The sequence below is a fragment of the Streptomyces endophyticus genome, assembly GCF_035798155.1.
GTDB lineage: Bacteria > Actinomycetota > Actinomycetes > Streptomycetales > Streptomycetaceae > Streptomyces > Streptomyces endophyticus.
In genome coordinates this window covers 170,571-211,968 of record NZ_JAOZYC010000196.1, presented here as the reverse complement: position 1 = coordinate 211,968, position 41,398 = coordinate 170,571, and the positions used below count along the sequence as shown (strand labels likewise).

40 protein-coding genes, 1 tRNA gene, 2 pseudogenes and 1 riboswitch (1 of these 44 running past the window's edge) are annotated in these 41,398 nt (G+C 71.1%); of the genes and pseudogenes, 25 read left to right on the top strand and 18 right to left on the bottom strand.

From position 1 onward, the window contains the following. The 5 genes and pseudogenes from OKJ99_RS40160 to OKJ99_RS40140 form a co-directional block, all read right to left on the bottom strand. Positions 1-376 (bottom strand): annotated as a pseudogene (locus OKJ99_RS40160) (ABC transporter ATP-binding protein); the annotation flags it as partial. A gap of 115 nt (positions 377-491) precedes the next feature. Continuing rightward, entirely contained in the window at positions 492-614 is a 123-nt protein-coding gene (locus OKJ99_RS40155) for a SapB/AmfS family lanthipeptide (protein WP_326023419.1), read from the bottom strand. Positions 615-706: 92 nt separating this feature from the next. Further along, positions 707-3,304: a class III lanthionine synthetase LanKC gene (lanKC, locus tag OKJ99_RS40150; protein ID WP_326023418.1), complete on the bottom strand. Its 2,598-nt coding sequence runs from the start codon at positions 3,302-3,304 to the stop codon at positions 707-709. Between the two features lie 211 nt (positions 3,305-3,515). Next, the gene (locus OKJ99_RS40145) at positions 3,516-3,749 is read right to left on the bottom strand and encodes a ferredoxin (protein ID WP_326023417.1); all 234 of its coding nucleotides are present in this window, start codon (positions 3,747-3,749) and stop codon (positions 3,516-3,518) included. A gap of 2 nt (positions 3,750-3,751) precedes the next feature. Further along, the gene (locus OKJ99_RS40140; RefSeq protein WP_326023415.1) at positions 3,752-5,218 is read right to left on the bottom strand and encodes an aldehyde dehydrogenase; all 1,467 of its coding nucleotides are present in this window, start codon (positions 5,216-5,218) and stop codon (positions 3,752-3,754) included. 214 nt (positions 5,219-5,432) lie between these two features. Between OKJ99_RS40140 and OKJ99_RS40135 the strand changes: the two genes are divergently transcribed. The 9 genes from OKJ99_RS40135 (at position 5,433) to OKJ99_RS40095 (ending at position 14,430) form a co-directional block, all read left to right on the top strand. Further along, a complete protein-coding gene (locus OKJ99_RS40135) occupies positions 5,433-6,485 on the top strand; it encodes an MBL fold metallo-hydrolase (protein ID WP_326023414.1) in 1,053 nt (350 codons plus the stop codon). A 177-nt stretch (positions 6,486-6,662) separates the two neighbouring features. Then, on the top strand, positions 6,663-6,908 hold the full coding sequence (locus tag OKJ99_RS40130; RefSeq protein ID WP_326023413.1) for a hypothetical protein: 246 nt from the start codon (positions 6,663-6,665) through the stop codon (positions 6,906-6,908). A 14-nt stretch (positions 6,909-6,922) separates the two neighbouring features. Continuing rightward, a complete protein-coding gene (locus OKJ99_RS40125; protein ID WP_326023412.1) occupies positions 6,923-8,086 on the top strand; it encodes a flotillin family protein in 1,164 nt (387 codons plus the stop codon). 53 nt (positions 8,087-8,139) lie between these two features. After that, positions 8,140-8,215: riboswitch (adenosylcobalamin-variant (AdoCbl-variant) riboswitch) on the top strand. Positions 8,216-8,318: 103 nt separating this feature from the next. Further along, positions 8,319-9,548, top strand: a complete 1,230-nt coding sequence (locus OKJ99_RS40120; RefSeq protein WP_326023411.1) for a prenyltransferase/squalene oxidase repeat-containing protein — start codon at positions 8,319-8,321, stop codon at positions 9,546-9,548. Between the two features lie 62 nt (positions 9,549-9,610). After that, a complete protein-coding gene (locus tag OKJ99_RS40115; protein WP_326023431.1) occupies positions 9,611-10,207 on the top strand; it encodes an SCO2322 family protein in 597 nt (198 codons plus the stop codon). 5 nt (positions 10,208-10,212) lie between these two features. Next, complete coding sequence (locus tag OKJ99_RS40110) at positions 10,213-11,343, top strand: energy-coupling factor transporter transmembrane component T (protein ID WP_326023410.1); 1,131 nt, start codon at positions 10,213-10,215, stop codon at positions 11,341-11,343. Next, positions 11,340-12,965 (top strand): ABC transporter ATP-binding protein, encoded by a 1,626-nt coding sequence (locus OKJ99_RS40105; RefSeq protein ID WP_326023409.1) that lies wholly within the window; start codon positions 11,340-11,342, stop codon positions 12,963-12,965. The genes OKJ99_RS40110 and OKJ99_RS40105 overlap by 4 nt, the downstream gene beginning before the upstream one ends. Then, positions 12,962-13,807 carry an ECF transporter S component gene (locus OKJ99_RS40100; RefSeq protein WP_326023408.1) on the top strand — a complete coding sequence of 282 codons (846 nt, stop codon included), beginning with the start codon at positions 12,962-12,964 and terminating at the stop codon, positions 13,805-13,807. The genes OKJ99_RS40105 and OKJ99_RS40100 overlap by 4 nt, the downstream gene beginning before the upstream one ends. 215 nt (positions 13,808-14,022) lie before the next feature. Further along, a complete protein-coding gene (locus OKJ99_RS40095) occupies positions 14,023-14,430 on the top strand; it encodes an aggregation-promoting factor C-terminal-like domain-containing protein (protein WP_326023407.1) in 408 nt (135 codons plus the stop codon). A 143-nt stretch (positions 14,431-14,573) separates the two neighbouring features. Here the strand turns inward: OKJ99_RS40095 and OKJ99_RS40090 are convergent, their stop codons facing one another. Continuing rightward, a complete protein-coding gene (locus OKJ99_RS40090; RefSeq protein WP_326023406.1) occupies positions 14,574-15,743 on the bottom strand; it encodes a steroid 3-ketoacyl-CoA thiolase in 1,170 nt (389 codons plus the stop codon). Positions 15,744-15,995: 252 nt separating this feature from the next. On the opposite strand from OKJ99_RS40090, the pseudogene OKJ99_RS40085 reads away from it, so the two are divergent. Beyond that, positions 15,996-17,240, top strand: a pseudogene (locus OKJ99_RS40085) (cytochrome P450); the annotation flags it as partial. Here the strand turns inward: OKJ99_RS40085 and OKJ99_RS40080 are convergent. After that, positions 17,131-19,185, bottom strand: a complete 2,055-nt coding sequence (locus OKJ99_RS40080) for a bifunctional glycosyltransferase 87/phosphatase PAP2 family protein (protein ID WP_407700860.1) — start codon at positions 19,183-19,185, stop codon at positions 17,131-17,133. The pseudogene OKJ99_RS40085 and the gene OKJ99_RS40080 sit on opposite strands and share 110 nt — an antisense overlap. A 357-nt stretch (positions 19,186-19,542) precedes the next feature. Here OKJ99_RS40080 and OKJ99_RS40075 point away from each other — a divergent pair, with 357 nt between their 5' ends. Beyond that, positions 19,543-20,928: an MFS transporter gene (locus OKJ99_RS40075; RefSeq protein WP_326023405.1), complete on the top strand. Its 1,386-nt coding sequence runs from the start codon at positions 19,543-19,545 to the stop codon at positions 20,926-20,928. Positions 20,929-21,022: 94 nt separating this feature from the next. After that, positions 21,023-21,709, top strand: coding sequence for an O-methyltransferase (locus OKJ99_RS40070; RefSeq protein WP_326023404.1), 687 nt, complete (start codon positions 21,023-21,025; stop codon positions 21,707-21,709). Here the strand turns inward: OKJ99_RS40070 and OKJ99_RS40065 are convergent. Continuing rightward, on the bottom strand, positions 21,694-22,101 hold the full coding sequence (locus tag OKJ99_RS40065; RefSeq protein ID WP_326023403.1) for an FHA domain-containing protein: 408 nt from the start codon (positions 22,099-22,101) through the stop codon (positions 21,694-21,696). The genes OKJ99_RS40070 and OKJ99_RS40065 overlap by 16 nt on opposite strands. Positions 22,102-22,179: 78 nt before the next feature. Here OKJ99_RS40065 and OKJ99_RS40060 point away from each other — a divergent pair, with 78 nt between their 5' ends. Then, entirely contained in the window at positions 22,180-22,623 is a 444-nt protein-coding gene (locus OKJ99_RS40060; RefSeq protein ID WP_326023402.1) for a DnaJ family domain-containing protein, read from the top strand. 25 nt (positions 22,624-22,648) lie between these two features. Continuing rightward, positions 22,649-22,972: an antibiotic biosynthesis monooxygenase family protein gene (locus OKJ99_RS40055; RefSeq protein WP_326023400.1), complete on the top strand. Its 324-nt coding sequence runs from the start codon at positions 22,649-22,651 to the stop codon at positions 22,970-22,972. A 7-nt stretch (positions 22,973-22,979) separates the two neighbouring features. On the opposite strand, the gene OKJ99_RS40050 is transcribed toward OKJ99_RS40055, so the two are convergent. Further along, the gene (locus OKJ99_RS40050) at positions 22,980-23,339 is read right to left on the bottom strand and encodes a hypothetical protein (protein ID WP_407700859.1); all 360 of its coding nucleotides are present in this window, start codon (positions 23,337-23,339) and stop codon (positions 22,980-22,982) included. Between the two features lie 5 nt (positions 23,340-23,344). Next, entirely contained in the window at positions 23,345-23,998 is a 654-nt protein-coding gene (locus tag OKJ99_RS40045; RefSeq protein ID WP_326023399.1) for a hypothetical protein, read from the bottom strand. 126 nt (positions 23,999-24,124) lie between these two features. Here OKJ99_RS40045 and OKJ99_RS40040 point away from each other — a divergent pair, with 126 nt between their 5' ends. After that, entirely contained in the window at positions 24,125-24,673 is a 549-nt protein-coding gene (locus OKJ99_RS40040; RefSeq protein ID WP_326023398.1) for a GNAT family N-acetyltransferase, read from the top strand. Here the strand turns inward: OKJ99_RS40040 and OKJ99_RS40035 are convergent. Beyond that, a complete protein-coding gene (locus OKJ99_RS40035) occupies positions 24,606-26,672 on the bottom strand; it encodes an MDR family MFS transporter (protein ID WP_326023397.1) in 2,067 nt (688 codons plus the stop codon). The two genes, OKJ99_RS40040 and OKJ99_RS40035, sit on opposite strands and share 68 nt — an antisense overlap. Positions 26,673-26,926: 254 nt before the next feature. On the opposite strand from OKJ99_RS40035, the gene OKJ99_RS40030 reads away from it, so the two are divergent. After that, entirely contained in the window at positions 26,927-27,757 is an 831-nt protein-coding gene (locus OKJ99_RS40030) for a peptidoglycan-binding domain-containing protein (protein WP_326023396.1), read from the top strand. Between the two features lie 90 nt (positions 27,758-27,847). Here OKJ99_RS40030 and OKJ99_RS40025 read toward each other — a convergent pair whose 3' ends face one another. Together OKJ99_RS40025 and OKJ99_RS40020 are read right to left on the bottom strand one after the other, a co-directional pair. Beyond that, positions 27,848-28,525, bottom strand: coding sequence for an HAD-IA family hydrolase (locus tag OKJ99_RS40025; RefSeq protein ID WP_326023395.1), 678 nt, complete (start codon positions 28,523-28,525; stop codon positions 27,848-27,850). Between the two features lie 188 nt (positions 28,526-28,713). Then, the gene (locus OKJ99_RS40020) at positions 28,714-29,460 is read right to left on the bottom strand and encodes a DUF4142 domain-containing protein (protein WP_326023394.1); all 747 of its coding nucleotides are present in this window, start codon (positions 29,458-29,460) and stop codon (positions 28,714-28,716) included. Positions 29,461-29,734: 274 nt separating this feature from the next. Between OKJ99_RS40020 and OKJ99_RS40015 the strand changes: the two genes are divergently transcribed. From OKJ99_RS40015 to OKJ99_RS40000, 4 genes are all read left to right on the top strand, one after another. After that, positions 29,735-30,379, top strand: a complete 645-nt coding sequence (locus OKJ99_RS40015; protein WP_326023428.1) for an HNH endonuclease family protein — start codon at positions 29,735-29,737, stop codon at positions 30,377-30,379. A gap of 106 nt (positions 30,380-30,485) precedes the next feature. Next, complete coding sequence (locus tag OKJ99_RS40010; RefSeq protein ID WP_326023392.1) at positions 30,486-32,138, top strand: alkaline phosphatase D family protein; 1,653 nt, start codon at positions 30,486-30,488, stop codon at positions 32,136-32,138. Between the two features lie 222 nt (positions 32,139-32,360). After that, a complete protein-coding gene (locus OKJ99_RS40005; protein ID WP_326023391.1) occupies positions 32,361-34,307 on the top strand; it encodes an FAD/NAD(P)-binding protein in 1,947 nt (648 codons plus the stop codon). Between the two features lie 96 nt (positions 34,308-34,403). Then, positions 34,404-34,853: a DoxX family protein gene (locus OKJ99_RS40000; protein WP_326023389.1), complete on the top strand. Its 450-nt coding sequence runs from the start codon at positions 34,404-34,406 to the stop codon at positions 34,851-34,853. A gap of 104 nt (positions 34,854-34,957) precedes the next feature. Here the strand turns inward: OKJ99_RS40000 and OKJ99_RS39995 are convergent, their stop codons facing one another. After that, complete coding sequence (locus OKJ99_RS39995; RefSeq protein ID WP_326023388.1) at positions 34,958-35,488, bottom strand: superoxide dismutase family protein; 531 nt, start codon at positions 35,486-35,488, stop codon at positions 34,958-34,960. Between the two features lie 241 nt (positions 35,489-35,729). Here OKJ99_RS39995 and OKJ99_RS39990 point away from each other — a divergent pair, with 241 nt between their 5' ends. After that, the gene (locus OKJ99_RS39990; RefSeq protein ID WP_326023387.1) at positions 35,730-36,362 is read left to right on the top strand and encodes a DedA family protein; all 633 of its coding nucleotides are present in this window, start codon (positions 35,730-35,732) and stop codon (positions 36,360-36,362) included. Here OKJ99_RS39990 and OKJ99_RS39985 read toward each other — a convergent pair. Next, positions 36,350-36,583, bottom strand: coding sequence for a DUF2277 domain-containing protein (locus OKJ99_RS39985; protein WP_326023385.1), 234 nt, complete (start codon positions 36,581-36,583; stop codon positions 36,350-36,352). The two genes, OKJ99_RS39990 and OKJ99_RS39985, sit on opposite strands and share 13 nt — an antisense overlap. Before the next feature lie 146 nt (positions 36,584-36,729). Between OKJ99_RS39985 and OKJ99_RS39980 the strand changes: the two genes are divergently transcribed. Next, positions 36,730-37,080, top strand: coding sequence for a hypothetical protein (locus OKJ99_RS39980; protein ID WP_326023384.1), 351 nt, complete (start codon positions 36,730-36,732; stop codon positions 37,078-37,080). Between the two features lie 28 nt (positions 37,081-37,108). Here the strand turns inward: OKJ99_RS39980 and OKJ99_RS39975 are convergent. Further along, positions 37,109-37,180 (bottom strand) — tRNA-Val (locus OKJ99_RS39975). 160 nt (positions 37,181-37,340) lie between these two features. On the opposite strand from OKJ99_RS39975, the gene OKJ99_RS39970 reads away from it, so the two are divergent. The 3 genes from OKJ99_RS39970 (at position 37,341) to OKJ99_RS39960 (ending at position 39,604) form a co-directional block, all read left to right on the top strand. Beyond that, positions 37,341-38,771, top strand: a complete 1,431-nt coding sequence (locus OKJ99_RS39970) for a coiled-coil domain-containing protein (protein ID WP_407700858.1) — start codon at positions 37,341-37,343, stop codon at positions 38,769-38,771. A gap of 89 nt (positions 38,772-38,860) precedes the next feature. Beyond that, positions 38,861-39,373: a DUF4383 domain-containing protein gene (locus OKJ99_RS39965; RefSeq protein ID WP_326023381.1), complete on the top strand. Its 513-nt coding sequence runs from the start codon at positions 38,861-38,863 to the stop codon at positions 39,371-39,373. A gap of 15 nt (positions 39,374-39,388) precedes the next feature. Continuing rightward, a complete protein-coding gene (locus OKJ99_RS39960) occupies positions 39,389-39,604 on the top strand; it encodes an FmdB family zinc ribbon protein (RefSeq protein ID WP_326023379.1) in 216 nt (71 codons plus the stop codon). 212 nt (positions 39,605-39,816) lie between these two features. Here the strand turns inward: OKJ99_RS39960 and OKJ99_RS39955 are convergent, their stop codons facing one another. Together OKJ99_RS39955 and OKJ99_RS39950 are read right to left on the bottom strand one after the other, a co-directional pair. After that, positions 39,817-40,548, bottom strand: a complete 732-nt coding sequence (locus OKJ99_RS39955) for an HAD family hydrolase (protein WP_407700863.1) — start codon at positions 40,546-40,548, stop codon at positions 39,817-39,819. Positions 40,549-40,616: 68 nt separating this feature from the next. Next, on the bottom strand, positions 40,617-41,398 hold the 3' portion of the coding sequence (locus tag OKJ99_RS39950; protein ID WP_407700862.1) for a phosphoribosyltransferase. It continues 1,615 nt past the right edge of the window; the window shows 782 of its 2,397 coding nt (coding positions 1,616-2,397); its start codon lies beyond the right edge, outside the window; the stop codon is at positions 40,617-40,619.

Sequence of the window (41,398 nt, the reverse complement as noted above, 5' to 3'; positions counted from 1 at the left end):
CACGCCCAGCACCATGGCGACGGCGACCTGCGCCCCGATCCCTCGGTACCAGCGCTTCCGTCGTGCCGCCGCGGGTGCGGGCGCTCATGGTGCCGGTGAGGACGTCCTCGGCGGCGTCGAGGAGCACGAGCGCCGCGACGAGCGCGCCGGCGACCAGCAGCCACCGGCCCGCTTCCCCGCCGACGGAGTCGACGACCCCGGCGGCGTGCGCGGCGAACAGGGCGTCCAGGGCGCGGCCCAGTACGTACGGGAGCAGCAGACCCGCGCCCGCCGACGCGACGGTGAGCGCGCACAGGGCGGCACACCGGCCCGCGCTGTGCCGGATCGCGCCGCGTACGAGCGTGTCGCCCGACGCCCTGTCGCCCGACACCGTCATGAGGCCCCGCTTCCTTCACGGAAAGAAGAGACGGAAAGAAAAGAGGGGGCGGACCCGCGCCTCGGCGGGCCCGCCCGTGGTTCACCCGATCACGACGTACACGACGCACACGACGTCACAGGCAAAGGATCGTGCTGTTGGAGCTGTGCTTGTCACAGGTCAGCAGGGAGACGTTGCTTCCCCCGCCGCCACCGGCGGTCTCGTCGGCTTCCAGGTTCTGCAGGTCGAGAAGTGCCATGGTGCTTCCTTCCTCTTCGTCATCACGTTCCCGTGGGGACGGGTGTGCGGTGTTGTGTCACGACTCCGTGCTCTCGGTGGCCGGAGCCGGCTTCAGGGCCGCCGCAGGGGCGGCAGGAACGGCAGGTGGGCGCCGCCTGCGTCGCCGAGGGCCGCGGCGAGGGCGAGCAGGCAGCCCGCGGCTCCGGTGCCGAGGTCCGTGGACAGGCGCATCATCTGGTGTCCCGGGAAGGCGAGTTGGCCTTCGTACGTCATGGAGAGCCAGCCGAGGGCGTCGATCTGCGCGGCGAGCCGGTCGCCCGTCGCGCCGGGCGTCGTGGTGCGGGCGAGGTGCAGGATCATGCCCGCACGGCCCTCGAACAGGCCGGGCTGGACGTAGAAGCGGGAGGTGGCGGCGGTGAGGATGCCCTCGCGCGCCTGCCGCAGGTCGTCGTGCGGGGCGTACCGCAGCAGGTCGTCGATGACCAGGCCGATGCCGACGCTGCCGTCGCCGAGGTAGGGCATGGTGCGCTGCCCCTCGTCGACCTGGAGCCCGCCGTCGCGCGCCGTCCTGCACCGCGCCAGGTCCAACCGGAGTGCGTCCACGGCCAGTTGGAGCAGCTCCGGGTCGCCGTTCCGCTCGTACCTGCGCAGCAGGAACAGGGCGGGTCCGCTCAGTCCGCGCATCAGCCCGGCCCTGCGCTTCGAGTCGGCGGCGCGGTCGTTCTCGCGTACGTCGACGATCCGTGCCGCGACGATGCGTGCCGCCTCCGCGGCCCGGTCGGCGAGGGCGCTCTCGCCGGTGGCGCGGGCGAGGTGGTCAAGGACCAGGCCGACGCCGGCGAGCCCGCCGTGCAGATGTCCGGCGAGGCGCTGCCAGTTCTCCTTGAGCAGGTTCTCGACCAGGTCGAGGGCGCGTTGCGGGTGCCCAAGGCCTTCGAGGGCGTACGCGATGCCCGCGATGCCGTCGTAGAGGCCGAGCGCGGTGCCGGGCGGCACGGGGTGGGTGTGGTCGAGGAGCCAGCGTTCACCTTCCTCGTACCGTTCGGCGCCGGCCGCTGCGAGGGCGTACAGGACTCCGGCGGCGCCGTGCGCGAGGCCGAGGCCGCCGCCGATGGCGAACTGGGCGACGTCACCGGGGAAGAGCCGGTCGTCGCGGTCCGGGGTGGCCGTGGCGAGGATGCCCCCGACCAGGGAGTCGCGGCTGCGGGGCCAGTCGCCGGGGACGGGGACGCCACTGCGCACGATGGCCGGGGCTCCCCCGTCGTATCCCCGCAGGATCTCGGCGACGGCCTCGTCGAGGAAATCCCGCGGCAGCGTGGGGAATTGACCGGCGATGACGTCCGCGAGGTGGGCGGCCTTCCCGCGGTCGACGACGAACAGCGTGGTCACGGGCAGGAACATCGCGATCCGCAGACAGGCGAGCGCGTAGCGGTCGATGTCGGTGCCGGTGCGGTCCATCGGCGCCCAGAAGCCCGGGTGGGCGAGGAGCTGGCTGCCGCTCTCCTCGACGGAGGTGGCGGCCTCGAAGTCGATGAGGGTCACGGACTCCTCGTCGGGGGCGACCATGATGTTGAACATGTGCAGGTCGTTGAAGACGACGCCGCGTTCATGGACGGCGGCCACCGCCTTCTCGACCGCGGTGACGATCCGCCGCACCCACTCCGCGTACTCGGCGACGGCCCGCGGGTCCGGGTCGGGGGCGAGCAGCGGATGGCGCTCGGCGAAGAAGACGTTGAGGGCGCGCCCCTCCACGTATTCCATGGCGAGGAAGCGGTGGTCGCCGACGGTGAACCAGTCGCGGACCTCGGGCGCGACACCGAGCCCCGACAGGCGTTCCAGGGCGGCCTTCTCGCGTTCCAGGCGGGCTATGGCGTCGGCCCCGTCGGAGGCGAGGCCCGCGTGCGGGCGGCCTTCCTTGAGGACGACCTTGCGGCCGTCGCGGGTGTCGACGCCGCGGTAGACGCCGCCGCCGTTGGAGAAGTGCAGCGCCTTCTCGAAGCGGTACGGAAGGTCGGTGACGGTCGTGGCGTTGCGGGCGTCGAGATGGGGCTTCAGGAAGTCGGGGAGCGTCACCCAGTCCGGGACCTGGAAGGCGGGTTCCCGGTTGTCGGGGACGAGCCGGCCCTCGCTGTCCTCGATGGCGCTCACCAGGGTGCCGCGCTCGTTGACGACCATGCGGCGGGCGAAGGCGCCGTAGCGCACGTACAGCGGCCCTTCGCCCCACCTCAGATCGGTGAGGATGTACGGACCTTCGACGCCTTCGAGGGATTCCCCGAGTTCCTCCAGAATGCGTCGGCAACTCTCCTCGTCCGCCGGATAGATGGTGGCGAATTTTCCACTGATGTCGCGCCCGGCGTATTTGGTGTTCCGCAAGTGGAGCAGATGCGGGCCCGGTACGAATTTGAAGGGAATGCCGCGCGGTACGCAGTAGTCCCACACGACGCCGGCGGTCTTCTCCGCGTACGCGCGGGTGGTTGAGGCATGGATCTTCCAGCCCTGCCTGGGACCTTGGCGGGGCTCGCCCTGGGCGTCGAGGGGCGTGAGATTCAGCCACTCGCCGTTGCTGTCGGCGCGCCACCCTTCGGGCACGGGGCGCCCGGCCGTCTCGTACTCGGGCAGGGCGCGGTCCGCCCCCTGGAGGCGGAGCCGGTCCGGAGTCTCGTAGAAATACGGGTCGGCGAGCGCATAGACCTCGTACCGCTTGTCCATGACGTGCGCCCTCCCTCGGCAGCCCTGCCTGTGGCCCTTTTTTCCAGCCACCAGAAGAGATTTGCACGGCACCGAGGGAGGGGACAGTCACGATTGTCACGAGAAAGCAGTGCGGAACTCACGGGTCAACTCATGTTCACCTTGTTCGAGTTCACCCGTTCTCCCGACTCTTTTGAATTAACCCACATTTAAGAGGCTTCGTTCCCATACCTCAATCCTCGGGCGGGAAGACGACCTCCCCGGTGTCGGCCAGCGTGAGCGTGATCGCCTCCACGGGGCACCCCTCCGCCGCCGCGAGGATCTTCTCGTTCGCGTCCGCGTCGGCCTCCGTCGGATGCGACTGCCGCGCGCTGTCGAGGCGGAAGCCGTCCGGCGCGTTGTTCACGCACATCGCCGACCCGATGCACACGCTCCGGTCGACCTCCACATGCCACCGGTCACCCATGCTCAGTTCGCCTCCGGCTCGTAGCCCGCGGGCAGGTGGATCATCTTGTGCTCGAAGTACTCGCCGTACCCCTCGGGCCCGAACTCGCGGCCCAGGCCGGAGTTCTTGTAGCCGCCGAACGGGCCGAGCATGTCGAGGCTGAACGTGTTCACGCTGTACGTGCCCGTGCGCACCTGGCGCGCGATGTCGACGCCGTGCGCGGTGTCGGCGGTCCAGACGCTGCCGCTGAGGCCGTAGTCGGAGTCGTTGGCGATCTTGATGGCCTCGGCCTCGTCGCCGTACGGGAGCAGGCAGATGACCGGGCCGAAGATCTCCTCGCGGGCGATGCGCATCGAGTTGTCGACGTCGCCGAAGAGGGTCGGTTCGACGTACCAGCCCTGCTCGAAGCCCTTCGGGACGCCGCCGCCCGTGAGGATCTTGGCGCCCTCCTGCTGGCCGATGCGGATGTAGTCGAGGGAGCGCTGCTGCTGGCGCCGGGCGACGAGCGGGCCGAGCTCGGTGGCCGGGTCGAGCGGGTCGCCGACCTTCAGCGACGAGGCCGCCGTGGAGAAGGCGTCGGCGAACTCGTCGTAGCGCGAGCGCGGGACGAGGATGCGGGTCTGCGCCACACAGGCCTGGCCGTTGATCATCCAGGCGAACGGGACGATGCCGGAGACGGCGGCGCCCGCGTCGGCGTCCTCCAGGATCACGGCCGCGGACTTGCCGCCGAGTTCGAGGGTGACGCGGGTGAGGTTGCGCGAGGCGACCTCCATGACGCGCTTGCCCGCGGCGACGGACCCGGTGAAGGAGACCTTGTCGACGCCGGGGTGCCCGACCAGGTACTCGCTGACCTCGCGGTCGGCGGGGAGGATGGAGAGCACGCCCTCCGGGAGGCCGGCCTCCGTGGCCATCTCGGCGAGCAGATACGCGTCGAGCGGCGTCTCCGGCGAGGTCTTCAGGATCACCGGGTTCCCGGCGAGCAGCGCGGGCGCGAGCTTCGCGGCGGCGGTGAACTGCGGGACGTTCCACGGGACGATGGCCGCGACGACGCCGACGGGCTCGCGGCGCACGAGGAGCTTGCCGAGGGCGCCGTCGCGCGTCTCCTCGTACGTGAAGTCGCGGGCGACGTTGATCGCGGAGTCCCAGACCATCATCGCGGCGAGCGCCTGCACCATGACACTTGAGGTGTACGGGGTGCCGTTCTCGCTGCTGATGACGCGGGCGATCTCCTCGTGCCGGACCGCGAACGCGTCCTTGATCTTCGTGATGACCTCGATGCGCTCGTCGAGGCTCATCCGCGGCCAGGGGCCGTCCTCGAAGGCGCGGCGGGCGGCCGCCACGGCGCGGTCGACATCGGCGGGCGCGGCGTGCGGCACCCGCCCGAAGACCTCTCCGGTGTGCGGGGAGACCACCTCGATGACGTCCTTGCCGAGGGGGTCGGTCAACTCCCCGCCGATGAACAGCTGTCCGTAATCCACGAGCTCGGTCATGGCTGGCATCCTCACGCACGACATTTCTGACGGTGTCTCAGAACTGATACCAGTTCTAGTTGCGATCCGGAAGGGTGGTGCGGGGCTCGCGCATCACCCCGGACACCGGCGGGGGCGCCCTCGCGGATACGGTTCGCCCGGGCGACCATTGAAACGAGTTCTACAAGTTCCCGTACAGTGGCCGCAGTTCGGCTGGAGCGGCGGAGGGTGTCCGATGGCAGAGGCGACGCAGGTGACCGACCACAGCGGGGGCGTGCACAGCATTCGTGTGCCGATCCCCGACAACCCGCTCGGCTACACCCTCGTCTACCTGGTCGACACCGACGCGGGGCCCGTCCTCATCGACACGGGCTGGGACGACCCGACGTCCTGGGACGCGCTGACCACCGGCCTGGCCGCCTGCGGAACGCGCGTCGAGGACCTGACCGGCGTCCTGATCACCCATCACCACCCGGACCACCACGGCCTGTCGGGCAAGGTGCGGGAGGCGTCCGGGGCCTGGCTCGCGATGCACGAGGCGGACGTGGCGGTGGTCCGGCGCACCCGGGAGAACAAGCCGGCGCGCTGGTACGCGTTCATGGTGGCGAAGCTGGTCGCGGCCGGTGCGCCCGAGGACCACATCGCCCCGCTGATCGCGGCCCGCGACTCCGGGAAGCCGCGCGAACTGCCGGGCTTCGCCCCCGCGTTGCCGGATCGCACCATCACCCCCGGCGACCTCCTCGACCTGCCGGGCCGCAGGCTGCGCGCGATCTGGACGCCGGGCCACACCCCCGGCCACGTATGCCTGCACCTGGAGGAGGAGCACCCGGCGGGCCGCGCGGGCAACGGCCGGCTGTTCTCCGGCGACCACATGCTGCCCGGCATCACCCCGCACATCGGCCTGTACGAGGACCCGGACGACGCCACGGTCACGGACCCGCTCGGCGACTACCTCGACTCGCTCGAACGAGTGGGGCGGCTCGACCCGGCGGAGGTCCTCCCGGCGCACCAGCACACGTTCACCGACGCCCCGGCGCGCGTGGGCGAGTTGCTGGACCACCACGAGGAGCGCCTGACCGGCCTGCTCACCCTCCTCGCCTCCCCCCTCACCCCGTGGCAGCTCGCCGAGCGCATGGAGTGGAACCGCCCGTGGGCCCAAATCCCCTACGGATCAAGGACCATCGCGGTATCGGAGGCCGAGGCCCACCTGCGCCGCCTCCAGAAGGCGGGCCGCGTGGAACAGGTCCCGGGCAGCGACCCGGTGACGTACCAATCAAGCCCGCACTAGTACGAGAGCCAGCGGGGTCCGGGGCAGCGCCCCGAGACCGCAACTCCGGTGCCGCGCAACAAGAACCCGCACCCCGGAGGGATCTTTGCCGTGCCTTCATGGAAGGGGCGCCCGCAGAGGCGTATCTTCGGCCTCCAAGAGCTCACATGAGCTGGAACGACAAGGGGGCGCCCGCCGATGACGCCGGACGAGGCAGTGGTCGGCCGAACGGGGAAGCTGGTCGTCGGCACACGTGGGGCCGGCGGTCCGGGTGAGGTGTTGGTGCAGGTCAGGGGCGGGACCGAGACCTTTCTCGCGTACTCGGACGAGCCCCTGGAGCGGGGCGCCACCGTGCTCGTGATCGAGTCCCGCGGATGCCGGCAGGTCGCGGTCATGGCCTGGTCCGACCCTCTCCTCTCCGATGGCGAAGGCGACGCCCGCTAAGGAGACGTACAGGCATGTTCGGATATCGCGTTCCCGCTCCCGACGAGGCGATGCTGATCTCGGGCGGCAGGCGGGGACTTGGGGGAGCGCCGTTCCGCGTCGTCACCGGGCACGGAAAGTTCGTGCTCCCCGTGTTCCGCAAGACCCGCTTCCTGTCGCTCGCGATGAGCGAGGCGGAGGTCGTCGAGAAGTGTGTGACCAAACAGGGCATCGCCCTGACCGTGCGCGCGGTCATCGCCTTCAAGGTCGGCAACGACCATGAGTCGATCGTCAACGCCGGCCAGCGGTTCCTCTCCGACCAGGACCAGATGTCGGTCCTCACCGGTCGCATCTTCGCCGGTCACCTGCGCTCGATCATCGGATCGATGACGGTCGAGGAAATCGTGACCGAGCGGCAGAAGCTCGCCACGGAGGTCCTCGACACGTCGAAGGCCGAGATGGCGAAGATCGGCCTGCACGTCGACTCGCTGCAGATCCAGTCCATCGACGACGGCCAGACCGGATACATCGAGGCGATGTCGCGCCCGCACAAGGCGGCCATCCAGCGGCAGGCGCAGATCGCTCAGGCGCAGGCCACGCAGGCGTCCACCGAGGCGGAGCAGGCGGCGGCCCGCAAGCAGGCCGAGTACGCGCGGGAGACCGCGGTCGTGCAGGCCGAGTACAACGCCGAGGTCGACCGGGCCAAGGCACAGGCCGACCAGGCGGGCCCCCTCGCGCTCGCCCACGCCCAGCAGGAGGTGCTGACCGCCCAGACGGAACTCGCCCTGAAGCAGGCCGAGTTGCGGGAGAAGCAGCTCATCTCGGAGATCGTCAAGCCGGCCCAGGCCGACGCGGAGCGCATCCGCGTGCTTGCCCTCGCCGAGGCCGAGCGGATGAAGATCCAGGCGGAGGCGGCGGCGTCGTACGACCGCGTCGCCCTCGACCGCATGCTCATCGACCAGCTCCCGCAGATCGTGAAGGAGGCCTCCGCGGGCCTCGCGGGGGCGAACGTCAACGTCCTGAACGGCGCGGACGGCCTGGGCGAGATCGCGGCGGGTCTGGTGGGCCAGGGCCTGACCATCCTGGACTCGGTCCGCAAGAACCTGGGCGGGGAAGGCGGCGCCGAGGCCGGCTCGACGATCGAACGCTACGTGGGCGCTCCGCGCGGGAGCGACGACGGTCCGGTGGACGTCCGCTGACGTCCACAGAGCGGGGCTTGAGGTCCCGCCGGGTACAGTAAAGACGTCGTCAGTACGTACGTACGAGGGGAAGCCGGTGCAAATCCGGCGCTGACCCGCAACCGTCACAGCCGGAATGCCTCGTACGTACCTGCTCGGCTCAGGACCGTCGAGGAATACGGAGCCGGAGCCGCCCGGTACCCCCGTGTGCCGCGCCGCCCCGCTCCCCGCAGGGAGAGGCATCCGCCCCACCATGAACATTCGCCGCAGCGCCGCGCTCGTCGCCGCGACCGTCGCGATCGGCGCCATGGGTGCGCAGGCCGCGACCGCAGACGACGCCGCCAGTGCCTCCCCCTCGCCGAAGACGGCTCTCCCGTCGGGTCTCTACGGCAAGGGCGACCCCACGTTCGACGGGGTCTGGCGCCAGTCCCTCGCGCTCGTCGCGCAGGACACGGTGGGCGTCAAGCCCGCTCAGAAGGCCGTCGACTGGCTGGCCGGGCAGCAGTGCGAGAACGGCGGCTTCGCCGCCTTCCGCGCCGAACCCACCAAGCCCTGCGACACCAAGACGAAGATCGACAGCAACGCCACCGCGGCCGCCGTGCAGGCCCTCGCCGCGGTCGGCGGCCGGGACGGCGAGGTCGCCAAGGGCGTCGACCGGCTGAAGAAGAGCCAGAACGCCGACGGCGGCTGGGGCTACAGCCTCGGCATGGACAGCGACGCCAACTCGACGTCCGTCGCCATCGGCGCCCTCGTCGCGGCCGGCGAGAAGCCGTCCGAGGTGAAGTCGGGCAAGGGGAAGACCGGCGCCGACGCCCTCGCCTCGCTCGCCCTCCCCTGCGCCAAGGGCAAGGACGGCGGCGCCCTCGCCTACCAGCCCGACAAGAAGGGCAGGCTCGCCGCGAACGCCGACGCCACCGCCGCCGGTGTGCTCGGCGCCCTCGGCGCCGGCTTCGCGCCCGGCAAGGGCACGGCCCCGGACACGTACACCTGCGAGGACGGCAAGAGCGCGGAGGCTGTCGCGCACAACGGCGCCGTCTACCTCCAGAACCAGCTCGACACCCACCTCTACCTGAAGTCCCAGCTGGCCGGCTCCACCGATCAGCCCGACTACGGCAACACCGCCGACGCGGTCACCGCCGTCGCCGCGGCGGAGGGCGTCAAGGCCACGAAGGACTCGTACACCTGGCTGGAGAAGAACGCGAAGGGCTGGGCCGCGCAGACCGGGCCCGCCGCCTACGCCGAGCTGATCTTCGCCGCGCACGCCACCGGCAACGACCCGCGCGACTTCGGCGGCACCGACCTGGTGAGCGCGCTGAACAAGACGGGCCCCGAGCCCGCCTCCACCAAGTCCTCCGCGTCGGACTCGGACGAGAAGAAGGACGACGGCGGTGGCGGCACCAACTGGTGGATCATCGGCGTGATGTTCATCGCCGCCGTGGGCGCCGGTTTCCTGTTCAGCGGCCGCAAGAAGCAGCAGCCGTGACCGCGCGCAGGTCGGCCGGGCTCGGCGGACTCGTCCTCGGACTGCTCGTCGCGCTGCTCGCCATGACCGTGGCCCCGGCGCAGGCGGCCGGGTACCGGTACTGGTCGTTCTGGGAGCGGGACGGCGGCTCCGGCACGTCATGGACGTACGCGACGGCCGGCCCCTCGCAGGCCAAGCCTGCGGACGGGGACGTGCAGGGCTTCCGGTTCGCGGTGAGCGCGGACTCGAAGGACGCGAAGCAGCCGCGCGGTACCGCCGACTTCGACGCGATCTGCGAGGACACTCCCGCAGAGGACGGCAAGAAGCGCGTCGCGCTCGTCATCGACTTCGGCACGGGGGCCGACGCCCCGTCCGGCGAGACCCCGCCGAAGCCACGCACCGCGTGCGCGCAGGTCGCCGAGGACGCGACGAGCGCCGACGCGCTCGCCGCCGTCGCGAAGCCGCTGCGCTACGACAGCAGCGCAATGCTGTGCGCGATCTCGGGCTACCCGAAGTCGGGCTGCGGTGAGCAGGTGTCGGGGAAGACCGACAAGGCAGCCTCACAGCCGGCCGACTCCGGTTCGGACGACGGCCCCTCCATCGGGCTCATCGCGGGCATCGCCGTGGTCGTCGTGCTCGGCGTCGCGGCGGGCGTACAGGCCCGACGCCGCCGCGGCTGACCCCGATGTCCGGTCGTACGCTCCGCGCCCCTCGGGCGCACCGCTCCAACTCGCTGCACCCGGGCGCCTGGTGGATCTGGGCGCTCGGCCTCGGCACGGCCGCGTCCCGCACCACGAACCCGCTGCTGCTCGCGCTGCTGATCGGCGTCGCCGGGTACGTGGTGGCGGCGCGCCGCACCGAGGCGCCGTGGGCGCGTTCGTACGGGGCGTTCGTGAAGCTGGCGCTCGCCGTGCTCGGCATCCGGCTGGTCTTCGCGACGCTGCTCGGCTCGGCGATCCCGGGCACGCACCTCCTGTTCACGCTGCCCGAAGTACCGCTGCCCGACTGGGCGCAGGGGGTGCGGATCGGCGGCCCGGTCACCCTCGAAGGCCTCGTCTTCGCGCTCTACGACGGCCTGAAGCTGGCCACCCTCCTCATCTGCGTGGGCGCCGCGAACGCGCTCGCCTCCCCGTCCCGCCTGCTCAAGTCGCTGCCGGGCGCGCTGTACGAGGCCGGGGTCGCGGTCGTCGTGGCGATGACGTTCGCCCCGAACCTGGTCGCGGACGTCCGCAGGCTGCGGGCGGCGCGACGCCTGCGCGGCCGCCCGGACAGCGGCCTGCGCGGGCTGCTCCAGGTCGGCCTCCCGGTCCTGGAGGGCGCGTTGGAGCGCTCGGTCTCGCTGGCCGCCGCGATGGACGCGCGCGGCTACGGCCGCACCGCCGAGGTGCCGCCCGCCGTCCGCCGCGCCACGGCCGCGCTCACGCTGGGCGGCCTCATCGGGGTGTGCGCGGGAACGTACGGGCTGCTCGCCGCGTCGGGCGCCGGATACGGGCTCCCGGTGCTGCTCGCCGGGGTCGCCGCCGCGCTCGGCGGGCTGTGGCTCGGCGGCCGACGCACGGTCAGGACCCGCTACCGGCCCGATGTGTGGGGCGTACGGGCCTGGCTGGTCGCGGCGTCCGGGGCGACGGCCGCGGCGGCGATGATCTGGGCCGGAACGCGCGACCCGGCCGCCCTCCAGCCGCCGGTGGTCCCGCTCGCGGCGCCGGAGCTGCCGCTGTGGCCGGCGGCGGGCATCCTGCTCGGCCTGCTCCCGGCCTTCCTCGCCCCCGTTCCCGACAAGCCCGTACCCGACAAGCCGACGGAGGCGTCGTCATGATCCGCTTCGAGAACGTCTCCGTGACCTACGACGGCGCGCCGCACCCCACCGTCCACGGCATCCACCTCCACGTACCCGAGGGCGAGTTGATGCTCCTCGCCGGCCCGTCCGGGGTCGGCAAGTCGACCCTCCTCGGAGCGGTGAGCGGACTCGTGCCGCACTTCACCGGGGGCACGCTGGCCGGGCGGGTCACGGTGGCCGGGCGTGACACCCGTACGCACAAGCCGCGCGAACTCGCGGACGTCGTCGGCACGGTGGGCCAGGACCCGCTCGCGCACTTCGTGACGGACACGGTCGAGGACGAACTCGCGTACGGCATGGAGTCGTTGGGCCTGACCCCACCGGTCATGCGCCGCCGCGTGGAGGAGACCCTCGACCTCCTCGGCCTCGCCGACCTGCGCGACCGCCCCATCTCCACGCTCTCCGGCGGCCAGCAGCAGCGCGTCGCGATCGGCTCCGTCCTCACCCCGCACCCCCGGGTCCTCGTCCTCGACGAACCGACGTCCGCCCTCGACCCGGCAGCGGCGGAAGAGGTCCTCTCGGTCCTGCAACGCCTGGTCCACGACCTGGGAACCACGGTCCTGATGGCCGAACACCGCCTGGAACGCGTCATCCAGTACGCGGACCAGGTGGCACTGCTGCCGTCGCCGGGCGAGCCCCTGGTGGTGGGCACCCCGGCGGAGGTGATGGCAGTCTCCCCCGTATACCCACCGGTGGTGGGCCTGGGCCGGTTGGCGGGCTGGGACCCACTCCCCTTGACGGTCCGAAACGCGAGGCGAGCGGCGGGGAGCCTACGAGCGCAACTCAGCGAAAAGACAGCCCCGCCGGCGATTGAGGCGCGGGGTCCGGGGCAGCGCCCCGCGACCGCAACCACTCTGGCCGCAACAAAAAACCTCGGCGTAAGAAGAGGCCGCATCGAAGCCCTCCGCCACATCACCCTCACGGTCACCACCGGCGAGGTGCTCGCCCTGATGGGCCGCAACGGCGCCGGAAAATCCACCTTGCTCTCGACCCTGGTCGGACTGATCAAGCCGACCTCGGGCACGGTCACCGTCGGCGGAGCCACCCCCCACAAGACCACCCCCCGCGACCTCATCCGCAAGGTGGGCCTCGTCCCCCAGGAACCCCGCGACCTGCTCTGCGCGGACACGGTGGCAGCGGAGTGCACGGCGGCGGACAAGGACGCGGCCGCCGCCCCCGGCACCTGCCGCGGCCTGCTCACCGACCTGCTCCCCGGAATCGCCGACGCCACCCACCCCCGCGATCTCTCCGAGGGCCAGCGCCTCACGCTCGCCCTGGCGATCGTGCTGACGGCGGCGCCGCCGCTCCTCCTCCTCGACGAGCCGACCCGCGGCCTGGACTACGCGGCCAAGTCCCGCCTCGTCGCGATCCTGCGGAACCTCGCGGCCGAGGGCCACGCCATCGTCATGGCGACGCACGACGTGGAACTGGCGGCGGAGCTGACCCACCGCGTGGCGATCCTCGCGGACGGCGAGATCGTGGCGGACGGCCCCACCCCCGACATCGTCACGTCGTCCCCGTCCTTCGCCCCGCAGGTCGCGAAGATCCTGGCGCCGCAGCGCTGGCTCACGGTGTCCGAGGTAGAGAAGGCCCTGGCATGACGGGGACCACGACGCCACCGCCCACCACGGGAAGAGCGAATCCCGTACGCCTGGGCCCCCGCTCCATCGCCGCCCTGCTCCTGGTCAGCGCCGTGGGCGTGGTCGGCATCGGCTGGCCGCTGATCACCGGGCCCGGGTCCGAGGTGAACGCGCACGCGCAGGACGCGCCCTGGCTGTTCGCGGCGCTGCTCGTGCTGCTGGTCGCCGTGGTCGCGGCCACGATCTCGGAGTCCGGCATGGGCCCCAAGGCGGTGGCGATGCTCGGCGTGCTGGCCGCCGCGGGGGCGGCCCTGCGGCCCATCGGCGCGGGGACGGCCGGCCTGGAGCCGATGTTCTTCCTGATGGTCCTGAGCGGCCGGGTCCTCGGTCCCGGCTTCGGTTTCGTCCTCGGCTCGCTCAGCATGTTCACCTCGGCCCTGCTGACCGGGGGCGTAGGTCCCTGGATGCCGTTCCAGATGCTGTCGATGGGCTGGTTCACGATGGGCGCGGGGCTGCTGCCCGGCGCCTGGTCGCTGCGCGGCCGCGCCGAGCGCCTCATGCTCGCCGCCTACGGTTTCCTCGCCGCGTTCGCGTACGGCACGATCATGAATCTCGCGGGCTGGCCGTTCATGAACGCGCTGGCCTCCTCCGTGGCGTACCAGCCGGACGCGGCGCTGCACGAGAACCTGGCCCGCTTCCTCGCCTACTGCGCGGCCACCTCGCTCGGCTGGGACCTGGGGCGCGCCGCGCTCACCGTGGTCCTGACGCTGGTCGTCGGCGGCGCCGTCCTCAGGGCGCTGCGCCGGGCCACGCGGAGGGCCGCCTTCGAGGCCCAGGTCACATTCGACGACCCGCGGGCGTGAAGCCACCCACATGACCCACGTCACGTACTAAGCGGGACCGTAGTCCCTTCGCCCACCCTCCCTATGTCACACAACGGACATTTACCCCACAATCCTTCGAGTCCGACTTTCCTTAGTAAAAACGCACATTGCCATCACCCGTCGGTCTTTGTTTCTGTGGAGCAACCGCAAGGCACTGCGCCCTGCCACCCCCGTCCTCCACGGAAGGTCACGTTTTGTCCGCCACGCTCCTGCGCCGCATCGCCACTCCGAAGAAGGCCATCGCCGGCGTCACCCTCGCCGCCGCCACGACCGGTTTCCTCTTCGCCTCGGCCCCGGCCCAGGCCGCCTCGACGGGCTCTGCCAAGGCCATCGCCCAGCAGAAGATCTCGAACTCGGCCCAGTTCAGCTGCTTCGACAAGATCGTGTCCCACGAGAGCGGCTGGAACCCGAACGCGACGAACGCCTCCACCGGCGCGTATGGCCTGGTCCAGGCGCTTCCGGCCAACAAGATGGCGTCGTCCGGCTCCGACTGGAAGACGAACCCGGAGACCCAGATCGACTGGGGCGTCAAGTACATGAACGACCGCTACGGCAGCGCCTGCGGCGCGTGGAGCCACTGGCAGTCCAACGGCTGGTACTGATCGCCTCCGGCGTTCGCCCGGCCGCACCCCCTGCGGCGCTTCCTTTTAAGCCCCTGCGGCGATTGAGCAGCGGGGTCCGGGGCGGAGCCCCCAGGCCTCGGCCACGGAGCCGCCTGCTCAATCGCCGCAGGGGCTTGATCTGGTTACAGCCGCTGGATGATCGTGCCGGTGGACAGCGCCCCGCCCGCACACATCGTGATGAGCGCGAACTCCTTGTCCCTGCGCTCCAGTTCATGCAACGCCGACGCGATCAGCCGCGCCCCCGAGGCCCCCACCGGATGCCCGAGGGCGATCGCGCCACCGTTCACGTTCACCTTCTCCAGGTCCTGCTCGAAGACCTGCGCCCAGCTCAGCACGACCGACGCGAACGCCTCGTTGATCTCGACGATGTCGATGTCCTTCAGGGACATCCCCGCCTTGCCGAGCACCGCCCGCGTCGCATCGATCGGCCCGTCCAGGTGGTAGTGCGGGTCCGCACCGACCAGCGCCTGCGCGACGATCCGCGCCCTCGGCTTCAGCTTGAGCGCCCGCGCCATCCGCTTCGACGCCCACATGATGGCGGACGCCCCGTCGGAGATCTGCGAGGAGTTGCCCGCCGTGTGCACGGCTGTCGGCATCACGGGCTTGAGCTTCGCGAGGCCCTCCATGCTCGTGTCGCGCAGACCCTCGTCGCGGTCGACGAGCCGCCACATGCCGTGCCCCGAGGCCTGCTCCTCCTCCGTGGTGGGCACCTGCACCGCGAACGTCTCGCGCTTGAAGCGCTCCTCGGCCCAAGCGGTGGCGGCCCGCTCCTGGGATATGAGACCGAGCGAGTCCACGTTCTCCCGCGTCAACTCCCGCTTGCGCGCGATGCGTTCCGCGGCCTCGAACTGGTTGGGCAGGTCCACGTTCCACTCGTCGGGGAACGGCTTTCCGGGCCCGTGCTTGGAGCCGGAGCCCAGCGGCACCCGTGACATCGCCTCGACACCGCACGAGATGCCCACGTCGATGACGCCCGCCGCGATCATGTTCGCGGTCATGTGCGAGGCCTGCTGGGACGAACCGCACTGACAGTCGACCGTCGTCGCGGCCGTCTCGTACGGCAGGCCCATGGTGAGCCAGGCGGTGCGCGCCGGGTTCATGGACTGCTCGCCCGCGTGGGTGACCGTGCCGCCGACGATCTGCTCGACGCAGTCCGGCTGAATGCCGGTGCGGCCGAGGAGTTCGCGATACGTCTCACCCAGCAGATAGGCGGGATGCAGATTGGCCAGCGCGCCGCCGCGCTTGCCGATCGGGGTGCGTACGGCTTCGACGATGACGGGCTCGGCTGCCATGACCTACGTCCTCTCCAGGATTCCCGGACCAGCACGACCAGAACTGGACGAACTTCGCGGATCTCGTGCGAACGAAACTAGAACGCGTACCAGTTCTGCTTGCAGTCTCATGGCCCTTACCTCCGGTACGCAAGGGGCGTGCACGCACAACGCACCGAACCGACACGACCGGGGGCCTTGCTACTTCTAGAACCCGTTATTACCTTCACAGCCAGAACTGACGGTTCGTCAGACCACCACGGGAGTGACTCCATGCCGTGCCCCGCGCTGCCCGACGGGTTCGACTTCACCGACCCCGATCTCCTCCAACAACGCGTGCCCCACCCGGAGTTCGCCCAGCTCCGACAGGCCGAACCGGTCCGCTGGATCCAGCAGGAGACCGGCATCTCCGGCTTCGACGACTCCGGCTACTGGGCCGTGACCCGACATGCGGACGTCAAATACGTCTCCACGCACCCGGAGATCTATTCGTCCAACATCAACACCGCCGTGATCCGCTTCAACTCCTCGATCGAGCGCGACCAGATCGAGGTACAGAAGATGATCATGCTCAATATGGATCCGCCCGAGCACACCCGGGTGCGCCAGATAGTGCAGCGCGGGTTCACTCCGCGCGCCATCCGGTCCCTGGAGGAGAAGCTCCGCAATCGCGCCGGCGACATCGTCGCCAAGGCGGTCCAACAGGCGGGACCCGACGGCTCGTTCGACTTCGTCACGAATGTCGCCGTCGAGCTGCCGCTGCAGGCCATCGCCGAGCTCATCGGCATCGAGCAGAAGGACCGCTCCAAGGTCTTCGACTGGTCCAACAAGATGGTCGCGTACGACGACCCGGAGTACGCGATCACCGAGGAGATCGGCGCCGAGGCCGCCATGGAGATCGTCGGCTACGCGATGAATCTCGCGGCCGACCGCAAGAAGTGCCCGGCCCAGGACATCGTGAGCCAACTGGTCGCGGCCGAGGACGAGGGCAACCTGTCCTCCGACGAGTTCGGCTTCTTCGTGATCCTGCTCGCCGTCGCGGGCAACGAGACGACCCGCAACGCCATCACCCACGGCATGCACGCCTTCCTCACCCACCCCGACCAGTGGGAGCTCTACAAGCAGGAGCGCCCGAGCACCACGGCCGAGGAGATCGTGCGCTGGGCGACCCCGGTCGTCTCCTTCCAGCGGACCGCCACCCAGGACACCGAGCTCGGCGGACAGAAGATCAAGGCGGGCGACCGGGTCGGCCTCTTCTACTCCTCCGCCAACCACGACCCGGAGGTCTTCGAGAACCCGGACACCTTCGACATCACCCGCGACCCCAACCCGCACCTCGGCTTCGGCGGCGGCGGTCCGCACTTCTGCCTCGGCAAGTCGCTCGCCATCCTGGAGATCGACCTGATCTTCAACGCGCTGGCCGACGCGGTGCCGGACCTGCGTCTCGCGGGAGACCCCCGTCGACTTCGCGCTGCGTGGCTGAACGGAGTGAAGGAACTTCAGGTCGCCGCTGCCGCGGCCCCGACAACAGGTACGTGAGCCCGAAGCCGGCACCGACCACCACCGCGCCGCCCACCGCGTCGAGCACCCAGTGGTTCCCCGTCGCCACGATCGCGGACACCGTGAACAAGGGGTGGACGAGGCCGAGCGCCTTCATCCACCACTTCGGGGCGAGGGCCACGATGACGAGGCCGCACCACAGGGACCAGCCGAAGTGCAGCGAGGGCATCGCCGCGTACTGGTTGGTGACCGCGGTCAGCGTCCCGTAGTCCGGCTTGGAGAAGTCCTGGGCACCGTGGACCGTGTCGATGAAGCCCAGCGTGGGCATCAGGCGCGGCGGCGCGAGCGGGTACAGCCAGAAGCCGACGAGGGCGAGGACCGTCGCGAAGCCGAGGGAGGCGCGCGCCCAGCGGTAGTCCGCGGGGCGGCGCACGTAGAGGACCGCGAGGACGGTCAGCGGCACCACAAAGTGAAAGGACGTGTAGTAAAAGTCGAAGAAATTGCGCAGCCATCCGACCGATACCACCGCATGGTTCGCCCAGTGCTCGATGTCGATGTGCAGGAACCGCTCCACCGCGTGCACCTGCGCCCCGTGCTGCTCGGCGCGCGGCCTGCCGCCCGCCGCGACGATCCTGACCTGCTGATACGCGGAGTATCCGACGCGGATCAGCAGCAGTTCGAGCAGCAGGTTGGGACGGGCGAGCGCGCGCCGCCACACCGGCAGCAGCGGCACCCACGCCCAGCGGGCCGGGGCCGGCTCCGTATAGACGGTGGGGCGCGCGGCCCCGAAGGCCGGATCCGTACGCCTGAGGAAGGGGACGGCGCAGGCCGCGGCGAGCACGGCGACCAGGACGAGGTTGTCCCGCAGCGGCGCGAGCACCGGCAGCTTCGGCAGTATCGCGGAGGCCGGGAGCGTCATCACCAGGACGACGGCGACCGGCCACACCGCCCGGTCCGCGGTCTTGGCCCCGACCCGGCCGACGACCGCGAGCAGCACCCACAGGAGTTGGTGCTGCCAGGTCGTCGGGGACACGGCGACCGCGACACAGCCGGTGACCGCGACGGCGAGCAGCAGCTGCCCATCACGCGCGTACGCGATGGAGCGGCGCAGGCCGAGCACGGCCACGGCGGCGCCGAGAGCCAGGAACAGGGCGATCTCCAGCGGCCCCGCGAGGCCCAGGCGCAGCAGCATGCCGTGCAGTGACTGGTTGGCGGTCGCGGCCGGATCGGTGGCCAGTCCTGTGCCCGCCACATGATGCACCCAGTACGTCCACGAGTCCTGCGGCATCGCGAGCCAGGCGATGCCGGTGCCCGCGGCGAAGGCGGCCCCCGTCGTGGCGGCGGCCCGTCTGCGACCGGTGAACCAGAGGAGCGGCGCGAACAGCAGCACGGTCGGCTGGAGCGCGGCGGCGACGCCGATGAGGACGCCGGACACCGTCTGCCCGCGCACCGCGAAGCAGCCGAGCAGGACGAGGAGTACCGGGAGGATGCTGGTCTGGCCGAGCGTGAACGCGTTGCGCACCGGCAGCGACAGCATCAGCAGACTGATCGCGACGGGCGCCGCGAACTGCGCCGTGCGCCGGGACACGGGCGGCGGCAGGGCGCGCGCGGCGACGACGCCGAGCGCGACGACGAGGGCCAGCGAGCCGAACGTCCAGCCCCAGCCGAGCGCTTGCTCGGCCGCGCGCGCGAGCGGCTTGAGGACGAGGCCCGCGAACGGCGGCCCGGTGAACCGGTCCGGCGCGTCGTACAGCGAGCCGCTGACATGCAGCACCCCGTCGGGGCCGATCCAGGTCTCCAGATCCGTGAGTCGTTCACCCGGAGGAGCGCTGAGCACCGCCACGAGTTGACGCACGCCGAGCACCGCCGCGATCAGCCACAGGCCGGCGCGCAGCACGCCGAGCCGCCCCGTCACCGGATCCGTGGATCCCGGTGCCGCTCCTCCATGCTCCGCGTTCGCCACGCCTTTCGGACCTCCCGCTCAACTCGGCCGGTTCATCGCCATTCACCGCACATCCGGTAAGACGCAGGCAACTGCTCCTTTACCTGTCTGTCCACCGGGATTTGACGGGTAGGCAGTGTCTTCGGCCACTTTGTCCCGGCCTTCACACGTGCGGTTCCGCGACATAGATCACAAGAATTTGCATCAGCACCGTGTGAAGGCTTTGACGTTTCCCCAGGCCGGAAGGGGTTTCCTCGCACAGGGTAGTTAACTGAACACTACCCGTTGTGGGTGCGGGCGCCCCTATGGTCGATGCGTCGGCCGTTCCGCGTGAACGGCCGTTGCTCTTGTCCCCCACGAAAGGAAGGCGAAGGACCCGTGTCCAGCGCCACTTCCATCGCCCCCAGTACCGGCCGGTCCTCCGTCCCCGCGAAGGACCGCACCTCATCCGAGCCCACCACCACCGACCCCGCGCTGGTCAAGCGCGCGGTCAAGGCGGCAGCCCTCGGCAACGCGATGGAGTGGTTCGACTTCGGCGTCTACGGCTACCTGACCGCGACGCTCGGGCACGTCTTCTTCCCGTCGGCGTCCAGCACGGCACAGGTGCTGTCCACGCTCGGCACCTTCGCCGCCGCCTTCCTCGTGCGCCCGCTCGGCGGCGCCTTCTTCGGCCCGCTCGGCGACCGCATCGGCCGTCAGCGCGTCCTCGCCATCACCATGATCATGATGTCGGCGGGCACCTTCGCGATCGGCCTGATCCCGTCGCACGGCGCCATCGGCATCTGGGCACCGGTGCTGCTGATCGTGGCGCGCATGGTGCAGGGCTTCTCGGCCGGTGGTGAGTACGGCGGCGCCTGCACGTTCATCGCCGAGTACGCGCCGGACAAGCGCCGCGGCTTCTTCGGCTCCTTCCTGGAGCTCGGCACGAACGCCGGTTACGTCGCCGGTGCCGCCCTCGCGACGGTGCTCACGACGATGATGGCCACCGACGACCTCTACAGCTGGGGCTGGCGCATCCCGTTCCTGATCGCGGGCCCGATCGGCCTGGTCGGTCTCTACGTCCGGATGAAGCTCGAGGAGACCCCGGCGTTCAAGAAGCTGGCGGACGAGGCCGAGGCGAAGGAGAAGTCCAACCCGAAGCCGAAGCTGAAGGAGATGTTCGCCGGCAACGCGAAGCCGATGTTCCTGTGCATCGCGCTGGTCCTGGTCTTCAACGTGACCGACTACATGCTGCTCTCCTACATGCCGACGTTCCTGAGCGAGGAGCTGCACTACGACGCCACGCACGGCACGCTGATCCTCATCGGCGTGATGCTGCTGATGATGTGCGTGCAGCTCCCGATGGGTCTCGCCAACGACCGCTTCGGCCACCGCTGGGTGATCGGCATCGGCTGCGTCGGCTTCCTCGCGCTGTCCGTCCCCGCGCTGCTGCTGATCCAGCAGGGCTCCACGTGGGCGATCGCGCTCGGCCTCGCCGCGCTCGGCCTGCTGCTCGTCTCCTTCACCTCGTCGATGCCTTCGACGCTGCCCGCGCTGTTCGAGACGAAGGTCCGCTACGGCTCCCTGGCCGTCAGCTTCAACCTGTCGGTCTCGATCTTCGGTGGTACGACGCCGCTGGTCGTGGCCTCCCTCATCGCGGCCACGGGCAACCTGATGATCCCGGCGTACTACATGATGGCCGCGGCCGTCATCGGCGGTATCGCGGTGTGGCGCATGAAGGAGTCCGCGGGCAAGCCGCTGCCGGGCTCGCCGCCGGCGGTGTGACGCCCACGTAGTCCTTCGAGCGGGCGGGGTGGAAGCGACGTTCATCGCTTCCACCCCGCCCGCTTTTCCGCTCCCCGTGCCTACGCTGACGGCCATGACGACTCACCCACGCGCCGCTCAGCCCGAGTCCGCGGCCGCCGTCGACGCCTACCTCGCAGGCCTGCTCGCCCCCGCCGACGAGGCCCTGGCCGCGGCCCTCACCGACAGCGAGGCGGCGGGCCTGCCCGGCATCAACGTCTCGGCCACCAACGGGAAACTGCTGCACCTGATCGCCCGTATCCAGGGCGCCCGCCGCATCCTGGAGATCGGCACCCTCGGCGGGTACAGCACCATCTGGCTGGCCCGCGCACTCCCCGCCGACGGGGCGCTGATCACCCTGGAGTACAGCGACCGGCACGCCGAGGTGGCCCGCGGCAACATCGCCCGCGCGGGCCTGGAAAAGGTGGTCGAGATCCGGGTGGGCGCGGCGCTCGACTCGCTGCCGCGCCTCGCCGAAGAGGGCAACGACTTCGACCTCGTCTTCATCGACGCGGACAAGGTCAACAACCCGCACTACCTGGAGTGGGCGCTGCGCATGACGCACCCGGGCAGCGTGATCGTCGTCGACAACGTGGTGCGCGGCGGGCGCGTGACGAACCCCGAATCCACGGAAGACGACGTCGTCGGCACCCGCGCCGCCCTTCAACTCCTCGCGGACCACCCGAGATTGGACGCGACGGCGATCCAGACGGTGGGCTCGAAGGGGCACGACGGCTTCGCGCTGGCCTACGTGAGTTCGTGACAGAAGCCGACGTGCACGCTGCGCGGCCCGCTCCGGTCGACCACGAGCACCTCGCCGGAGGAGCCGCGCGGCAGCGTCACCACCCCGCCGTACGCGACGGGCTGTCCGGGCCCCTGCCCCCGCGGCCCGAACCGCACCCGCACCTCGGACGCGGGGTCGTCCTGCGAGCCGCGCAGCCAGAACACGGTCCAGTCGCCTTCCGGTCCGCACCGGAACTCCAGGTGCACCCGGGACACGAACAGCCAGTCCTCCGGGGTCACGAGCCGGCACACGCTCTCATCGCGGCCGACCCGCAGTACGGTTCCCGGCTCGCTCCGGGCGTCGGCCATGGCCATCGCGGCCGTCGCCCCCTCGTCGCCACCGGCCAAGGTGGCCATGGTCAGTTCGAGCACCGCACTCCCCCCCACCACCGTCGTGCAGCCGTCGCTCGCAGCCTATGGCGCCCCGATCCGCTCTGGGATACTTGCTTCATGACCGAACGCAAACCGCCCGGAGTGGGCTTCGAGTCATTCGTCGACAAGCAGATCCGCGACGCGGAACGACGCGGCGACTTCTCCTCGCTGCCCGGCGCGGGCAAGCCCCTCGACTCCTCGACCGACACCACGTACGACGAGAACTGGTGGATCAAGGGGAAGCTGGCCCGCGAGGGCTTCTCCGTCCTGCCGCCGTCGCTCGCGCTGCGCAAGGAGGCCGAGGACACGCTGGCGGCGGTGCCGAAGGCGCCGTCGGAGCGCGTCGTGCGCCGCATGATCTCGGAGCTCAACGACAAGATCCGCGACATGATGTTCAAGCCGCCGCCCGGCCCGCCGCTCGGCCTGAAGCCCTACACGGCCGAGGAGATCGAGGACATCGTGCGGGAGTGGCAGGAGGCACGGGAGTCGCGGGAGTCACGGCCGGGGCGCGAGTCGGCCTGAGAGGTCGCTGAGGCACGATGGGCACATGAGCATCGTAAAGATCAACGCACTCACCGTCCCCGAAGAGCAGCGGGAAGTCCTCGAGAAGCGCTTCGGCGCCCGCGCCGGCTCCGTCGAGAACTCCGACGGGTTCGAGTGGTTCGAGCTGCTGCGCCCCATCGAGGGCACCGACCAGTACCTCGTCTACACCCGCTGGCGCGACGAGGCCGCCTTCCAGGCCTGGATGGAGGGGCCCATGAAGGCGGCCCATCAGGGTCCGCAGGGCGGCGACCGGCCGAAGCCGGCCGCGAGCGGTTCCACGGTGTGGTCGTTCGAGGTGGTCCAGCAGGCGGCCCCGAAGACCGCGTAGCCGGGGCTCAGAGCCTCAGCAGGCGTTCCGCCGTTTCCCGGTAGTCGCGGAGCGCGAGGCGGAGGCGTTCCGTGTCCTCCGTCGAGCCCTGCCAGGACGTGCGCAGGGTGTGGCGGTGGCCCGCGAGCGTTTCGGTGAGGCGGGCCGTCAGGTCCTCCAGGACGTGGTCGGCCTCCTCCACCGCGGCGCGCGGCTCGTCGACGAAGCCGGTGAGCGCGTGCCGCAGCCGGCCCTCGAGTTCTTCGCGTTCACCCGCCGGGACGAGGTCGCCGCGTCGTCCGTGCGTGGGGGCCGCCGGTGACCGCTCCGGGTCCAGCGCGATCCCCTTGTCGACCCCGTCGGCCTCGGCCCGCCCGATGTCCGTCATGGCGCTCAACTCCCCTTCGCCAGGCGTCCCTTGAAGACGCCGTGCCGCTTGTCCCCGTGCTGGTGCGCGGGCCGGTCCGCGGTGCGGACGTGGGCCGTCGCGCGGTCCGGGCCGACCAGTTCGTCGAAGAGCGGCCGGGCCTCGACCAGCGCCTCGCGCAGTTCCTCCGTCCCGGCCCTGCTCTCGTCCGCGCGGCCCGTGCGGGCGTGCGCCGCGCGGTGCACGCGCCGGTATCCGTGCACGTGCGGGCCGTGGTGGACGGAGAGCGCGTCGAGTTGCTCGTCGTAGCGGCCGCCGTCCGGGAAGCCGCGCTCGTGCGCCAGGTCGGCGAGGAGCAGATCCGCCTCGGCGACGGCGACGTCCGGGGACTCGACGAAGCGTTCCTGGGTCTCGGCCCAGCGCGCCAGATAGCGCTCGCGGGCGACGGGGTCCAGCGGCTGCTCGCGCAGCGCTCCGTGCCGCCGCACACGCTCGGCCAACTCCCGCTCGGCGGCCCTGGTGTCACCGTCGTGCCGCGCCACGGCCCGCTCGTACTCGGGCCCGAACCTGCGCCGCAGCCCGCGCCCGCCACGGGGTGCGGTCCGCGCGGCGAAGAACCCGGCCGCGACCACGATCACGACCCCCACCACGACCAGAGCGATGATCAAGCCTGTGGACATGACTGCCTTCCCTCAACTGTTGCTGTTCCACGCCGAGTTGCCCTCACTGACGCGCTGAAACAGATCGGTACCGGCCACGGTGAATCCCGGTTGCGCCCACCCACCCCACCGGCCTCACCATGTCCCATGAACAACACGCCGTGGACCGTCTCCCCCGAGCCGTACGACTCCCCCGCCGCAGCCACGCTCTGGCGTGCGTACTACACGGAGGTGAGCGACCGCTGGTACCTGCTGCACGAGGGCCGCGCCACGGACCCGCCCGAGCTGGAGCGCGCGATCGCCGCCGAGCCCGGCAGCGAACTGGCGCCTCCGCGCGGCCAGTTGCTGCTCGCGCGGTACGCGGGCGAGCCCGCAGGGACGGCGGGCGTACGGCTGGTGGACGCGGTCACGGCCGAGCTCACGCGGGTCTACGTACGCGAGGAGTTGCGCGGCAAGGGCGGCGCCGCGCTCCTGGTGGCCGCCGCCGAGGACGCGGCCCGCGCGCTCGGCGCCGCCGCGATCCGCCTCGACACCCGCGGCGACCTGGTGGAGGCGAGAGCCCTGTACGCGCGGCTCGGCTACGAGGAGACGGCGGCGCACAACGACGACGTCTACGCCGAGCACTGGTTCAGGAAGCCGCTGGCGCCGTCCCCGCGTGGGGCCGCTCCTCGTCCGAGCCGCACATCTCCGCGTTGAGGTCGGAGACCAGTTTCACGAGGTCGCGGGAGCGGTCCGGGCCCCACCAGTCGCCGAGCAGTTCGGCGAGGGACTCCTCGCGGGCCCGCGAGAGCCGCTCCGCGACCGCGCGGCCCTCGTCGGTGAGGATCAGGTCGGGGCCCTCGCGCACGGCGAGCCGGCGCTCCTCGACCTGCCGGGCCGCGTCGAGGATCACGGACAGCGGGATCGCCGTGTACTCGGCGAGCACACCGGGCTCGGCCCACCCGTTGCGATGGGTGCGCAGGATCAGCCAGCTCGCCGCGGGCAACAGGTCGTAGCCGGCCCTGGCGGTGATCTTCTCGTACACCTCGCGGCGCCCCTCGCGGCTGCCGAGCGTGGACAGGGCGCGCACCGCCTCGTCGTACGAGGAGCGTTGGACGGGGTTGCTGGCGAGCGTCTCGGTGACGTCGGGCGCGGTGACCGAGCCGCGCAGCGGGTCCTCGTGCAGCAGGAGCGCGAGCGCGAAGGCGAGCAGCGTGACCGGGACCGCGTACACGAAGACGTCCGTGATGGACGTGGAGTAGGCGTGGATGACCGGCGCCCGCAGATCCGGCGGCAGGGCGGCGATGCCGCGCGGGTCGGCGCCGAGCGAGTCGGGGGTGACACCCGGCGGCAGCTGCTTTCCGGCGAGGGCGTCGCCGATCCTGCTGCCGAGCTGGTTCGCGAAGATCGTGCCGAAGATCGCCACACCGAACGAGGCGCCGATGGAGCGGAAGAACGTGGCGCCCGATGTGGCCACGCCCAGGTCCTCGTACGGGACGGCGTTCTGCACGATCAGGACCAGGACCTGCATGACGAGGCCGAGGCCCGCGCCGAAGACGAAGAAGTACAGGCTCATGACGCCCGTGGCCGTGTGCTCGTCCATGTTGTGCAGGAGCAGCAGCCCGATCATGGTGATGGCCGTGCCGGCGACCGGGAACATCTTCCAGCGCCCTGTGCGGCTGACGACCTGCCCGGACAGCGTGGTCGACAGCAGGATGCCGAAGACCATCGGGAGCATGTGCACGCCCGACATGGTCGGTGTGACGCCCTGCACGACCTGGAGGAACGTCGGCAGGTACGTCATCGCGCCGAACATCGCGAAGCCGATGACGAAGCTGATGATCGCCGACAGGGTGAAGGTCCTGACCCGGAACAGGTGCATCGGCAGGACCGGCTCCTGCGCCCTGAACTCGACGAACACGAAGGCCACCGCGAGTACGGCGCCCAGGATCGCGAGACCGATGATCTGCGGCGAACCCCAGGCCCAGGTGGTGCCGCCGAGCGAGGCGACCAGGACGAGGCAGGTGGCGACGGAGGCGACGAGGAACGTGCCGAGGTAGTCGATGCGGTGCTTGGTGGAGCGGACCGGGATGTGCAGGGCCGCGGCGATCACGAGGAGCGCGACGACACCGATCGGCAGATTGACGTAGAAGACCCAGCGCCAGCTCAGGTGCTCGGTGAACAGGCCGCCGAGCAGCGGCCCGAGAACACTCGTCGCGCCGAAGACCGCGCCGAACAGGCCCTGGTACTTGCCGCGTTCACGCGGCGAGACGATGTCGCCGACGATCGCCATGGACAGCACCATCAGACCGCCGCCGCCGAGTCCCTGAAGGGCGCGGAAGCCGATCAACTGGCCCATGTTCTGCGAGAGTCCGCAGAGCGCCGAGCCCACCAGGAAGATCAGGATGGCGAGTTGGAAGAGCTTCTTGCGTCCGTACTGGTCGCCGAGCTTTCCCCACAGTGGTGTCGCCGCCGTCGCGGCGAGCATGTACGCGGTGACGACCCAGGACAGATGCTCCAGGCCGCCCAGATCGCTGACGATGGTGGGCAGGGCCGTCGACACGATCGTCTGGTCGAGCGAGGCCAGCAGCATGCCGAGCAGCAGCGCGCCGATCGACACGAGGACACCGCCGGACTTGGCGTTCTCCTTGGGAGCCGCGGGCGCTCCGCGACCGCTGTCTCCCGGGCCCACCGTGTCGATGTCCTGGCTGCTCATGGCCAACCTCCGAAGCCGGCCCGGCACGGACCGCGCCGGGTGCTTGGTACTTCCCATCCTGGTAGGTGTGACCAGGTTTGGCCTGTTGAGTCATGCGGCACTCGAAGTTTTTGCCGACGCCTTCCGGTCACGGCGTGCACACGGGTGCTGACGAGCGTTTATGGGACCGGCGCTGCGCCCGGGGCCGACGGGTCTGCATAATGCGCTTCAGCGACCCGGCGGGGGGCCGGAGCGCTCGGAGGGGGTTCGCAGCGGTGAGTGAGGAACGTCGTACGTGTCCGGAGTGCGGGACCGGGGAAGGCCCCGACGGCGCCCCGCCCTGCGCCTGCGAGCCGGAAGCCTTCGCTCCGCTCCGTGTCCGCCCCTACGTCTCGCTCTCGGAGCCCTCACAGCCGATCCCGCCGCGGGCCGCCGACCCGTACGCGTATCCGCCGCCGCCTCCGCACGCCGCGGACGACGACGCCGACGGGCCGGGTCCTGACGAGCCGGCCCGGCACGGCCGGATGCTGCTGCTCTCCGCGGTCACGGGCGTGCTGAGTGTGGCGACCCTGGTGACGGTGCTGATCACGTCCCCGGGCGACGACGGCGCCTCGGCCTCGGACAACACGGCCGCGACGGCGACGGCGACGACACCCGCCCCGTCCCGCCCGGCGACCCCCACCACACACTCCGCGTCCCCGCCGGCGAAGACCTCCCCGTCCGCCTCCCCCTCACCGACGCACTCCCGGACGGTCTCGGCGTCACCCACCGCGACCGGCAAGAAACCCGACACGGGGCGAAAGGAGCCCGACCGGAGCCCGTCCCCTTCGGCCTCCCGCTCCACGTCGTCGACTCCGACGGACGCGACGACCCTGCGCAGGGGCGACAGCGGCCGCGAGGTCGTCGAACTCCAGTGGCGCCTCAAGCAGTTGAACCTCTACGTGGGCGAGATCACCGGCGACTTCGACAGCCCCACGGAATCCGCGGTCGGCACCTACCAGTTCTCACGCGGCATCAAGAACGACCCCCACGGCGAATACGGCCCAGCAACCCGCACAGCACTTGAACGGGAGACCGGCGACAACCGGGGACCGAGGCACGGGTAGCCCAAAAGGGGCGCGGGGAACTGCGCGCGCAACCACTACACGGCGAAATCCGCGACGTCCCCAAACCCCCTGTGGCCCAGGGCAACAACGTCACCCCAAATGCAGCGCAACCTCACCACCACCGAGAACCTCAACCCGCACACCCAAAAGATCCGCCACACAAACGGTCGCCCCCTGCGACACGGCGCGGGGCCCAACCCCCACCACCCGCATCCCCGCGGAGCGCCCCGCCGCGATCCCCGCCCCCGAGTCCTCGAAGACAACGCAGTCCGCCGGATCGACACCCAGTTCGGCGGCGCCCTTCAGGAACCCCTCGGGATCGGGCTTGCTGGCCCCCACGTTCTCCGCGGTCACCCGCACCGCCGGATACGGAAGCCCCGCCGCCTTCATCCGCGCCGTCGAGAGCGCGAGATCGGCCGAGGTCACGAGGGCGTGCGAAACGCCGCCCTCGACCAGCGACTCCAGGAACCGCGGAGCACCCGGCACGGCGACGACGCCCTCCACGTCGGAGGTCTCCTCGGCGAGCATGCGCGCGTTGTCCGCGTAGTTCTCCGCCATCGGCCGCTCGGGGAGCAGCTCGGCCAGCGTGGCGTGGGCCTGGCGGCCGTGCGCGACGGAGAGGACCTGCTCGGCGTCGAATCCGTGAGCGTCGGCCCAGCGGCGCCAGATCCGCTCGACGACGGCGTCGGAGTTGACGAGCGTGCCGTCCATGTCGAGAAGGAGTGCGCGCGCCTTCAGAACAGTGGGAACAGTGGGCGTGGCCGACATCGGCGGGCTCCAGACTGCGGAGGGCTGCGGAGGCAGAATGCGGAGGCAGAAGGGAAACAAGGCGGCCCCCGCCCGCTGGTCAGGGTTGAACGGGCGGGTGCCACTTTGTTTCTCCACGATACAAAAACGCACCCGAAGATCGCCACCCGGCCCCCTCCCGCCGCACCGGCGGCCCGCCACGCCGCCGCTCAGCCCGTCGTCGGCGGCGACGACGGGAACGTCTTCGTGTACGGATTCGGCAGCCCCGGCGGCGCGATCAGCGCGACCTGCGGCGCCCCGGGCTGCGGCACCGGCGGGGTCATCTGCGCCTTCGGGACCCTCGGCGGCCCGGTCTGCTCGGCGAGGGCCTGGTCCATGTTGACGAGGCCGGTCTTCTCCAGGACCTCCATGTGGTCGCGCACGACGTCATTGGCCTCGTTCGCGAGCCGCCGTATCTCGGCGTTCTGGGTGGTGGCCCGGATATTGCTGATGGCCGGGAAGATCTGCCCGTGCGTCACGCGCATGATGTTCGACGCCGTGGAGTCGAACTCCTTGCCCCGCTTGGACTCCACGGTCGCCACGAACTGCTGCTGCTGGGGCGTGGCCTGGTTGGGCAGCGTGATGCCCAGATCCTGGGAGATCTTGCGGCAACTGGCGTCCAGCAGGGAGTGACCGACGACGAGGTGCTGCCCGGCCGTCTTCATCTCCGGCGTCGTCCCCCGCTTCAGAACCTCCTGGCCCAGGGGGAATTCCCACAGTCCCGCCGACCTGACCTTGACCACGAAGTCCCGGTCGGCCTCGGTGAGTGGGCCCCAACGGGTGCTGCCGACGACGCGCGCCTGCGTCGTGGTCGTGTTCTGCACGCCGAGCATGGCCGGATAGGCCAGGGCCGAGACGGTCACGATCAACGCGCCGATCACAAAGAAGTTACCGGCCGTGGAGCGCGAGAGTCGCATGGTGCCTCCAGTCGCGAACGAGGGACACCGGAGAGTACGGACGCGGACCCCGGACCGATCAGCACTCGGCGAAAATCCCTTCGTTCTTTTTCGCGCCCGACCCCCGCCAACTCCCGTTTTGCCGGGCCTACTTGTGATCGACCCCCGGGCCCGCCACCATATTGACGCGACCCTGCCACACCAAGCGCCCCACAGCACGCGGCACGGCAGGCCTCAGGTAACTCCACCCCACATCAAGGGAGTTCACATGCGCCCCACCTCGACCTCGCGCCGCATACGCCCTGTCTACGCGCGTCGATCCTCGTTCGCCGCGGCCGCCACCGGCGTCACCGCCCTCGCCCTGCTGCTCGCCACCCCGTCCGCCCAGGCCGCCCCGCCGACCCCCGTCAGCGCCGCCACCGCCCGTACGTACCTCGGCGAGCTGACGGAGAAGGCGGAAGGTTCCTCCGACGGCTACAGCCGCGAGAAGTTCCCGCACTGGATCACCCAGTCCGGCGCCTGCAACACCCGCGAGGAAGTCCTCAAGCGCGACGGCAAGAACGTCCAGACGGGCTCCGACTGCGCCGCGACGTCGGGGAGTTGGTACTCGGAGTACGACGGCGAGACCTGGACGGCGGCCGCCGACGTCGACATCGACCACATCGTCCCGCTGTCCGAGGCGTGGAAGTCGGGCGCGAGTTCCTGGACCAACGACGAGCGCCAGGGCTTCGCCAACGACCTCACGAGGCCGCAGCTCATCGCCGTCACCGACAACGTCAACCAGTCCAAGGGCGACCAGGACCCGGCCGAGTGGATGCCCTCGCGCACCGCGTACACCTGCACGTACCTGCGGATGTGGGTCCAGGTGAAGCACCACTACAAGCTCAGCGTCGACCCGGCGGAGAAGTCCGCGATCCAGTCGGGGCTCAGCGGCTGCTGAGGCCTTCGGCCCGGTCGTACCGGGCTTGCCGGAACCGTCCCGCCCACCTCCGACGTTCCGTACCGTACGGGGCCGGAACGTCGAAGGAACAAGTGGAGGCGATCACGTGGCGAGGCTGCGCCTTGGACCACTGCTGCGGTACGTGGACGAGGAGACGGCGACGGTGTGGGTCGAGGCGAGCCGACCCTGCGTCGCCGAGGTGCGCTGCGCGGACGGCGCGTCGGGCAGCGCACCCACGTTCCAGGTCGACGGGCACCACTACGCGCTGGTCCCCGTCACCGGGCTCACTCCCGGCACGGAGACCACGTACGAGGTGATCCTCGACGGCGGCGGGGTCTGGCCGCTGCCGGACTCGCCGTACCCGGCGAGCACCATCCGCACCCCGGCGTACGCGGCGGACACCCCGGTCCGCGTCACGTTCGGCTCCTGCCGCTGGGCCGCCCCTCCCGCCGCCGAGCACGACCCCGTGGGCCCCGACGCCCTCGACACCCTGGCCGCCCGCATCGCCGCGGACCCGGACGGCGAGCGCCCCGACGTCCTCGTACTCCTCGGCGACCAGGTCTACGCGGACGAGACCTCACCGGCGACGCAGGCGTGGCTGGCCCGCCGCCGCGACCTGTCGGACCCGCCCGGCACGGAGGTCGCGGACTACCAGGAGTACACGCACCTCTACTACGAGTCGTGGCTCGACCCGGAGGTCCGCTGGCTGCTGTCGACGGTCCCGAGCGCGATGATCTTCGACGACCACGACCTGATAGATGACTGGAACACCAGCGCCGCCTGGCTCGCGGACATGCGCGAGGTGCCGTGGTGGCGCGAGCGGCTGCTGAGCGGCCTGATGTCGTACTGGGTGCACCAGCACATAGGCAATCTCTCGCCCGCCGCCCTCGCCACCGACCCGATCTACGCGGCCGTGCGCGCGACCCCCGACGGCACGGACGCGCTACGGGAGTTCGCGGCCCGCGCCGACGCGGACCCCGCCTCCGTCCGCTGGAGCTACCGCCGCGACTTCGGCCGCGTACGGCTGCTGATGGTGGACACACGGGCGGCCCGCGTCCTCGACGAGCAGCAGCGGGCGATGCTCTCCCCCGGCGAGGCGAAATGGCTGCGCGAGCAGGCCCTCGCGGACCACGGCACGTACGACCACCTCCTCATCGGCACCTCGCTGCCCTGGCTGCTCCCGCACCTCATCCACGACGCCGAGGGGTGGAACGCGGCGCTGTGCCGGGGCGAGCGGGGGCCGCGCTGGGCGCGGTTCGGGGAGGATCTGCGGCGCAGGGCGGACCTGGAGCACTGGGCGGCGTTCCCGAAGTCGTTCGAGGCGCTCGCGGACCTGATCGCGGAGGCGGGCTCGGGCGACGCCGCGCCGGCGACCATCTCGGTCCTCTCCGGTGACGTCCACCACGCCTACGTCGCCGAGCCGAGCTGGCCTGCGGGCGCGCAGGCACCGAGTGCCCGCGTCCTGCAACTCACCTGCTCCCCGGTCCACAACTCCGTGCCGGCCTCGATACGCGTCGGCTTCCGCTTCGGCTGGAGCCGATTCGGGCGAGTCCTCGGCCGCCGCTTCGCCCGCCACGCACGCGCGGGCACACCACGCATCACCTGGCGCCGCACGGGCGGCCCCTGGTTCGGAAACCAACTCATGACACTGACCCTGCGGGGCCGCAGCGCGACCCTGACCCTCGACCAGGCGGACACCCGCGGGGGCGGCCTGGTCCGGGCGGACGAGCGACAGCTATCAAGCCCCTACGGCGATTGAGCAGCGGGGTACGAGGCGGAAGTCCGTATTTCAAGCCCCTGCGGCGATTGAGCAGCGGGGTCCGGGGCGGAGCCCCGTGACGTGGGCACGGCCCAGCGGCCCACCCACACCGGGTGACACCGCCCACACCCCCACTACCCCGCACCACTCCCGGCAGGGAAACGGCATGATGAGGCGGTCCATCCGCTTCCCAGCAGCCCCACATGCCTCGGGAGTCCCGCCTTGCCCGTCCCCCACCCCGCGTTCGCCGTCGCCGTCGCCGTCGTCGGCGCGGGACCACGCGGCACCAGCGTCCTGGAGCGGCTCACCGCGTCGGCGGACGAGCTCCTGCCGCCCGGGGCCCGCCTCACGGTCCACCTGGTCGACCCGCATCCGCCGGGCGCGGGCGCCGTCTGGCGCACGGATCAGGCGCCGGAACTCCTCATGAACACGGTGGCCTCGCAGGTCACCCTGTTCACCGACGACAGCGTCGACTGCTCGGGACCGATCCGCCCGGGCCCGAGCCTGTACGAGTGGGCCCTGCGGCACGACGCGGCGCTCGGCCCCGACGCGTATCCGACCCGCGCCCAGTACGGGCGCTACCTGCGCTGGGTGTTCGACGCGGCGGTGGCGGCCGCCCCCGCGTCCGTCGAGGTCGTCCCGCACGCCACCCGCGCCGTCCGCCTCGACGACGCCGAGGACGGCCGTCAGGCCCTCACCCTCGCCGACGGCCGCCGCCTCACCGGCCTGCACGCGGTCGTCCTCACCCAGGGCCACCTGCCCGCCGTCGCCGCCCCGGCCGAGCGCGACCTCATCGAGTACGCCCGGCGGCACGGCCTGCGCCACCTCCCGCCCGCCAACCCCGCCGAACTCGACCTGAGCCCCCTGGCCCCCGGCGACCCCGTCCTCCTGCGCGGCCTCGGCCTCAACTTCTTCGACCACATGGCCCTGTTGACGCAAGGCCGCGGTGGACGCCACATACGTACGGCGGACGGCGGTCTGCGCTACATACCCTCGGGCAACGAGCCCCGCCTGTACGCGGGTTCACGCCGCGGCATCCCGCACCAGGCGCGTGGGGACAACGCCAAGGGCGCGTACGGCCGCCACCAACCCGCCGTACTCTCCGCTGACTTGATAGCCGGGTTCCGCAAACGGGCCGACTCCGGCGACGCCCCCGACTTCCTCGCCGACATATGGCCGCTGATCGCGAAGGAGGTCGAGACGGTCTACTACGAGACACTCCTGCGGACCGCGGACCCCCGGCCCCGCGCCGAAGAATCCTTCCGCCAGCGCTTCCTCGCCGCGCCCCACGGGTCTCGCCAAGAAGCCGCCGTCCTCTGGGAGTTCGGGATTTCCGACGAGTTTCTGTGGTCCTGGGACCGCGTCTCGCGCCCGGCCTCGGGCCGCACGTACACCTCTCCCGCCACATGGCGCGCCTGGCTTCTCGGCCATCTTCGCGAGGACGCCGCGCACGCCGCGCTCGGCAACGTGGACGGGCCGGTGAAGGCCGCTCTCGACGTGCTGCGCGACCTGCGCAACGAACTGCGGCTCGTCGTCGACCACGGCGGCCTGACCGGCGCCTCGCGCCGCGACCACCTCGACCGCTGGTACACCCCGCTCAACGCGTTCCTGTCGATCGGGCCGCCCCGGCGGCGTATCGAGGAGCTGACCGCGCTGATCGAGGCCGGCGTCCTGACCGTCGTGGGGCCGCGCATGGAGGTGACGGCGCGGGACGGACATTTCGTCGCGCACTCGCCCGACGTACCCGGTTCGACCGTGAGGGTCACCACACTCGTCGAGGCCCGGCTGCCCGAGCCCGACCTCCGCAGGACCGCCGACGACCTGCTGATCGGCCTCCTCAAGACCGGCGGCGCCCGGCCGCACACGGTCGACGGGCACGAGACCGGGGGCCTCGACGTCACGCCCCGTCCGTACCGCCTGATCGACCGTCAAGGCCGGGAGCACGCGCGGCGGTTCGCCTTCGGGGTACCGACCGAGGGGGTGCACTGGGTGACCGCCGCGGGGGCCCGTCCGGGCGTCGACTCGGTCACCCTCTCCGACGCCGACGCGGTGGCCCGAGCAGCCCTCCGCACGGCCTCGGCGGGCCCCTCGACGGCCGAAGCGGAAGCCGGTCCGGAGGGCGATCATGGCCGGATGTTGAACTTGCAAGCACTAATTAGGTTCCCCTAATCTGTGGCGCCCCACACCGGTGGCGGCAGCGGCGATGAAGGCGCTCCTCGCGCCGGTGCTCTCGGTTACGTCCCCACCGACCGAAGGAGCCCCACCATGACTGGACGTCTCAACAGCGCCCAGCCCTACGCTCTCGGCCTCTTCCGCATCGTCATAGGCCTGCTCTTCACCTGCCACGGCGCCGCCTCGCTCTTCGGCGTCCTCGGCGGCGCGATGGGCGGCGGCACCGTCCCGACCGGCACCTGGCCCGGCTGGTACGCGGCCGTGATCCAGCTCGTCGGCGGCGGCCTCGTGCTGCTCGGCCTCGGCACCCGCTTCGCCGCCTTCGTCGCGTCGGGCTCGATGGCCTACGCGTACTTCAAGGTCCACCAGCCCGAGGCGCTGTGGCCGCTCCAGAACGGCGGCGAGGCCTCCGTGCTGTTCTGCTGGGCGATGCTGCTGCTCGTCTTCACCGGCTCCGGCGCGCTCGGCCTCGACCGCCTCTTCGCAGGACGCGGCGAGCGGGCCGAGGACACGGCACCGGCCGGCGAGGCCGTACCGGCCTAGGTTCCGCACGTACGACGGCGGCCCGCTCCCCACGTGGACTCGTGGAGGGCGGGCCGCCGTCGTACGAGCGGAACCTAGGAAGCAGAGCTTCAGGAAGCGGAGTCTCAGGAGATCGAGGTGAACGGCACCGAGAAGCACGCCACCCGGTCCCCCGACGCGCCCGGCTTGTCGTGGATCACGATGGAGCCCGCGCCGCCCGGCCGCAGCCCCCACGACTTGTGCACCTGCGCCCTGCCGTTGCCGTCCGCGTCGGCGGTGAAGTCGAGCCAGAGCTCGTTCTCCGCGGTCACCCGCTTCGGGTCCACCACGTTCTGGTAGTGCCCGCCCGCCGCCTCGGGGTCGGCGCCACACGACTTCTGGTGCACGTGCGCGCCGTACTTGTGGCCCGGGACGAGCCCTTCCACCCGCATGCTCACGGTCATGCCGGAGTCGGTCCCGTGCTGCGCCACCTGGATCGACGACGCCGGGGGCACGAGCTCCTTGTCGTACGTGAGCGCCGACGACGCGACGAACGCGTTGGGCGGCGAGAAGTGCCCCGCCACCCGCACCCAGTAACTCGTCGTCGCGCTCGCGGTGCCACTGGTCACCGCGAGTACGGCCGCCGCCAGGGCACCCGTCACAATTTTCGCCTTCATTTCCGTTTCCTCCGATCACGTGGGGTCACCAGACCCGTCCTCATACTGACTTTTTGGTACGGGACGTGACCGACCCATCACGGCAGGAACACGCGGGAACGTGAGATCAGGAACAACTGTGCCCCTTTCGCCACTTCAGCCACTTCTGAGGCGTACGCTGTAGAGCTGTCATGTCAGCCGCTCCTTTCGGGAGGGAACGGCCGGAAAACACCGGAACGGCCCGTACGGGAGTAGGCGAACAGTGCTGCAGAGTGTCCTGGGGTCACTGACCGACAGCTCATGGATCTACGTGATCGTGGCGCTCTCCGTCGTCTTCGACGTGTTCGTGCCCGTGCTGCCCAGCGGCTTCCTCGTGATCGCCGCGGCCACCGCGACCGCGGGCGGCGCGGCCGCCACCGGCGGCGTGCCGCACCCCAACCTCCCGGACCTGCTCGCCCTCACGCTCTGCGCCGCGACGGCCTCGGTCCTCGGCGACCTGGTCGCCTACCGGATCGCCTGGCGCGGCGGCGAGCGCCTGGACCGCGCCCTCGCCCGCTCCCGGCGCCTGAGCACCGCGCAGGAACGTCTCGGCGGCGCGCTCGCGCGCTCCAGCGGCGGGCTGCTCGTGATCATCGCCCGGTTCGCGCCCGCGGGCCGCTCGGTCGTCTCCTTCGCGGCCGGCACGGCGCACCGCCGGGTCCGCGAGTTCCTGCCGTGGTCGGCCCTCGCGGGCGTGGCCTGGGCCGTGTACAGCGTGGCGCTCGGCTACTTCGGCGCGCAGTGGCTCGGCGCGAGCTGGCTCTCCACCGTCGTCTCGGTCCTCGCCCTGGTGGGCGCGGGCGCGGTGGCGGCGTACGTGATGCGCAGGCCGGTACCGGCGGCTCAGGAGGCCTGAGCGGACCTGGGGTGCCCGCGCACCTCAAGACCGTCGAGCAGCTCGGCGGTCGCGCGGGCGATGTCGTCCACCGCCCGCTCGAACACCTCGCGATTGTGCGCGGCCGGCGCCCGGAAGCCGGACACCTTCCGCACGTACTGCAGGGCGGCGGCCCTGATCTCGTCCTCGGTGGCCTCTTCGGGGAGCACGGGCGGGCGGAGGGTCTTGATGCTGCGGCACATGCCTCCAGTCTGCCGCCGGAGAGCGCTACGCACCCGGCGTTCGACCGACGTCCGAGCACGCGATCGACCACACGTTCGCGTGAACTACCCGATGAAGTAGCCGAAGTTGCTCGCACCCTGAATTCGAACAGACGTACCATTGCCGGGTGGCAGCGACCGATGATTCCGACTTCGACTTCCCCGGCGACCTCCTCGCCGGCCAGGCAGAGCTGCATCAGATCAGGGCCGAGCTCCTGGCCCTGCTCAAGCGGCTCCCCTGGTCGGTCGAGCCTCACGACGCCGTCATAGACACACAGGGCTGGCGCAGGATGGAGCGCGCGGCCTCGCCCGGCTGGAGCGAGGACGAACAGGCGGAGGTCGAGAAGCTCCGCAGGCGCGAGCTGGAACTGGCCGTCTTCGTGACGTGCCATCGGTACTGGTCCGAGCTGAAGGGCAGCGACGCGGTACGGGCCCGCGCACGCCTCAAGCACGCGCACGACGAAGGCCCCCAGGCTTGATCGCCTGAGGGCCTTCGTTCCGAAACGGTGGGCGCGGACGGTTTCGAACCGCCGACATTCTGCTTGTAAGGCAGACGCTCTACCCCTGAGCTACGCACCCGTGATCCCGGCGTGTGGCCAGGACGAGTCGACAGCCTACCTTGCTGATGCCCCTGCTCGGCAATCCCGTAACCGCCGGGCGAAAGTCACCCGCCGAACCGCGAACTAATGGACCCGTGTGTTCGTCATTAACCGATGGGAGAATGGACCGGGCAGGGCTGATGACGGCACGGACAGCGCGGGAGAGGTTAGTGACGGCGACGACGACCACGAGGAACCCGCGTCAGTCGTCCGCCCCCGATCCCCGGCGCCCCGCGGCGTCCTTCGGACGCGCCCTCAAGGACACCCTGACGCTCGTCGCCCTCCCGCTCCCCCTCCTCACGGCCACGCTCACGGGCGCGTTCAACGCCGGGGGCACCCGCCGGTGGTTCGGGGGCCGCGCCGAATCGCAGCGCGCGCAGGCACAGGCCGCCAAGGACGACGCGGCCGCCGCCTTCTACGAGCTGGACACCGCCCAGCGGGACCTGCGCATCTCGATAGAGACGATCACCGCGGTCGACGACTCGCCGGCGGCCCGCCGCGCCGTCGAGGACTTCGCGGGACTCGGCCGCCGCATCGACGAGGTCAGCGGGCAGTACATCACCGCGGTCGACGCCCACGACCTGGACCGCGACGACCTGGAGGCGTCCGCCGCCTCCCGCGCCCACGCCCAACTGACGCAGGCGAAGCAGCAGTTGACACAGGTCAAGCAGGACCTGGACCGCTTCGCGCAGGGCATCGGGCCGCTGCTCGGCAAGGCGGAGACACAGCTGGCGCGGCTCGCCCCGTCGGTGGAGCGCGCGCGGCAGGCCCTGCTGGCGGCGACGACCGCGCTCGACTCCGTACGGCAGGCGGGCCTGAAGGCCGACGACCTGGCGGCCCGGCTCGCCGCCCTCGGCCCCGAGCTGACCAAGCTCAACCAGGGGGCGGGGCAGCACGGCGTACCGGAGACGCTGGAGCGCGCGGAGCGGGTCGCGCGCGATGCCGAGACCGTACGGGCCGAGGCCGAGCGGCTGCCCGAGCGGGCCGCCGAGATCGACCGCAGGCTCGTCTCCCTGCGGACCCGCGCCCAGGCGCTCCAGACCCGGGCGGGGCAGGTCGAGCCGGTGCTCAGCGAGCTGCGGCGCCGGTTCACCGCCGCGTGCTGGCAGGATCTGCAGACCGTGCCGGACACGGCCGAGGAGAACGTGCGGCAGGCCGAGTCCAAGCTCGCCGAGGCCCGGGTGGCCCGCGAGGCCCAGCGCTGGCCGGACGCGACGGCTCTGCTATCCACGGTGCGGGCGTTGCTGAACTCGACGGACGAGTCGGTGTCGGCGGCCTCCGACCGCCTGCAGCGGCTGAACGCGGTGGCGAAGGATCCGCGGGCGGAGATCGACCGCACGCGGTTCGCGATCCGGGACGCGCAGCGCCTCGCGATGGCGGGCCGCTCCACGCCCGACCCACGGCACGCCCGCCCCCTCGACGACTCCGTGGCGCGTCTGGACCGCGCCGTCGCGGGCCTGGAGGGGCGCCACCCCGACTACTGGCACTTCCTGACCGAGACGGAGGGCGTGCGGCGGACCGTGGCCCGCGTGGTCACGCAGATCCGGGAGGACCGGGGCGGCGGCGTCTGACGTTGGCGTTACCCGGGTGACGGGCGGATCCTTGAGGTGCGTACGTGCGTCAGGTGCGCGCGTACCGCGTGCAAGGAGGCGAGGCGACCATGTCCACGCACGTACTGCACCCCAGCCCCGGGCGCCATGTCACGCTCGACGAGCATCTGCCCCTCGACCATCGGCTCAGCAAGGTGTACCGCACCGGAGCTGGCCTGATGGGGCTCGTTCTGCTCGCCTTCGGGATCCTCGGGCTCATCGACAAGATCGGCTTCTTCGACACCCGCGGGGACACCGTGGGGGGCCTGAGCACGAACGGTGCGCTGAGCGTCCTGTCCATCTGCGTCGGCCTGCTGCTCTTCGCCGGAATGCTGATCGGCGGCAACTTCGCGTCGACGCTCAACATGACGCTGGGCGTCCTGTTCATCCTCAGCGGCTTCGTGAACCTGGCCCTGCTGGACACCGATTTCAACTTCCTGGCGTTCCGCATCCAGAACGTGCTGTTCAGCTTTGTCGTCGGCGTGCTGCTGATGTGCTTCGGGATGTACGGGCGGGTCAGCGGTTCGCTGCCGCACGACAACCCGTACTGGCAGGCCAGGCACGCACCAACTGACCGGGCCTGACCGTACTCTTGGCGCATGCCACGCTACGAGTACCGCTGCCGCAGCTGCGCCACCACGTTCGAACTGTCCCGCCCGATGTCCGCCTCCGCGGCCCCGGCCACCTGCCCCGACGGCCACGAGGACACGACCAAGCTCCTCTCGACGGTCTCGGTGCCAGGCACGTCGGCCTCACCGCCCCCGAGCACGGGCTCCGCTGGCGGCGGCTGCTGCGGGGGCGGCTGCTGCAGCTGAGCCCTCACGGCGCCGCCCCACCTCGCGGTCAACCGCCACCCGCCTTGGGCAATCTGCCGCCTTGGGCGGCAGGGTGGGCAAGGCGGCACCCCGGTGCCGCGCAACGAAGACGACGGGCGCCGACCCCGGCAAAGCTCGGGAGCCTCGGTGCCGCGCACCCGTCACCACAGGCGCCGCCCCGGCACAGGCCCAAAACCCCGGTGCCGCACACCTCACAGCGCCCCAAGAAACCCCCGCAACACCGCCTCCCCCGCCACAACCCCCCGCTCGGACAGAACCGTCACCCCGGACGACACCCAGCCCACATCCGCCAACTCCCCGTGCCCCGGCCGCCACCCCCGATCCACCACGCGGAGCAGATCCGCATCCAGCAGCGAATCCCCCGCCCCCAACGTCAACCCCGCACCCACGCGCCGCGCGACCTCACGAACCGCCGCCCCCTTGGTCAACGGCTTCGGTACGGCGTACACCTTCCGCCCCTGGAGCGACACACCCCAGCCGACCCCGTCGGCCCACTCCCCGAGTTCCTTGACCCACCCCTCCGGCAGCGCCGCCCGGTCGACGACCAGATACGCGAACAGATCCTCCGCGACCCGCTCCTTCAACAGCCACGCCGGATCCGCCGCCGCGACCATCCGCTCCCGGACCTCCCCGAGCGGCGCGCACTCCGAGTCGAGCCGCTCCCCGACCGCGCGCCGCCAATCCAGGTCCGACACCCCGTCGACCAGCAGGTGCCCACCGTTCGCACAGATCGCGTACGTCGGCGCCGCCCCCGGCAGCCGCACCCTCGCATACTGCTCCCGCGTCCGCGTGGTCGTGGGCACGAACACCGCGCGCCGCCCCAGCTCGACCAACAGCTCCGCGGCGTCCTCGGTGACGTACGACAGGGGTCTGCCCTCGTACACCTCGACGCAGAGCAGCCGCGGCGCCTGCGCGTCGGGCATGGTCAGGGCGAGCGCGCCGGCGGAGTAGATGAGCGTACGGTCGAGATCGCTCGCGACGACGGTGGTGGTCACTTGGCCGCCACCGCCTTGCCGTCCGTCCCCGTCGCCCCGCGCGTGAACTGCGGGTGGATCAACCCGACGCAGGTGTACGGGAGTTCGCCGACCACCTCGACCGGAACCCCGCGCTGCTCCGCCAGCAGACGCACATGGTCGAGATCGGCCCCGGCGTCCTCGCGCGCCAGGATCTTCCACGGCACCCGCCGCAGCAGCACCCGCGTCGTCTCGCCGACCCCGGGCTTCACCAGGTTCACGTCGTGGATCCCGTACTCCTCGCTGATCCGCTCGACGGCCGCCCACCCTTCCCACGTCGGCGCCCTGTCGATCCCCTGCAACTCCTTGACCTGGGCGTCGACCGCGTCGGCGACCTCCGCGAACCGCTCCTCCACCGCGTCGAGGAACCGCCCGGAGACGTCCGAACCGGCCAGCTCGGAGTAGAACTTCGCCCCGTGGAAGTCGTCGGGCCCGACCAGGTCGGACCGCAGCACCGTCCGCGAAATGAGCCCGGACACGGTGGAGTTGAGGCAGGCGGAGGGGATGAGGAAGTCCTCCCGCGTCCCGTACGTCCGCACGCACGACCCCGGGTCGGCGAGCACGGCGATCTCCGGGTCGAACCCTTGGAAGTCGGCGACCGCGGCCGCGAGTTCGCGCGTGATGGCGCCCTTGCCGGTCCACCCGTCCACGAACACCACATCCGCCGGATCGTGGTGCGCGGCGAGCCAGCGCAGCGCGTTCGCGTCGATGCCCCGACCGCGCACGATCGACACCGCGTAGTGCGGCAGCTCAAGGCCGT

Coding starts and splice junctions, on each gene's coding strand:
- OKJ99_RS40155 (WP_326023419.1), bottom strand. CDS start 614: ATGGCACTTCTCGACCTGCAGAACCTGGAAGCCGACGAGACCGCCGGT.
- lanKC (WP_326023418.1), bottom strand. CDS start 3,304: ATGGACAAGCGGTACGAGGTCTATGCGCTCGCCGACCCGTATTTCTAC.
- OKJ99_RS40145 (WP_326023417.1), bottom strand. CDS start 3,749: ATGGGTGACCGGTGGCATGTGGAGGTCGACCGGAGCGTGTGCATCGGG.
- OKJ99_RS40140 (WP_326023415.1), bottom strand. CDS start 5,218: ATGACCGAGCTCGTGGATTACGGACAGCTGTTCATCGGCGGGGAGTTG.
- OKJ99_RS40135 (WP_326023414.1), top strand. CDS start 5,433: ATGGCAGAGGCGACGCAGGTGACCGACCACAGCGGGGGCGTGCACAGC.
- OKJ99_RS40130 (WP_326023413.1), top strand. CDS start 6,663: ATGACGCCGGACGAGGCAGTGGTCGGCCGAACGGGGAAGCTGGTCGTC.
- OKJ99_RS40125 (WP_326023412.1), top strand. CDS start 6,923: ATGTTCGGATATCGCGTTCCCGCTCCCGACGAGGCGATGCTGATCTCG.
- OKJ99_RS40120 (WP_326023411.1), top strand. CDS start 8,319: ATGAACATTCGCCGCAGCGCCGCGCTCGTCGCCGCGACCGTCGCGATC.
- OKJ99_RS40115 (WP_326023431.1), top strand. CDS start 9,611: ATGACCGTGGCCCCGGCGCAGGCGGCCGGGTACCGGTACTGGTCGTTC.
- OKJ99_RS40110 (WP_326023410.1), top strand. CDS start 10,213: ATGTCCGGTCGTACGCTCCGCGCCCCTCGGGCGCACCGCTCCAACTCG.
- OKJ99_RS40105 (WP_326023409.1), top strand. CDS start 11,340: ATGATCCGCTTCGAGAACGTCTCCGTGACCTACGACGGCGCGCCGCAC.
- OKJ99_RS40100 (WP_326023408.1), top strand. CDS start 12,962: ATGACGGGGACCACGACGCCACCGCCCACCACGGGAAGAGCGAATCCC.
- OKJ99_RS40090 (WP_326023406.1), bottom strand. CDS start 15,743: ATGGCAGCCGAGCCCGTCATCGTCGAAGCCGTACGCACCCCGATCGGC.
- OKJ99_RS40070 (WP_326023404.1), top strand. CDS start 21,023: ATGACGACTCACCCACGCGCCGCTCAGCCCGAGTCCGCGGCCGCCGTC.
- OKJ99_RS40060 (WP_326023402.1), top strand. CDS start 22,180: ATGACCGAACGCAAACCGCCCGGAGTGGGCTTCGAGTCATTCGTCGAC.
- OKJ99_RS40055 (WP_326023400.1), top strand. CDS start 22,649: ATGAGCATCGTAAAGATCAACGCACTCACCGTCCCCGAAGAGCAGCGG.
- OKJ99_RS40050 (WP_407700859.1), bottom strand. CDS start 23,339: ATGACGGACATCGGGCGGGCCGAGGCCGACGGGGTCGACAAGGGGATC.
- OKJ99_RS40045 (WP_326023399.1), bottom strand. CDS start 23,998: ATGTCCACAGGCTTGATCATCGCTCTGGTCGTGGTGGGGGTCGTGATC.
- OKJ99_RS40040 (WP_326023398.1), top strand. CDS start 24,125: ATGAACAACACGCCGTGGACCGTCTCCCCCGAGCCGTACGACTCCCCC.
- OKJ99_RS40035 (WP_326023397.1), bottom strand. CDS start 26,672: ATGAGCAGCCAGGACATCGACACGGTGGGCCCGGGAGACAGCGGTCGC.
- OKJ99_RS40025 (WP_326023395.1), bottom strand. CDS start 28,525: ATGTCGGCCACGCCCACTGTTCCCACTGTTCTGAAGGCGCGCGCACTC.
- OKJ99_RS40020 (WP_326023394.1), bottom strand. CDS start 29,460: ATGCGACTCTCGCGCTCCACGGCCGGTAACTTCTTTGTGATCGGCGCG.
- OKJ99_RS40000 (WP_326023389.1), top strand. CDS start 34,404: ATGACTGGACGTCTCAACAGCGCCCAGCCCTACGCTCTCGGCCTCTTC.
- OKJ99_RS39995 (WP_326023388.1), bottom strand. CDS start 35,488: ATGAAGGCGAAAATTGTGACGGGTGCCCTGGCGGCGGCCGTACTCGCG.
- OKJ99_RS39985 (WP_326023385.1), bottom strand. CDS start 36,583: ATGTGCCGCAGCATCAAGACCCTCCGCCCGCCCGTGCTCCCCGAAGAG.
- OKJ99_RS39970 (WP_407700858.1), top strand. CDS start 37,341: ATGACGGCACGGACAGCGCGGGAGAGGTTAGTGACGGCGACGACGACC.
- OKJ99_RS39965 (WP_326023381.1), top strand. CDS start 38,861: ATGTCCACGCACGTACTGCACCCCAGCCCCGGGCGCCATGTCACGCTC.
- OKJ99_RS39960 (WP_326023379.1), top strand. CDS start 39,389: ATGCCACGCTACGAGTACCGCTGCCGCAGCTGCGCCACCACGTTCGAA.
- OKJ99_RS39955 (WP_407700863.1), bottom strand. CDS start 40,548: ATGCCCGACGCGCAGGCGCCGCGGCTGCTCTGCGTCGAGGTGTACGAG.